Annotated in this window: 40 protein-coding genes (1 of these 40 only partly in view); 18 read left to right on the top strand and 22 right to left on the bottom strand. The window is 44.8% G+C overall.

Features of this window, described 5'->3' with window-relative positions:
- The 3 genes from NDI42_RS10025 to NDI42_RS10015 all read right to left on the bottom strand — a co-directional run.
- Positions 1 to 116, bottom strand: a 116-nt coding sequence (locus NDI42_RS10025; protein ID WP_190454980.1) for an IS1/IS1595 family N-terminal zinc-binding domain-containing protein, incomplete at its 3' end; no start/stop codon positions are given.
- Positions 117 to 425: 309 nt separating this feature from the next.
- Positions 426 to 1937 (bottom strand): SagB/ThcOx family dehydrogenase, encoded by a 1512-nt coding sequence (locus NDI42_RS10020; protein ID WP_190455012.1) that lies wholly within the window; start codon positions 1935 to 1937, stop codon positions 426 to 428.
- A gap of 664 nt (positions 1938 to 2601) precedes the next feature.
- Positions 2602 to 3534, bottom strand: coding sequence for a DUF4349 domain-containing protein (locus tag NDI42_RS10015; protein WP_190454977.1), 933 nt, complete (start codon positions 3532 to 3534; stop codon positions 2602 to 2604).
- A 68-nt stretch (positions 3535 to 3602) separates the two neighbouring features.
- On the opposite strand from NDI42_RS10015, the gene ilvC reads away from it, so the two are divergent.
- Positions 3603 to 4721: a ketol-acid reductoisomerase gene (gene ilvC, locus NDI42_RS10010; RefSeq protein ID WP_277876832.1), complete on the top strand. Its 1119-nt coding sequence runs from the start codon at positions 3603 to 3605 to the stop codon at positions 4719 to 4721.
- Between the two features lie 71 nt (positions 4722 to 4792).
- Here the strand turns inward: ilvC and NDI42_RS10005 are convergent, their stop codons facing one another.
- A complete protein-coding gene (locus NDI42_RS10005; protein WP_190454974.1) occupies positions 4793 to 5011 on the bottom strand; it encodes a hypothetical protein in 219 nt (72 codons plus the stop codon).
- 123 nt (positions 5012 to 5134) lie between these two features.
- On the opposite strand from NDI42_RS10005, the gene NDI42_RS10000 reads away from it, so the two are divergent.
- The gene (locus tag NDI42_RS10000; RefSeq protein WP_190454970.1) at positions 5135 to 7525 is read left to right on the top strand and encodes a CHAT domain-containing protein; all 2391 of its coding nucleotides are present in this window, start codon (positions 5135 to 5137) and stop codon (positions 7523 to 7525) included.
- Between the two features lie 151 nt (positions 7526 to 7676).
- Here the strand turns inward: NDI42_RS10000 and NDI42_RS09995 are convergent, their stop codons facing one another.
- Positions 7677 to 8498 carry an SDR family NAD(P)-dependent oxidoreductase gene (locus tag NDI42_RS09995; protein ID WP_190454968.1) on the bottom strand — a complete coding sequence of 274 codons (822 nt, stop codon included), beginning with the start codon at positions 8496 to 8498 and terminating at the stop codon, positions 7677 to 7679.
- A 266-nt stretch (positions 8499 to 8764) separates the two neighbouring features.
- Here NDI42_RS09995 and NDI42_RS09990 point away from each other — a divergent pair, with 266 nt between their 5' ends.
- On the top strand, positions 8765 to 8968 hold the full coding sequence (locus tag NDI42_RS09990) for a chlorophyll a/b-binding protein (RefSeq protein ID WP_190418093.1): 204 nt from the start codon (positions 8765 to 8767) through the stop codon (positions 8966 to 8968).
- Between the two features lie 369 nt (positions 8969 to 9337).
- Positions 9338 to 10111, top strand: a complete 774-nt coding sequence (gene crtW, locus NDI42_RS09985; RefSeq protein ID WP_190454966.1) for a beta-carotene ketolase CrtW — start codon at positions 9338 to 9340, stop codon at positions 10109 to 10111.
- Positions 10112 to 10141: 30 nt separating this feature from the next.
- Here crtW and NDI42_RS09980 read toward each other — a convergent pair whose 3' ends face one another.
- The gene (locus NDI42_RS09980) at positions 10142 to 11941 is read right to left on the bottom strand and encodes a tetratricopeptide repeat protein (RefSeq protein ID WP_190454963.1); all 1800 of its coding nucleotides are present in this window, start codon (positions 11939 to 11941) and stop codon (positions 10142 to 10144) included.
- Between the two features lie 197 nt (positions 11942 to 12138).
- Between NDI42_RS09980 and NDI42_RS09975 the strand changes: the two genes are divergently transcribed.
- Complete coding sequence (locus tag NDI42_RS09975) at positions 12139 to 13224, top strand: EndoU domain-containing protein (protein WP_199311142.1); 1086 nt, start codon at positions 12139 to 12141, stop codon at positions 13222 to 13224.
- A gap of 106 nt (positions 13225 to 13330) precedes the next feature.
- On the opposite strand, the gene NDI42_RS09970 is transcribed toward NDI42_RS09975, so the two are convergent.
- The 7 genes from NDI42_RS09970 to NDI42_RS09940 form a co-directional block, all read right to left on the bottom strand.
- Entirely contained in the window at positions 13331 to 14731 is a 1401-nt protein-coding gene (locus NDI42_RS09970) for an amidase (RefSeq protein WP_190454960.1), read from the bottom strand.
- 97 nt (positions 14732 to 14828) lie between these two features.
- Positions 14829 to 15473, bottom strand: coding sequence for a Uma2 family endonuclease (locus NDI42_RS09965; RefSeq protein WP_190454957.1), 645 nt, complete (start codon positions 15471 to 15473; stop codon positions 14829 to 14831).
- Positions 15474 to 15593: 120 nt separating this feature from the next.
- Complete coding sequence (gene map / locus NDI42_RS09960; RefSeq protein WP_190418099.1) at positions 15594 to 16421, bottom strand: type I methionyl aminopeptidase; 828 nt, start codon at positions 16419 to 16421, stop codon at positions 15594 to 15596.
- Positions 16422 to 16633: 212 nt separating this feature from the next.
- Complete coding sequence (locus NDI42_RS09955) at positions 16634 to 17443, bottom strand: energy-coupling factor ABC transporter ATP-binding protein (RefSeq protein WP_190454954.1); 810 nt, start codon at positions 17441 to 17443, stop codon at positions 16634 to 16636.
- A 25-nt stretch (positions 17444 to 17468) separates the two neighbouring features.
- Positions 17469 to 18239, bottom strand: a complete 771-nt coding sequence (cbiQ, locus tag NDI42_RS09950; protein ID WP_431191429.1) for a cobalt ECF transporter T component CbiQ — start codon at positions 18237 to 18239, stop codon at positions 17469 to 17471.
- A 19-nt stretch (positions 18240 to 18258) separates the two neighbouring features.
- The gene (locus NDI42_RS09945; RefSeq protein WP_190454948.1) at positions 18259 to 18651 is read right to left on the bottom strand and encodes a PDGLE domain-containing protein; all 393 of its coding nucleotides are present in this window, start codon (positions 18649 to 18651) and stop codon (positions 18259 to 18261) included.
- 3 nt (positions 18652 to 18654) lie between these two features.
- On the bottom strand, positions 18655 to 19356 hold the full coding sequence (locus tag NDI42_RS09940) for an energy-coupling factor ABC transporter permease (protein WP_199311141.1): 702 nt from the start codon (positions 19354 to 19356) through the stop codon (positions 18655 to 18657).
- Positions 19357 to 20082: 726 nt separating this feature from the next.
- Here NDI42_RS09940 and NDI42_RS09935 point away from each other — a divergent pair.
- On the top strand, positions 20083 to 25530 hold the full coding sequence (locus tag NDI42_RS09935) for a trifunctional serine/threonine-protein kinase/ATP-binding protein/sensor histidine kinase (protein ID WP_190454943.1): 5448 nt from the start codon (positions 20083 to 20085) through the stop codon (positions 25528 to 25530).
- Positions 25531 to 25623: 93 nt separating this feature from the next.
- On the opposite strand, the gene NDI42_RS09930 is transcribed toward NDI42_RS09935, so the two are convergent.
- Positions 25624 to 26064, bottom strand: a complete 441-nt coding sequence (locus NDI42_RS09930; RefSeq protein WP_190454940.1) for a VOC family protein — start codon at positions 26062 to 26064, stop codon at positions 25624 to 25626.
- Positions 26065 to 26096: 32 nt separating this feature from the next.
- On the bottom strand, positions 26097 to 26606 hold the full coding sequence (locus NDI42_RS09925; RefSeq protein ID WP_190418112.1) for a TIGR02652 family protein: 510 nt from the start codon (positions 26604 to 26606) through the stop codon (positions 26097 to 26099).
- Between the two features lie 115 nt (positions 26607 to 26721).
- On the opposite strand from NDI42_RS09925, the gene NDI42_RS09920 reads away from it, so the two are divergent.
- Positions 26722 to 27258, top strand: coding sequence for a gamma carbonic anhydrase family protein (locus NDI42_RS09920; protein ID WP_190418114.1), 537 nt, complete (start codon positions 26722 to 26724; stop codon positions 27256 to 27258).
- Positions 27259 to 27355: 97 nt separating this feature from the next.
- Entirely contained in the window at positions 27356 to 27475 is a 120-nt protein-coding gene (locus NDI42_RS09915) for a photosystem II protein Y (RefSeq protein WP_190418116.1), read from the top strand.
- A 139-nt stretch (positions 27476 to 27614) separates the two neighbouring features.
- Here the strand turns inward: NDI42_RS09915 and mdh are convergent, their stop codons facing one another.
- Positions 27615 to 28592 (bottom strand): malate dehydrogenase, encoded by a 978-nt coding sequence (mdh, locus tag NDI42_RS09910; RefSeq protein WP_190454937.1) that lies wholly within the window; start codon positions 28590 to 28592, stop codon positions 27615 to 27617.
- A gap of 286 nt (positions 28593 to 28878) precedes the next feature.
- Positions 28879 to 29094 (bottom strand): NAD(P)H-quinone oxidoreductase subunit O, encoded by a 216-nt coding sequence (gene ndhO, locus NDI42_RS09905; protein ID WP_190454934.1) that lies wholly within the window; start codon positions 29092 to 29094, stop codon positions 28879 to 28881.
- 499 nt (positions 29095 to 29593) lie between these two features.
- On the opposite strand from ndhO, the gene uraH reads away from it, so the two are divergent.
- From uraH to upp, 4 genes are all read left to right on the top strand, one after another.
- Entirely contained in the window at positions 29594 to 29956 is a 363-nt protein-coding gene (gene uraH, locus NDI42_RS09900; protein ID WP_190418123.1) for a hydroxyisourate hydrolase, read from the top strand.
- Positions 29957 to 30291: 335 nt separating this feature from the next.
- Positions 30292 to 31557 (top strand): GTP cyclohydrolase II, encoded by a 1266-nt coding sequence (locus NDI42_RS09895; protein WP_190454932.1) that lies wholly within the window; start codon positions 30292 to 30294, stop codon positions 31555 to 31557.
- Positions 31558 to 31646: 89 nt separating this feature from the next.
- The gene (locus tag NDI42_RS09890; RefSeq protein ID WP_190454929.1) at positions 31647 to 32855 is read left to right on the top strand and encodes a URC4/urg3 family protein; all 1209 of its coding nucleotides are present in this window, start codon (positions 31647 to 31649) and stop codon (positions 32853 to 32855) included.
- Positions 32856 to 33024: 169 nt separating this feature from the next.
- Positions 33025 to 33660 (top strand): uracil phosphoribosyltransferase, encoded by a 636-nt coding sequence (upp, locus tag NDI42_RS09885; protein ID WP_190454926.1) that lies wholly within the window; start codon positions 33025 to 33027, stop codon positions 33658 to 33660.
- On the opposite strand, the gene NDI42_RS09880 is transcribed toward upp, so the two are convergent.
- The 5 genes from NDI42_RS09880 to NDI42_RS09860 form a co-directional block, all read right to left on the bottom strand.
- Positions 33661 to 34323: an HAD family hydrolase gene (locus NDI42_RS09880; RefSeq protein WP_190454923.1), complete on the bottom strand. Its 663-nt coding sequence runs from the start codon at positions 34321 to 34323 to the stop codon at positions 33661 to 33663.
- On the bottom strand, positions 34320 to 35252 hold the full coding sequence (locus tag NDI42_RS09875) for an ABC transporter permease (RefSeq protein ID WP_190454920.1): 933 nt from the start codon (positions 35250 to 35252) through the stop codon (positions 34320 to 34322). Before NDI42_RS09875 ends, NDI42_RS09880 begins: the two co-directional genes overlap by 4 nt.
- Before the next feature lie 152 nt (positions 35253 to 35404).
- On the bottom strand, positions 35405 to 36448 hold the full coding sequence (locus tag NDI42_RS09870) for an ABC transporter permease (protein WP_190454917.1): 1044 nt from the start codon (positions 36446 to 36448) through the stop codon (positions 35405 to 35407).
- 215 nt (positions 36449 to 36663) lie between these two features.
- On the bottom strand, positions 36664 to 38175 hold the full coding sequence (locus tag NDI42_RS09865) for an ABC transporter ATP-binding protein (protein WP_190454913.1): 1512 nt from the start codon (positions 38173 to 38175) through the stop codon (positions 36664 to 36666).
- 160 nt (positions 38176 to 38335) lie between these two features.
- Complete coding sequence (locus NDI42_RS09860) at positions 38336 to 39403, bottom strand: BMP family protein (protein ID WP_190454910.1); 1068 nt, start codon at positions 39401 to 39403, stop codon at positions 38336 to 38338.
- A 267-nt stretch (positions 39404 to 39670) separates the two neighbouring features.
- On the opposite strand from NDI42_RS09860, the gene codB reads away from it, so the two are divergent.
- The 6 genes from codB to NDI42_RS09830 form a co-directional block, all read left to right on the top strand.
- Positions 39671 to 40960, top strand: coding sequence for a cytosine permease (gene codB / locus NDI42_RS09855; protein WP_190454907.1), 1290 nt, complete (start codon positions 39671 to 39673; stop codon positions 40958 to 40960).
- Positions 40961 to 41057: 97 nt separating this feature from the next.
- Positions 41058 to 42017, top strand: coding sequence for an isopenicillin N synthase family dioxygenase (locus tag NDI42_RS09850; RefSeq protein ID WP_199311140.1), 960 nt, complete (start codon positions 41058 to 41060; stop codon positions 42015 to 42017).
- Positions 42018 to 42216: 199 nt separating this feature from the next.
- Positions 42217 to 43329: a BMP family protein gene (locus NDI42_RS09845; protein WP_242017625.1), complete on the top strand. Its 1113-nt coding sequence runs from the start codon at positions 42217 to 42219 to the stop codon at positions 43327 to 43329.
- A 102-nt stretch (positions 43330 to 43431) separates the two neighbouring features.
- Positions 43432 to 44922 carry an ABC transporter ATP-binding protein gene (locus NDI42_RS09840; RefSeq protein ID WP_242017624.1) on the top strand — a complete coding sequence of 497 codons (1491 nt, stop codon included), beginning with the start codon at positions 43432 to 43434 and terminating at the stop codon, positions 44920 to 44922.
- Positions 44923 to 44941: 19 nt separating this feature from the next.
- On the top strand, positions 44942 to 46018 hold the full coding sequence (locus NDI42_RS09835) for an ABC transporter permease (RefSeq protein ID WP_313931034.1): 1077 nt from the start codon (positions 44942 to 44944) through the stop codon (positions 46016 to 46018).
- A 41-nt stretch (positions 46019 to 46059) separates the two neighbouring features.
- A protein-coding gene (locus NDI42_RS09830; protein WP_190423311.1) for an ABC transporter permease crosses the window boundary here: on the top strand, positions 46060 to 46970 show its 5' portion. Its footprint extends 58 nt past the window's final position; 911 of the gene's 969 nt are visible here — the first part of the coding sequence; it begins with the start codon at positions 46060 to 46062; its stop codon lies beyond the right edge, outside the window.

Raw genomic sequence — 46970 nt, 5'->3', positions numbered from 1 at the left:
TACAAGGTGTCAAAGCTGTCAGTAAAAGTTTGTCTACAAGCAGGACACAAGTATCGTTGACTACCTTTGCTGGTTTTTCCATGTTTGTGAGTTCTGGTGTGACCGCACAGAGGCATTGCATATGTGAAGAGGGAATTGTCTATCAATACCTAGCGATTATACCCACACTTCGTTGAGGCACGACCATGTCTGCCAATATCGCCACAGTCTGGGTAGAGACTATGATCCCGAAGCGCAAAGCTTAACTAGACGCTATATGTCGTTTATAACCAGTGTTTTTACAGGATAGAGATAAACTTTTATCGCAGCCCAAGGTCGCCCGTTCTCAATACGGTTGCTGTTAGCATTCAATAACGGTGCGTTAGACTTTTGCTAACGCACCGTTATAAATTTTTTTTTGTATGAGAGCCTTTTAGCTTTTATCTTTATCTTGGTTGCCCCAAGGTGGTAATGTAGAGAACCGCTTCATCAGCAGGGATGCCCAAGACTTCATTTACTTGGTTGTCAAAAAAGCCGCCGATACCGCTGACACCTAAACCGAGGTGAATGGCAGCTAAATTCAGCCTTTGTCCCAAATGACCAGCATCCATGTGTAAATAACGATAAACGCGATCGCCATATTGTCCCACAGCTGTTTTCAGATCCGCTGTGTGGAAAAGCACCGCCCCTGCATCTCTACCCAAATCTTGCCCCAGACACAAATAATGCAACTCGCGCCGGAAGTTTTTGAATCGAATTTGTCGCAGTTCTTGAGCTTTTGGCGCGTAATAGTAGCAACCTTCCTCCAAACCTGTCACCCCAGAGACAGCGATAAACGTCTCGATTAAATTCAAATCAAAGTAGTCTGGGGAACCATCCAAACCTTGCTCTATATAATGTTCTGGTTGGTAGGTGAAATCTAGTAAAGCTTTGAGTTCATCAAAAGTCAAATCTGCACCAGTGTAGGCACGAGTTGAACGCCGCTTGAGAATCGTGTTTTCTAAGTCTTGCAGGTTTTCTCCGCAATTAATCGGCGGTGTGACAGTAGAAACCTTGAGACAGAAAGGAAAGTTGTACTTGTCGTTTTTTGAATCTTGTAGTGGGGAAATATCTGGTTGTTGTTCCTCTATCTGCGTTGCTTTGTGGCAATAGTGCAGCAGTTCGCCATCGGGAATATTGGGATAGTTGGTTTGGGTAGCGGAGGGCAAAGCAGTTTGAGCCAGGGGCAAGTTTTGTTTCACATCCAGCAAGTCTGCCAGGGGAAGAATAGCGATCGCGCCTTCTTGCTCCGGATCGAGGTATAGTAACTCATTAATCTCCCGATCCACAAATCCCCCAATTACGTGAGGGCGGTAATCATTCATAGTGCTGGCTAACTCAATATTGCCCAGCAAATGCCCCGTATCCAGAAAAATCCGCCGATAGGCTCGAGCTTGATAGCGCCAAGCCGAGCGATAAAATATTGCTGTCGTCACCAAGCACAGTTGGGTACTTTCCAACACTGGGTGCCAGAAACAAGCTTTTTGCAAGCTTTGCCAAACATCACTGTCCCAGAAATGAATCAGAGAATGGCTTTGCGGCTGATAGTTATACAGTCCAGGGGCAAGGAAAGGAGTCCCGCGAGAAATTAAATAAACCTCCGCCGGATACAAACCACCAGCAGAAGGTGCAGCCCTCAGATACATCGGATTTCCCAACGTCGGCATCTTGGCAGTCAAACCATAGCTGCAAAACAGCAGCCGCGATATACGCCGCCACCAGGCATCATCATGGTTCAACCCCTCTGATTTGTCTGCCAAATACGGCTTGAGGTCGTGGGATACCCCAATTTTGTATTCTTTAAAAGGTATTGGCTGACGTTCCCAATCCAACCCCTGACTCTTGGATGCTATAGTCTGGGGGTCATATTTAGTCCGCTCATGGTAATGCTGAGCGATTGATACTTGCAGTTCTGGCATAGAATTTTCAGAACGCTTTGGCTTCGCCTTCCATCTTGCCATTCCCTGAGCCAAAAGTGTCATGCAGCTTAAATTTTGTAGGATGGGGTTCTTCCCACCCTACTGCGCTAGATTGTCGCCACTTATGCAAAAACAGGTTCCTTCCTTTTCTTTGTTCCCTTCGCCGTTTATGCGCTAACGCGCATCGCGAGAGTCTGGAGAAACCTCAGCTGAAGCACTATGGGAGCATCGCGGGTTAGTAAGTAGCGCGCAATTACAATAGACGATTATCATCTCTTGAATAAAACTTTTTTCTTTTTTCTCCTGGGCTTTAAACCCACGACTAAAACCCTTTTTATCTTCTGCACTCTGCATTTTTTGTAAATTATTTCAATTTGAAGAAGTTAAGTATTGTGCGGTTATTACTTAATGTTTATATATAGCGTTTATCAGTTGGGTGGAGTATATCGCAATTGAGACTTTCAGGCAACCAAGGTTAGGGACATGGCAATGCCATGTCCCTACAGATTTATCGCACCCAACCCTTGAATTGCTATAGCAGTCATAAATAATTCCTGAAGGTAATATACCCGACTTCTCAAAGAAGTCGGGTATCTGAAGGACTGGTATCTAATAACTCAAATAGGATTGCTATATACTATTCAAAAAAAATAGTTTAAGCAAGTTAACTGACTTTGGGTGGTTCAGACTGAGGAGGTGTGAGCGGAGTTTGCTGTTTTTTCAAGCGGTTATAACCAAGGCTAGCAGCAACTAAAATAAATACAAATGGACTGAAGACAGCTAACCAAATACTTAAACGAATTAAACCAACTGCGAGTTCGGCTAGCGAGTGAGTCGCCTGATTCCAAGTTTCTTTAACTTGGGAATTTAAAGGTATTTCTGGGGGAGTAGTAGCAATATTTTCCTCTAAAGTTAGGGTAATTGTAGAATAAGCAACACGACTGCGGAGATTTTTGAGCTGAGCATCAATTTGCTCAATGTTTTGCCGCACCTTGCTGAGTTGGTCGGCAACTTTCAGGACGTCCCCAACTGAGCCAGAACGCTCCATAATCTTGAGTAAAGTGCTTTCTTGTTTCCGCAAATTTCGCAATCTTGCTTCGTTATCCACAAGTTGATCGGTGACATCTTCAGCAGTTAGAGTGCGGCGCTGTACGGTTCCCAATTTTGCTACAGTGTCGAGAGTAGTTTCCAGTTGATTTTGAGGAATCCGAATTTGCATAGATGCTGTGTGGCGATTACTATCTTCCGGCTTTTGATCCTGAAAGCCTAATAAATCTCCCTGCTGTTGTTGAACAATTTTGGTAACTGCTTGAATAGTTTTTTCAATCGAATTTACACTAACTGCTATTTCAGCATTTTTAATCAATTGCGATCGCACTCTCGGCACCTGAGCCTTGGCTACAGATTGCGCTGTACTATTGTTGTTAGCTAGTGCTTCTGACGCGGGAGCAGGCATTGCCTGGGGACTTGGAACTGCGCCGCTAAGCATCATTGGAATTTGAACTTGAGCCGTTTTAATATCAGAAGCACAACTGGTTAAAACGATGCCTCCCAGAAATGCACTTAAAAGTAAAGAAGGTTGAAGCGTCGAACTCATAACATAACCAAAATTAATTAACGCCAGTATGCCTCACTCCAAACCGGGACGCTAAAACGTTGCAGTTTATGCAACAAACGCGATCGCTTATCTCTTCCCTATCTTGCCTTGAGTGGTTCATTCTCTCCACATCATCTGATAAAATCAAGAGTTTGCACTACTTGCGACGCATACGCTCAGGAGACACCCCTATGGCTCGGATGTATTACGACACCGACGCAAATTTAGACTTATTAAACGGAAAAACAGTTGCTATTATCGGCTACGGTTCCCAAGGACACGCCCACGCCCTCAATCTCAAAGATAGCGGTGTGAATGTCATTGTCGGACTGTATCCTGGTAGTAAATCTGCCGAAAAAGCCAAGGAAGCTGGTTTAGCTGTCCACAGTGTAGCTGATGCCGCCAAAGCAGCAGACTTTATTATGATTCTGCTGCCAGATGAAGTGCAAAAAACGGTTTACACCAACGAAATTCAGCCTAATTTGAGTGAAGGGAAAGTAATAGCTTTTGCCCACGGCTTCAATATTCATTTTGGTCAAGTTGTCCCTCCTGCTAATGTAGATGTGGTGATGGTGGCACCAAAAGGCCCTGGACATTTGGTGCGGCGGACTTACGAACAAGGGGAAGGCGTTCCCTGTTTGTTTGCGGTGTATCAGGATGCCTCTGGACAAGCACGCGATCGCGCAATGGCTTACGCTAAAGGTATCGGTGGCACTCGTGCTGGTGTCTTAGAGACAAGCTTCCGGGAAGAAACTGAAACTGATTTATTTGGCGAACAAGTCGTACTGTGCGGCGGTTTGAGTGCTTTGATTAAAGCAGGCTTTGAAACTCTCGTCAACGCTGGTTATCAGCCGGAATTAGCTTATTTTGAATGTCTGCATGAAGTCAAACTAATTGTTGACTTAGTTGTAGAAGGTGGTTTGGCAAAAATGCGCGATAGCATCTCCAATACTGCTGAGTATGGCGATTATACACGCGGCCCTCGGATTGTGAATGACGAAACTCGCGCTGAGATGCGGAAAATTCTTCAAGAAATCCAATCGGGGCAATTTGCACGGGAATTCGTGTTAGAAAATCAATCTGGAAAGCCTGGATTTACAGCGATGCGCCGTCAGGAATCCGAACATCCCATTGAGGAAGTTGGTAAGGATTTACGGGCGATGTTTAGCTGGTTAAAGAAGGTTTAAAGAAATAGGTAATTGCTCATTGCTAATTGCTAATGGCGATGAAAAATTAACCATTAGCAATTAGTCAATGATTACTTTCCTCCTTTTTCCTCTTGTTCAATGGCTTTTTCGGTGCGTTCATAAGGATTTCTGGGTTTCTTAGTGGGGAATATTCCCAGTAAAGAATTATTTAAGGTGGTGCGAGTGTTGTAACTGGCTGTGCTTAAGGGTTTGGGAAGAAATTTATCGCCAAAACCAACGAAGACCAAGGCTAAAATAATGACAAATATCCCTGTTGTTTTTTTATCCATTACCGTATGAAAATTTGGCTAAGGTTTCTTCTCTTATTGTTCCCTCAAACTACACAAAAGTTAAACGGTACAAAGGTTAAATTTTACTTTTTATTTCTAATTGGTTGCTTTTTACCAACTTTTGTGAATTTATGTCTGATAACGCCGCCAGTTTTGGCTCAAACCCAAGATAATATTGAATTCAATGCCGATAAACTGCTAGGGCTAGGAATTCGACAGCATCAGACTGGGCAATTTGAAGAGTCGTTAAAGTCTTTGCAGCAGGCGCTGAGACTGTATCAGGAGATTGGTTCGCGTACAGGAGAAACCAATACTCTGTTGAGTCTGGGAGAAACTTACTTTACTGTAGGGCAATATCTGCGAGCGATCGCATTCTATCAGCAGACGTTGGAAATTGTGCGGAGTATTGGCGATCAAGCAACTGAGGCTAAGACTTTAGATAATCTTGGTACTGCTTACTTTTATCTAGGAGATGAAAAGCAAGCTAAGGAATTTCGCACCGCCGCAGAAACTCTGAGAAAGGAAATTGGCAATCCCAAAAGAGAAGCAGCTTTCTTAGGCAATGTGGGGATAACTTCCGAGTCTGAGGGAGAATACCAAGATGCAATCGCATTGTATCAAGAACAGTTAGCAGCTGCGAGAGAAAGCGGCAATATAGAAGCCGTAGGTGATGCCTTAAACAACCTGGCAGCAGCTTACCGAACTTTGGGGCAATATCCGCAGGCTATAGAATTTTACCAGCAGCAGTTGGTAATTGCCAGGAAAGCTAAAGATGCGGTACAAGAAGCGTATTTTCTGAATAATATTGCCGAGTCTTACGAGTTGCTAGGACAATATCCGCAGGCGATAGAAGTGAGAAGAGAACAACTAGCGATCGCATCCAAAAGTGGCGACCCAGGAAAGGAACTTCTCGCCTTAAATAACTTAGCAAAATCTTATCAGAATGCGGGGCAATTTGAGAGCGCGATCGCACTATATCAGCAGCCCCTGGAAAAAGCAATAAAAGCAGGCGATCGCTTGGCAGAAGGGAAAGCGCTGAATAATCTGGGATTTGCTTTACTTAAATCCGGTAAACCAGAAGAAGCGAAAACAACTCTGGATAATGCTATTAAAGCATGGGAGGCAATTCGCGCCAAATTAGGCAGCGGCAATAATTATATAGACGCGCAAACTGCTACTTACCAGCGACTACAACAAGTTTTGATTGCTCAAAATCAACCTGTTGCGGCTTTGGAAATGGCAGAACAAGGACGCATCAGAACAATTGTAGATTTGCTACGATTGCGCTTAGATAGTGAACCAGTAGGGAATAATTTAAAACCAGCGCCCAAAAAGCTTATTTACCCAACAATTGCCGATATTCAGAAAATAGCTAAAGAAGAAAAAGCTACATTTGTTGAATATTCAATTGTTCCGGATGAAGGTGTGTATGCTTGGGTAATTCAGCCTACAGGAGAAGTGACATTTCGCCGGATTGAAATCAGCGCCAAAAATACAATTTATCCAATTACTTCTGTAGAGGATGTTATTTCTAGTATTCCGGAATCTCTAGGATTGAAAGGGAAAAAGGTAGAAAATTCGCCTAAACTACCTTCTTCACAGAAACCTAACTCAGAAGGGAAATCAGCACTTGAGCCAAAACCGTTATTGCAACTGCATCAGTTGTTAATTAAACCGATTGCTGACCTTTTACCAAAAGATCCCACCGCCCGCGTTATCTTTATTCCGCAAAAAGAAATGTTCCCGATTCCTTTTGCGGCTTTGGTGGATATCTATGGCAATTACTTAATCCAAAAACACACCATTCTAACTTCCCCATCAATTCAGTTATTAGCTTTAACTCGCCAACAACGCTCAAAAACTGCGGGAGGAAACCGCCTAGTAGTTGGCAATCCTGTAATGCCCCGAATTGCACCCGCACCCGGAGAGACTCCGAAAGCGTTACCGCCGCTTTTGAGTGCGGAACAGGAAGCCATAGAAATTGCTAAACAGTTCAATACTAAAGACCTGTTTATCGGCAATAAGGCAACCAAGGCAGCTGTGTTAGAAAAGATGCGGAAAGCCAAGAGTGTGCATTTGGCAACTTACGGGATACTAGATGATTTTAAACGACAGGGCATTCCCGGCGCGATCGCGCTTGCTCCCTTTGGTTCAGATAGTGGCTTACTCACCACTGCGGAAATTCTGGAATTGTACGCCCAACCAAAAGGGCAACGTCTGCGTCCGGAATTAGTCGTCCTCAGTGTAGCCGAAACTGGAAAAGGCAGAACTAACGGTGATGGGATTCTTGGTTTATCCGCTTCCTTGATGACAGTTGGCGTTCCCACTTTAATTATGCCTATGTGGTCAGCACCTGATGCTCCCACGAATGCTTTGATGAGTGAGTTTTACAAGCAGCTGAAGCAGAAAAACGATAAAGCCGAAGCCTTAAGAAATGCCATGCTGAAAATCAAGCAGCAAAATCCTAATCCTAAAGACTGGGCAGCATTTACCTTAATTGGCGAACCAAAATAACAACTCGTTCCCCGTCTCTGGGAACGAGTATAGCGTTTCTCACTTGGGTAAAATATATCGCGTTCCTGACGTTTGGGCCCCTTGGTAGGGACATGGCATTGCCATGTCCCTACAGATGTATCCCACCCAACCCTTGAATTGCTATATATCGCTATGCTTGCTTATCCTTCAGCTGAAAGGTTTTCCGGAACACCCACTGCATGAAGCCGGGAAACATATTATAAGAAGCCTTCGATAGGTTGGCTGAACCAACTAACACCTCAGAATGCTGATGCTTCACCGCATCCCAGATAGCATCTGCCACATCCTCCGGTTTCTCCACCACAGGAACCTTCAGCACCTGATCGACCTGATCCCGACGGGCTTGGAAATCGTCGGCATTCTTGCCTCGAAAGATTGCCCGTTCCATAAAATCACTCTTGATTATATTTGGATAAATTCCACCAACATGAATGCCTTTTGGTGCTAGTTCCCCGTGCAGCGATCGCGTTAAACCAGTGACGGCAAACTTGCTAGTAGAATAAGGCACTAAGTAAGCAATGGGTACTTGCCCCCCAATAGAACTCACATTAACTATCGTGCCTCTTTTCCGCTCCAGAAAATGGGGCAATAAGGCGTGAATTGTGTGAATATACCCCCACAGGTTGAGGTCTATCGCCTGATGCCAATCATCTAGGGAAAATTCTTCAACTGGCCCAGATATGTAAAGGCCTGCATTGTTAATCAATACGTCGATAGTGCCAAAATGCTCCAGCGCCTTCTGAACGAGGGTTTCTACCTGTTTGGGATCTCTGACATCGGTGGGAATAGTTAGCGCTTGATGACCATGCGATCGCACTTCTTTGGCTGCGGCTTCTAAGCGGTCTGGGGTACGCGCCGCCATTATAATGTCATACCCTTTACTAGCAAATAATAGAGATGTTGCTTTGCCGATGCCTTGAGAAGCACCTGTGATCAGTACCGTGGGAGCCATACGTTTGTTAAAAAATTGTTGCTCACTTAAGTTTGTGCAACTCAAGTCACGATACCCTCTAGCTTTCGTCAGAGTTTCTGATAGTTGTATTTGCGATCGCTATCTAGCTTCATAACCCTTTTGTACTTTTGTATTAGATTGCTCTGTTCCATCAACCCATTCATCATCCTTGAGAGTTAAGTGCAGTTTGGAACTACAGGCAGAGAGCAGTGACTGGGTAGATAGCTACTATGAAACCATAAGAAGTTTATTAAGGAATGTAAACGATGGAAACTCGCACTACTCCACCTGTTGCTCAAGCTTTCAATGGCAAAGACCGCAATGCGTTCCTATTTGGCTGGAACCCTCAAGCTGAACTGTGGAACGGTCGCTTAGCAATGATCGGTTTCTTGGCTTACCTACTTTGGGATTTGGCAGGCTATAGCGTGGTTCGTGACGTACTGCACCTGCTTCCTCATGTCGCCCGCTAACGATTAGACTAGCCTTACACTCAGCCTGGCGGTTGCACTTAAATATAGAAGCTGTCAGCCTGAGTGTAAGCTCCCACTCCTTACACCCTACTACCTAAGAGATACCGGGCTGATACCTATCTGCACCGTATCGCCCTGACCAAAATTGCTTTACAATAGTTAAGATAGCTTTACGGTACTTAATACCCGGCTAGTGGTGTCTAATAGAAGGCATTAAGTATTAATTAAGTTTTCTCATCGGAAAGATTAGTAAAGCAAAACATTTTTTTAAACGATTAGTAGTCTGCAAACCCTATTTATCGAGGGTGAACGGACATCGGTATAATCTTGTAAATCGCTCAACAAAAAAGCTCGAAAACTAACAAATGTATGCTCCAACTCGAACACCCACCACTGCAAGCAACGCAAATTAAGCGAATAGAGCGAAGTGAAGATACATATCTGGGGCTTGCAATTGCTTTTGCAATTATTGGAATCTGGGCAAGCAGCCTAATTTTCTTATTTTCCCTGGATCTTTCGCAAGTTCCTGTCTTATGGAAAATAGTAGCATTAGTTTGGCAGACATTTCTGTATACAGGATTGTTTATTACCGCTCATGATGCAATGCACGGTGTGGTAGTTCCTCCTCACCTTAAAATTAATAACTTTATAGGTTCCTTAGTTTTAACCCTTTATGGACTCTTTTCTTTTGATGAGTTAAGAAAAAAGCATTGGGAACACCACCACCATCCAGCGAGTGAACTAGATCCAGATTTTCACGACAGTAAGCACAAAAACTTTTTTGCCTGGTATCTTTATTTTATGATGGGCTACTGGAGCTGGAAACGGCTTATAGGGTTAATGGTGGTATTTAACCTGATTAGTTTCACGTTTCATATACCAGAAGCCAATTTAACTTTATTTTGGGTGATTCCTTCGATTTTGAGTTCGGTGCAGTTATTCTTTTTTGGCACCTATTTACCACACCAAGAGCCAGAAGGTGGTTATACGAATAACCATCGCGCCAAGACGAATGCACTCCCGATTTTCTGGTCTTTTATCACTTGCTATCACTTTGGCTACCACGAGGAACATCACGAAGCTCCTCATGTTCCTTGGTGGAAGTTGCCAGAGGTTTATAAGATGAATCGGAAGGTTGGTTGAGGAAGAATGAACCGCTAAGCGGTTCATTCCTCATTTTTGAAGTGGTGGTAATGGTGCAGTTAGTGGGGCGGTTTCTTTCATTTTTTCTTCTAACTTTTGCATCGCCAAAGTTTTGTTGTCCAAAGCTAGGGAGTTTTTGGGGTCAAGTTTCAAGGCTTCTTCAAAAGCAGCGATCGCTTCTTCTAGTCGATCCAAATTCAACAGGGCGACCCCTTGACCTGCCAAACTATTAGCATCGGTGGGAGTGATGCGGATAGCTTGGGCGTAAGCAGTAAGTGCCTCTTTATAACGTTTCAAGCCTACCAGCACTACACCACGGTTGTACCAAGCTTGAGATAATTCCGGATTGAGGTTAATGGCGCGATCGCTACTTGCAAGGGCTTCAGAATATCTTCCCAAAGTCCACAGCACTACAGTTCGGTTTGCCCAAATATCAGCCAGAAGCTTACTAGCAAAGTTAGGATCGGCACTCTTAACGGCTTTGTCGTAAGCGGCGAGTGCTTCGGGATACTTTTTCACCGTCCTTAGTATCCTGCCTTTGTTGAACCAAGCCTGAGCATAGTTAGGATTGATAGTAGTGGCGCGATCGCTAGAAACAATGGCTTCTGAGTATCTTCCCAAAAACCATAGCGTAACGCTGCGGTTGTTCCAAGCTTCCGCATAGTCAGGGTTAAGCCCAATCGCCCGATCGTGGGAGGCCAAAGCTTCTTCGTAGTTACCTTGTCCTGCTAAGGCGTTCCCCCGCTGATCCCAAGCAAATGCGGGACTCGTCTCACCCCATTTGCCATCACCTTGCAGGGCTTTCTCGCAGGGTTCCTGGGCTTCTTTAAATTGCCCTAATTTGTTGAAGGCCGCGCATTGGTTGGCTAAGGCTTGAGAATAATTCGGACTAATTTTAACTGCAAATTGCTGCGATGCTAGTGCGAGTGCTGGTTTACCTACTACAGACAGCAAAACTCCATGTTCAGTCCAAGCGGTTGCATCGGTAGGACTAATCGCCAGAGCTTGATCGTAAGAGGCGAGCGCTTCTTGGTACTGTCCCAACTTTTTGAGGGCTACACCTTTGTTGTACCATGCCAGCGCTGGTGTGGCAGTTCCCCAGTCGCCGTCACTTTTTAGCGCCAGATCGCAAGCTGCGATCGCTTCGGTGTATTTGCTGGCTTGCGCTAATGCAGCGCACCGATCGACCAAAGCTAGAGAATAATCTGGTTTAATTTCTAAGGCACTTTCATAAGAGGCGATCGCTTCTGCGTACTGTCCTAACTTTGTTTGCGCCAGCCCTTTATTATACCACGCTATTAGGGGTGTGCCGTTGTTTCCCCAATTTCCATCGGAGATCAGCGCCTTATCGCAACTCGCGATCGCATCCTCATACTTCCCTAAGTTGACTAAGGCAATACACCGATCCGCCAAAGCGAGAGAATAGTCAGGTTTGATACCCAGCGCCTTGTCAGCGGAAACCAGCGCTTCCGTGTACTTTGCCTGTCCTAGTAGTCCCTCAATCCGGTCAGTCCAGGTTTTCGCCTGGTTGGGGTTGAGTGCGATCGCCTGATCGCACGCCGCCACTGCTTCTGCATATTTTTTTTCGTCTGCTAATAAGTCGCACAGACTCCCCCAGTAATTAAAGTCCTTCAACTGTTCCTGAGCCAGCAGACTTTTGGGGTAATAAAAATTAACAATTAAATAAGAAAAAGTTAACAATAAACAGATGAAAGGAAGAACTTTTTGCTGGGAATTTTGCGTGTCTTGTCCCCATCTCAGAAACGAAGCTAAACCTAAATTTAGAGCGTTTTTACCTTTTGCCTTCTTCAACTTGCCGTCTTCTGCCATAACTATTGAAGGTAATTATAATAGCACAGATCCGGAGATTTATCTTATTGCCAAATGTTAGATTTGGCAGTTATGTAAAGGAAAATTAACTAACACGCCATTCAACATATTTACAAGAATATCTAATAAATTTCCGGAATAAGGCGTACACAATCTGAATTATCATCGTAATTGCCATCTTTTTATTTTCTTAAATTATGAAACTTAATTTTTGGTCCAGGCTGGGGGTATTAAAGCTTAAATTTCTCCTAGCCTTAATATTAATCACCCCGCTGCTATCAATATATGCTGCTTACGCGCAAGTTCCCGCCTCTGGAACCTTCCGGGCTACTCGCACTTGTGAAGCAACACGGGGAATTAACGGCACCAATCCGGGAAATATTCGAGTTACCAATGGTCAGAGTTACGAAGCGGTAGGCTTCAACTCTAGGCAACGAAAGTTTATATTTATTAAAGTACCTGGTGCAACCCCAGGACTTCGCTGGGTGAGTGTTGATTGTGGCACTTTTTCTGAAGGTGTAAGTGGGACTCCAATTAACTCTCCTACCGTAAAGCAGCCATCAACAGCTATACAACCGTTTTTTGATAATCTTAATAACCTAGAGACTCATCGCTTTCCGCGCAATCAAAAAGCAGACATTACACCACCAGCACCCAAACTGAGCAATTTCGATCAAGCTGTTTTGAAAACCTGCGGAACGATTGGCAGCAAGGTGACGGCAAGTGCTTTCAAAAAATTGATGTCCGATAATCGAAATGTACTGCGGGAAATTCAACAGTCAGTAGGTGGGCAATTGCGTCCAAGTAGAAGTACAGAAGCAGAATTCCTCGATGATTTAACGGCTGCTTGGAATGACAGAGGAGGGTTTGAACATATCTTTTGCGGGGAGTTAGAGGGACCTACTAAAATTGGCGGGCTGCATTTTTTTGGCAGATATTTGCAACTGCAAGAAGATAAAATAGGGGGAAGGTTATCTGAGAATTTGCAGAATGAAGAAGTAGTTCCTGGTGTAATTTATACAGTGGGTGTACTCATCAAAAAAGATGGGCAAATTTGGAAAGATAACATCAAAGGCTATTCTCTTGTGAGTGATGCTAAAGAAATGCTTTTGGATGCAACTAAAGCATTGAAGGTGCAGGGAAATGCTCAGGGGGCTTGCATTTTGACAGTGCAAGATGATGAGACGAAAAAATCTTATAAAGCTGTATTGGTCAAGAGCAGAGATGCAATTGTTACTCTATATCCTGATGCTACTCCTAGCGGGAAAGCTTGCAAGATTTAATTAAGAAAACCCCACCCCCAACCCCCTGCCCCGTTGACGGGGAGGGGACTAAGAGTTATAAATCTAAGTAAGGTTGTATTTTTGCCTTTTGTCTGACAACCCTTTTTTAAACTGCAAAATCAGGGCGGCGATCGCTCCAAAGTTTAGCGGCTTCTAACTGGGAGGCTAAAGAGATGAGAGTAGCTTCAGCAGCAGGTCGTCCGACCAATTGTACGCCTACAGGCAAGCCGATATCGTCAAAACCGGTAGGGAGTGCGATCGCGGGTTGTCCAGTAGCATTGAACGGCGGGCAGGGAGCCACCCACTGAATAATTCTTTGCAAAATCTCTTCTGGAGGCAAATTTGCCCACTCACCAATGCGGAGAGGTTGATGCAAATAAGTTGGCAACACTAAAACATCATAGTTTTCAAAAAAGGCCACAATTCGCCGCGCCGAAATTTGCATTTGGGCAACAGCTTGTAAATATTCACCCGCCGACCCAGATTGTTCTACCATCCAGCGATTCATGGGTTGGAGATACTCTTTGGGAATCCCCGCCGCCGCCACACCAGCTAGAAAAACTTTGGTAAAAGGTTCAATCAAATTACTGAAATCGGGGCATCCTGGTTCCACAATATGACCCATTTCTTCTAAATGGCGCACCGTTTTTAGCACCGATTCTTGACGCACCGCATCAGCTTCGCCCACTGGTGGAATTGTTGTGCTGAAAGCAATTCGCAAAGGATTTAACTTTTGTTCTGTCGCCGCCAAAAACGTCGTTTCTGGATCTGGCAACCAGTAGGGATCGCCAGTGATATAGCCAGACATCACATCGAGGAGAGCGGCGGCATCTGCTACAGTACGAGCCAAGGAACCATTAGTGGCAATGCCATTTTGATGATCGCCTACGGGTGCATAAGATATACGACCTCTTGAGGGTTTAAGTCCGACTAAACCACAACAGGCGGCAGGGCCGCGCACCGAACCGCCACCATCAGAACCTTGAGCTAAAGCGCACAACCCCGCCGCTGTCGCCGCCGATGCACCGCCACTCGATCCCCCTGGCGTATAATCCAGATTCCACGGATTTCGGGTTGGGGGAAAGCCTGGTGCTTCTGTAAAAGGCATAGAACCCAACTCAGAAGTGGCAGTCTTACCCAGAATAGTAAAGCCAGCCATCTTAATCCGCCCCGCCACGGCATCATCATAAGCAGCTATTTTGTCCCTCAGCGCTGGTGTTCCGTAGGTACAGCGAACCCCAGCAACTGGGTTGAGGTCTTTAATAGAAATCGGTACACCAAAAAAAGGTGGTAATTCTGAGGTGTCGCCAGCTAAAGCTTCCGTTTTTGCCTTGGCATCGGCAAGCGCCACATCTGTCATCACCGTAAAATAACTACCCAGGTTGCCATCTAGCCTGTGGATGCGTTCCAGGTAAAGTTCCGTCAACTCTAGCGGCGAGACTTGTTTGCTGCGGATGAGTTGCGCTTGTTCTACAGCTGGGGTAAAGGCTAAATCAATTTGATTCATCGTGATTTTGGGCGATCGCTATTTATTTTGAACGCTGCGGGGTGCATCTTGGCAATAAAATCTTAGCTTGCCATAGACATTGTTTCACGCGATCGCGCTAACCTAAAGTATCCGGCTCGACACCGAGAATTCGCAACTGTTCTGCTAGTCGTTCTGCTGTCTCTTCTGGCGTGGGAACCAAAACACCTTCTTGAGTAAAGTAGCGTAATTTGCCCCCAGCCACACCTAAATATAAATCCAGTACCTCACTCCACAGCCAGCCTTGTGCAGTTGGCACAATGGCTTGATACTGTTCTCCTACTAACCGGAACCCCGCAAATTCCAAATTCTCCGGATCGAACCAAAAGTATTCCGGCGTGCGAAATCGGTTTTGATATAGGTCTTTTTTTAAATTTCGGTCAATATTAGCTGTTGAAGTTGAAAGTAATTCGATAATTAGATCCGGATATTTGCCTTCTTCTTCCCATACCACCCAAGAAGGGCGATCTCTTTTTTCTGTGTTTTTCACCAGAAAAAAGTCAGGCCCCCGAAAGTCTCTATTTCGCAATTGCTGCCGACTAAAATAAACTGTCAGATTAGCGCCAATAAAAAAATCATTCCGATTGCGCCACAACCATTCTAAACAACTCACCAATAAAGCTAGTTGCTTGTAGTATACAGAACTTTCCATTTCTGGTTCATCGCTCAAAAGTTTTGTAGCATCGGGCATTCGTGCTTCCAACTCTTGCGCTGTTAGATACATATTGCACCTGCCTCACGTTACAAAATTATTTTAGATGGAAAAATAGAGAAGCCCGCCTGTGCGGGCTTTGTTTGTGGAGCATCGACCCTTGAGGATGTGGGTCAATTATGCAACGATGGATTAAACTTTGGAGCGATCGGTCAAAATTTCATATCCGTCTTCTGTCACCAACACAGTATGCTCAAACTGAGCTGACAGAGCGTTATCTACCGTTACCGCTGTCCACTTGTCGGATAAGATGCGGGTAAACTTGGAACCAGCATTTAAAATTGGCTCTATTGCCAAAGTCATTCCGGCGCGAAGCTTGACATTGGGCATCTCGCGGGTGCGGAAATTGAAGACTGACGGTTCTTCGTGTAGATTCCGCCCCACGCCGTGACCTGTGAAGTCCTCAACTATACTAAAACCATTGGCTACCACATGGTCTTGAATGGCACCAGCAAGGTCTAAAAGATAGTTTCCGGCTTTGACTTGTTCAATTCCTTTGTAGAGGGCTTCTTCGGCGACGCGAATTAATTTAGCGGCTTCCGGTGTCACTTCACCAACTGCGATAGTGATGCAGGAGTCGCCATGATAACCCTGGAAGTAGGCACCAGTATCCACTTTCAAGACATCGCCAGTCCGGATCACTTTTTTCGGGTTAGGGATGCCATGCACGACTTCGTTGTTGATGCTGGCGCAGATGGAGCCTGTGAATCCGTGGTAGCCTTTAAAGCTGGGTGTTGCCCCCATTTCGCGGATGCGCTTTTCGGCATAAGCGTCTAAATCGGCTGTTGTCATGCCAGGCTGCACCATCTCTTGAATTTCTTTGAGAACGGTTGCTACAATTTTCGCCGCCTGTCGCATGATTTCGATTTCACGCTGTGACTTGATTTCAATGCCACGGCGCTGTTTTTTCTCGCTTCGGGGTTGAGTGGGTTGGAAAAGCAGATTGTTCAGGATGTTCATTTGACAGATGGCGAGTGATGGTGTACTGACAGATAAAGCGATCGCATCCCCGACTGCATCCGGGGGTGATACTCAACTTACGCGAGCCAGCGTTGCTGGTATCCTATTTTTATTAATTTTTTAGGTATCTATATATCTTAAGTTAACTTAATTGATCCCCATCCGTGAGGCTGGTTATGGACATTGCTTTTGTCATTGGGCGCTTCTGGGTGTCAAGCTTCATGGGAACCATGAAATATAGGTTTTTTTATTTGCTTTAGCGGAGCATCTTCCAGCTGACAGTAAGGGCGACTGTAGCATAGTGGAGACTCTAGCGCGTGTTTAACCAAAAAATCTGAATCGTTCATCACTCGCTCCGTTTCGCCATCGTACACGATTTGTCCTTGACTCAGGACAATGGTGCGATCGCATATTTCCAAAGCCATGTCTAAATCGTGGGTTGCAATTAGTTGCGTCAGCGGTAAGCTTAACAGCAACTGAATTAATTGACGGCGAGAACGGGGATCTAACTGGGCTGAGGGTTCATCAAATACTAAGACTTGCGGGTTCATTGCTAACACGCCTGCGATCGCAATCCGTTTTTTTTCCCCTCCCGACAAATTTTCCGTGTTGCGATTTCCGTAGTGTTCCGGATCGATGTCAACTGCTGCCATTGCCTGAAGCACTCGATTTTGCAGTTCTTTGTCTCGCAAACCCTGATTCATCGGGCCAAAAGCAACATCCTCCCAAACTGTGGGCATAAACAGTTGATTATCTGGATTTTGAAATACCAGCCCGACAAAATTCCGAATTTGTCGCATATTTTCCGAATTTATAGACCACTCCCCTATTTTTATCTCTCCTTCTTGGGGCAAAATAATCCCGTTCAGATGTAACTGCAACGTAGACTTTCCGGAACCATTAGCACCAATTAATGCTACTCGTTCATTTGCTCTGATAGACAGATTTATTCCTTTTAAAGCTTGAGTTCCGTCTGGGTAAGTATAAGTAAGATTTTCAATTGATATAGGATTATGGTGCATGGCAACAATTTAAAATAAAACTTATTTATAAAAGGTATATCGCTTGTCCAATTAGCGCCAAAATTATTGTCAAACTCAGGGCTATCATGTCATTTCGTCCTCCAGGCGGCATCTTTTCAACAGGTGGTAGCCCCTGATAACCCCGCGCTAACATAGCTTGATAAACCCGATCTCCGCGTTCATAAGTGCGGATAAACAGCGATCCCATCATGTTGCCAATTACCAAACGTTGCCAACGGTTGCTACCCATTAAGTTCCGCGATGCTGCTGCCCGACGCATGGCGTTAAACTCACCGATTAAAACACCAATGTAGCGATACATTGAGGCAAGAATTGCCACCAACAGTGGTGGAACTCGCAACGCTACTAAGGCATTTAAAAGTGCGGGAATAGAAGTAGTTAAAGTTAGCACGTTCAGTATTATTAGGGATAGCAACGCTTTCAGTGTCACGCTACCCAAAACCATCAAACCAACTGTGGTAATTCTTAGCGGCCCCCAAGACCAAATTACCTCGCCACCCTCCCGGAACAAAGTGCCTAGAAGCACAGCGCCGATGAAAGCAAATTCAACTGCTATTCGCTTCAGCAGCACTGTCCCAGTTACGCGACTAAGCCGAATAATAGTTAGAACGCCTAATCCATAGATTGCCCAAGTCCACCAGCGTCCGTTTGGCGTTAGCGCGATCGCAAACACAAGCAGCAGCGTACACAGGACGCGAGTCCTGGGAGCTAACGAGTGCCAGGGTGTATTCTTCTTGCTATCAACATCAAACTGAACTGCACCAAGGTGTAGCAGCATTCACCTAATTTCCTATTTATTCCCTTGGTGGATTGGGATAATCTGAATCATCGGTTGGTGAACCAGAGTTGCGAACAACTAATTTACCAATTCCCCAAGCCAAGCCAAACGTTGCTAAAGTTCCGATTAAACCTGCAATCGGGGTGGCAATTTGTTCCGGTACACCTCTGACGGCATACTCTTCAAAAACGCTGTAAAAGGGCAGTTTTCGGGCTGGTGCGTCTTCTGCTGCTTTATTGTCAAACTTATGATCTTGAGCTACCCTATCTAGTCCGTCTGGATCTGAACTAGCGAAGGGGGACAAGAAAATTGCAATTAGCAGGGCAGTTCCTAAGCCAGCGATGACAAAAGCACGGTTGCGTTGGCGGAGCCTGTGCGAAGCGCTTTCGGGAGACATATTGCTACTCATAATTTAGCGCGTTGTATACGAACGAGATGCGGACGAATAAGCTCTGCGGGGTGGGTCGAAGAAAAGATCGGGACGCGATCGCCAAACAAAACTCACTGCTATGACTGTGATTATTGCTTCTCCAATGCCGATTAGTACGTGCCAAAATGCCAATGCCGATATCGCTACTCCTAATGGCGCTGTCTCTGACAAAGCCAGTTGGACTGCGGTCAACATTGCCGCAATAAATACGCTTGTCCAAGCTGCAACTGCTGTGCCAGCTAACATTCCTCGCCAATTATCCCGACCAAGAGCAAACCGAATTGCTTTGTATAAATAGTAACCACAAAACGTACCAACCAATCCCATGTTGGTGATGTTGGCTCCCAGCGCTGACAGGCCGCCATCCTGAAACAAGACAGACTGAACGATGAAGACTGCTGCCATTACAAGAGATCCAGCCCACGGCCCCAGCAAAACTCCGGCTAGTGTACCTCCTAGCAGGTGTCCAGATGTACCGCCGGGAATTGGGAAATTAATCATTTGGGCAGCGAATATAAAAGCGCCACAAACTCCCATTAAAGGTACTGCCCGTTCCTTGTAGTCAGCTTGGACTCGATTTAGGGCGATCGCAATCAATCCGATGGCAAGTAGCCATGTCACTAAGATCACAGGTGGGGTCAAGAACCCATCCGGGATGTGCAAGGCTAAGTGGGGCTGTATCATCGAATGCAACAGACTTAAGGAGGAAATACTAAGTAGCTCTACTGAAAATATCATCAATAAATGTTCTCTAGAGGACAATCTTAATAGTGACAACCCTCTAATAAAACCTTTGTTTGGGTAAAAATTCAATCCTATAGGGGGGCATATTCACTTAAGAATTTAAAATTTAGAATTTAAGATAATTTTAACTTTTTCACTTTGATTTCTAATTTATTTCAAAAGGTAGATGGCTTGAGGAGCAAACCGTAGATTTTCATAAATAAATGTAATTTATTATACGGACTCACAGATGGGTTGACAGTTCAAGGGGAAATGAACCGCCCAATGACGCGATCGCATTCCTACATTGCTAGATATAGCAATCCTAAATGATTCGTAAACCCCTGTAGGGACACGGCAGTGCCGTGTCCCTACAGGGTGAAGACTCGTTCACAACTTAAATAGGATTGCTATAGAGCATATACACATCGAGCAGGTTAACTCAAGTTTCAGCGATGGATCAACTATTGAGCGAGCGCTAACTTGGAACTCAAAGATAAAGAAATTTAATTTTTCCGAAATATCCGGCTTAAAAATAGCTGCTTTTTTTTACACGTAAAGCACAATAATTTTATCAGGAAATTAGTAAAGTTATATTAAGAAAAAATAAGTTGATAAATAACAGCCTCTCTAGTGGGAATAGTAAGTTAAAGAAGTTTAAAAATCCCTACAAGCATAACAGTAGCTATGGCTAACACGACAATCGGCCTTTTGGGCTACAGTATTGAAGAACAAATTTATGCGGGAAGCCGCACTGTGGTTTATCGGGGTACCCGGAAATCAGACAGGCAACCAGTTGTTATAAAACTACTGCGAAATGAGTTTCCTCGCTTCAACGAACTCATTCACTTCCGCAACCAATACATCATTGGTAAAAACCTAGATTTTTCTGGCATCATCAAGACCTATAACCTGGAGAGCTACTATAACAGCTACGCTTTGATTCTGGAAGATTTTGGCGGCATTTCCTTGTGTAGCTACCTCACTTCTGTAGCAGAAGCAAGCAAGCAAAACGGCGAAACTTCTAGCTTGCCGATACCCTTGTTTCTCTCCATTGCGGTTCAAGTTGCCCATACCCTTGAGGGACTGTGCCAGCACCGCGTTATCCACAAAGACCTCAAACCCGCCAATATAGTAATCAACCCGACCAGCAAAGAGGTAAAACTGATTGACTTCAGCATCGCCTCCTTGCTGCCACGCGAAACCCAAGAAATTCAAAATCCAAATGTCCTCGAAGGCACTTTACCCTATATCTCTCCCGAACAAACAGGGCGGATGAATAGGGGGATTGATTACCGCACGGATTTCTACTCTTTGGGAGTCACTTTCTACGAAATGCTAACGGGACAGTTGCCCTTCCAAACGGATGATCCGATGGACTTAGTACACTGTCACCTTGCCCAGCAGCCTATCCCAGTCCATCACCTTAACAAGAGCGTTCCGTCAGTGTTGTCGTTCATAGTTAGCAAACTGATGGCGAAGAATGCGGAAGACCGCTATCAAAGTGCGCTGGGACTCAAGTACGACTTGGAAAATTGTTTGCACCAGTGGAAAGAGACAGGTGAAATTGCAGACTTTGAGTTAGGATCGCGAGATTTGTGCGATCGCTTCATTATCCCTGAAAAGTTGTACGGACGCGAAGTTGAAGTGCAAGCCTTGCTAGCGGCATTTGAGCGCGTTAGTACAGGAAGCGCTGAGATGATGCTCGTTACTGGCTTCTCCGGCATTGGCAAAACTGCTGTCGTCAACGAAGTTCACAAACCTATCGTGAGACAGCGAGGCTACTTCATTAAAGGCAAGTTCGACCAATTCCAGCGCAACCTTCCCTTCAGTGCTTTTGTACAGGCTTTTCGAGATTTGATGGGGCAATTGCTCAGCGAAACTGACGCTAAAGTTGAGCAGTGGAAGACTCAAATCCTGGCAGCATTGGGGGAGAATGCTCAGGTAGTTGTTGATGTGATTCCCGAACTAGAGCGGATTATTGGAGAGCAACCCCCCGCATCAGAACTGACTGGTAATGCTGCTCAAAATCGATTCAATCGGTTATTCGAGAACTTCATCTCTGTCTTCACCACCCAAGAACATCCGCTCGTCATTTTCTTAGATGATTTGCAATGGGCTGATTCAGCCTCGTTGAACTTGATTCAACTCCTGACAAGCGATCGCGAACGGCGTTATCTCTTCTTAATGGGAGCTTATCGAGATAACGAAGTCAGTCCGGTACACCCTTTAATACTGGCATTATCCGACATTCAAAAAACTGGAGCAACGGTAAACACCATTACTCTAGAGCCGCTCGAACTCTCGGATTTGAATTGTTTAATTGCCGATACTCTAGCTTGTTCTACAGCGTTGGCTCTACCTTTAACTGAACTGGTTTATCAGAAACCTAAAGGTAATCCATTCTTCAGCACACAATTTCTAAAATCTTTGTATAAAGATGGGCTAATAACATTCAATTACAACGCGCAGTATTGGCAGTGTGATATTGCCACAGTGCGGATATTAGCCCTGACAGATGATGTTGTAGAGTTTATGGCACTTCAATTGCGAAAGTTGCCAGCTCCAACGCAAGAACTTTTAAAATTAGCTGCCTGCATTGGGAATCAATTCGATTTGGCAACATTAGGAATTGTTAATGGAAAAACGCCTATAGAAACAGCTAATATCTTATGGAAAACGCTACAAGAAGGGCTGATTTTGCCCGTTAGCGAGGTTTATAAATTTTACCAGGGAGAAGGGAATGGCGCATTAACAATCGGGCAGAAAAACTCTGACCCATTACCAACATACAAATTTTTACACGATCGCGTCCAACAAGCCGCTTATTCTCTGATTCCAGACGATCGCAAACAAGCAACCCATCTCAAAATCGGACAATTGCTTCAGCACAATTCCTCAGAAATAGAAAAAGAGGAAAAACTGTTTGATATTGTCGGGCATTTGAATCTAGGGATTGAATTAATCACCCAACCGAGCGAACGGGAAGCATTAGCTCAACTTAACTTGGCAGCCGGACGTAAGGCAAGAAGTTCTACCGCATACGCTGCGGCAAGGGTTTATGTACAAGCGGGGATTGAATTATTGACAGCCAACTGCTGGCAAAGTCAGTATGAATTGACACTGAATCTATATGTTGGAGGTGCCGAAGCCGCCTATTTGAATGGTGACTTTGACGGTATGGAACAGATCGCAGCACTGGTGTTGCAAAATGCCCAGACAATTTTAGACAAAATTAAAATTTACGAAATTTCAATCGTCGCACAGACAGCCCAAGGCAAGATATTAGAAGCGATCGCAGTGGGTAGAAACGCGCTAGGGCAATTAGGGGTTGAACTCCCCACTGCACCTGACGAAGCCTTGATTGGCAAAGCACTACAAGCCCTGGCTACCCAACTCCAAGGCAGACGGATTGAACAACTAGCTAATTTGCCGGTAATGACCGATGCCGAGGCTAAGGCAGCAATGCAAGTGATGGCAATGTTGTTTTCAGCCATTTTTATTGGAATGCCTGGTTTGCTGCCCCTACTTAGCTCCGCGATGGTGAGTTTATCGCTTCAGTGTGGGAATACATCTGCATCGACGGTAGGGTATGTAATTCATGGCATGGTGCTGTGTGCCTTTTTTGGAGATGCAGAAACGGGCTATGGCTTTGGCAAATTGGCGATTTCATTGCTCGATCGCTTCAATGTACGGGAATTCAAATCCGTAATTGCAAATCTATTTGGGAGCTTTATTCAGCATCACCAGGAACCAGTGAGGGCAACCATACCGATACTGAAAGCTGGATATACATCTGGCATGGAAACTGGTGATTTTCTCAGCGCTGGCTTCAGTATATTGGATTATTTCTATGCCAACTTTTTCAGTGGAATAGAACTCAAGACTTGGGAACCCGAAATAGCAGGTTATAGCGCTGCCTTGGCTCAAGCAAAACAATATACTGCTCTGGCTTATTTGGATATGAAGCAGCAGACGGTACGGAACTTGACAGAAGCTGTTAGTCAACCGGATTGCTTAATCGGCGATGCCTACGATGAAACGGTGATGATTCCTAAGCACCATCAGGACAATGAACTCAGTGCGATCGCTCTTGTCTACATTTACAAACTGCTGCTTGCCTACTCATGGGGCAATTATCCGGCTGCCTTAAACCACATTTCCCAAGCCAAGCCGTATTTGATGGCATTATCGGGATTGATTCATATTCCCATTTTCCATTTCTATGCAGCTCTGACGCACCTGGCACTGTTCCCCACACAGCCAGAAATTGAGCAAGCTGATATTCTTACTCAGGTGGAAATCCATCAAAGCACTCTGCAACAGTGGGCGCAAAATGCTCCCATGAATCATTTGCATAAGTGGTATTTAGTTGAAGCAGAAAAGCATCGGGTTTTGGGAAATAAAGCCGATGCAATTGAACACTACGACTGTGCCATTTCTGGAGCGAAAGAAAATCAATTCCTTAACGAAGAAGCACTAGCTAATGAACTGGCAGCAAAATTTTATTTAGAATGGGGTAAAGAAAAATTTGCAAAAATTTATGCAATCGAGGCTTATTATGCCTACAGTCGTTGGGGAGCCAAAGCTAAAGTTATTGATTTAGAAGAACGCTACCCTCAACTGCTTGCTCCGATTCTGCAACAGAATAAAACTCGTTCGTTCGAGGCAATGACCACCTCCAATGGCACCTCATCTTCTACCAAAAACCAAACAATTGCTGGGAGTACGAGTAGCACAGTAATAGATTTACCAGCAGTTATCAAAGCTTCTCAAGCTCTCTCTAGCGAAATTCAGCTGGATCAGTTGCTCTCTACGCTGATGCAAGTGGTGGTAAAAAATGCCGGAGCGCAAACAGGAGTATTGATTTTAAATGAAGAGGGAAATTGGAAAATTGCTGTTCACTGTAGCGCTCGCCAAGACTGCATTTTGCAAAATGTTTTGATTGGGCAGAGCCAAGAAATTCCCCCAACTATCATTAACTACGTCAAACGGACTAAAGAAACCCTAGTTTTCGATGATGCGACAACTCAATTAACATTTGCTTCTGACCCTTATATGAAGCAGCAGCAACCTAAGAGCATTCTGTGTACTCCGATTCTCCATCAAGGCAAAATGATGGCAATTCTGTACTTGGAAAATAATTTGACAACTGGGGCATTCACGGGCTATCAGGTCGGCATTCTCAACATCCTCTGCTCCCAAGCGGCAATTTCCTTACAGAACGCTCGTCTGTATCAGCAATCTCAGGAGTATGCTCAAAAACTAGAGCTTTATCTTAACGATCTCAAACAGATGCAACTGCAACTGGTACAGAATGAGAAGATGTCTGCTCTCGGAAATTTAGTCGCAGGGGTAGCCCACGAAATCAACAATCCTGTAGGCTTTATTGCAGGAAACCTGCAACCTGCTCAGTATTATGTACAGGATTTATTTAACTTAATCGACCTTTATCAAGAAAAGTTTCCCGTTCCCGGAGTGGAAATTGAAGCAGAAATTGAGGATATAGACTTGGAGTATTTGCGAGAAGATTTGCCTAAATTGATTGGCTCGATGAAGGAGGGAGTCGATCGCATCCGCAGTATCAGTACAAGTTTGAGAACGTTTTCGAGGGCAGATAGCGATCGCCCAGTTCCTTTCAATATTCACGATGGACTCGACAGCACTATCCTGATTCTCAAGCATCGTCTAAAAGCAAATGAAACCCGCCCTGCAATTGAAATTGTCAAAGAGTATGGAAATTTGCCTCCAGTCGAATGCTTCCCCGGACAGCTAAATCAGGTATTTATGAATATCTTGGCAAATGCCATTGATGTTCTGGAAGAACAGAGTAAGGGACGTAGCTTTAGTGAGATTCAATCCCTACCCAACCAAATTGCTATTCAAACTGCTGTGAGCGAAAAGGGGGAACGAGCTTTGATTAAAATTAAGGACAATGGAGGTGGTATCTCTGATGAAGTGAAACAAAAAATCTTCGATCACCTCTTCACAACCAAGCCTGTTGGTCAAGGAACGGGTTTAGGATTGTCTATTGCCCGCAAAATTGTTGAAGAAAAGCACCAGGGGACGTTGGAGGTGAATTCTTCTTTAGGGTATGGCTCGGAGTTTGTTATTTCTATCCCGATAAATGGGTAGAAATGGGCTATCTATCTAAAATCAGCAACGCCGAATTTCCTTTGTGTTCCTGTGCGCGAATATGGCGCGTACCTCGGCGTTGAAAATTTTCCTCTAAGCGTTACTCAAAACTCGGATAAATTCGAGGGGGAGTCCATCGGTATCGGCAATAAAGGCGACTTCGTAGACGCGATCGCTGATCATTTGCTGTGTCGGCTCTAAAAGCACCTTCAGTGGTTCAAATTGTTCTGGATTATTTTTTGCCGCCTCGTCAAAGCGTTCTTTAAGCGAGATTAACCAGCCCGGAAGGTCAGATGCGGCGTTGGTAATATCAAAGGATAAGTGGTAGTAACCGACGTAATGCTCATCTCCAAAAGCGTCGGGGGCTGGTTTCGGTTCAGGAATTTGGATTAGTTCGATGCGTCCAAGACTACTCTCCATCCAGCAGGCGAGGGTGTAGCCAGTAGTGAAGCGATCGCATACTGTAAAGCCTAATTGCTCGTAGAATGCGATCGCGCGATGAATATTCGCTGTCCTGATCGAAGCGTGGTGCATCTTTCAATTTTGGCTCTAAAATCGCTTGATCATCACTCAAACAACCGAAAATAAGGATATCGCACGGGGATACCCGGTTCTTTTTCCAAATCGAAATTAATCACTTCCCAGCAAGGTTCCTCTTCTGGTTCCGGACTAAACTCAACTGGCAAGCCATAAAGCCTCGGTCGTGGCGGGTCTGACTGACCCCGCCAAGGCGTACTGCGCTCAAGGTAAGCGCTAATCAACTCCCGATAGCGACTGGCAATAATAACCCGCGTCGCCCGGTAGCCTTGGGTATAGAGTCGGTCTAGCGCTTCGTGGATTTCAAACCGAATTCCGTCTGGATGCGTATGCTGCCTGTACCATTCATCATTCCACCTGCGCCAGTGACGCCCGGACTGTAGATGAACCAGTTCACCAGTTTTCGGGTCTGCCTCAAAGGCTCCATGACGCGGACACAGATAGGTATCAGTTAGCGTCAAGGCTGGAATTGTCTGGCGGCAGTGAGGGCAGTGAATCTCCGCGCCGAAGATAGGATACTGTAAACCTGGATTCATCATGTAATGCGTATCGGCATATATTCTCTATGCAACAGTCGCAGTGGCTTTATTATATCTGTTGGAGTGCTTGTGGGCATTCTGTCCATTGATTGAGCCTGTGAACAACGAACGCCAAATGTTTCCAACCTCTTCCTCTTATTGGTCTAGTCCGGATCTCTCTTTAGCTGCCTTTGTCGCGCCGAATGCTGTTGTTATGGGTTGGGTAAAGATTGCCTCTGGGGTCAGCATTTGGTACGGGGCAGTTGTGCGGGCGGATATTGAGCGCATTGAAATTGGAGAAGGAACGAATATCCAAGATGGTGCTATTTTACATGGCGATCCGGGCAAACCAACCATTTTGGAAGATTGGGTTACTGTCGGGCATGGCGCTGTGATTCATTCGGCTTATATTGAACGAGGATGTCTGATTGGGATTGGTGCTGTGGTGCTGGATGGTGTGCGGGTGGGTGCTGGTAGTATTATCGGTGCTGGCTGCGTGGTGACTAAAGATGTGCCGCCTTTGTCGCTGATGGTGGGTGTCCCAGCGAAGCGATCGCGCGATGTCTCTCCAGAGGAGGCGGCAGAACTTATCGAACACGCGAGGAGCTATCAGAAGTTAGCCTTAGTTCACGCAGGTAAGGGTACGGATCTGGGATTTGCAACGGTTTACTAATTGTTTGGCGTTGGTGTGTAAAACTGACCCGGTTCGGATAACAATTAAAAATGAGAATTTTTTAAAAATCTTCAAGCATCAAGCGAGGGAACTGAAAATGGATATCGATTTGCGTATAGCAGTGGTTCTACTGCCTGTCATCCTGGCTGCTAGTTGGGCTGCGTTTAACATTCTTCCGTATGCCTTGAAACAAATCCAAGGTTTTCTTAACAGATAGTAAACAAAACTCATCTGCGTAGGGTGGGCAATGCCCACCCTACAGGTGTGGTCACTTAAGAGTCAACTTGAAACGTTGTCAGGTGCTTACAAGGCAACCTAACCTTGGGGGTACAATCGTTTAAACGCCAAAGGACACCCTACCGTTTAAGCATAGCGATCGCTTGCTCAATACTCTCGCGCACAGATTTCGCGGAAGTATGGAGGGCATGACGTTCAGCTTCAGACAGACGGAGTTCCAAAATGCTTTCGATACCGCCACGTCCGAGGCGACAGGGAACTCCGATAAAAACATCTTGCAATCCATATTCGCCCTGAAGATAGGCTGCCGCCGGAATCAGGCGCGACTGGTTTTGTAAAATCGCTTCTACCATTAAGCAGGTTGAGGAAGCGGGGGTAAAGTATGCGCCGCCAGTCTGCATCAATTCCACAATCTCCGCCCCACCCTGGCGGGTTCTGTGTATCAATCGCTCAATCGTGGTGCTATCCATCAGTTCTGTAATTGGAATGCCTCTGACGGTGGAGTAAGCAGGCAATGGTACCATCAAATCTCCGTGACCGCCGAGTACCATTGCCTGGATATCGACACTGCAAATTCCTAATTCCATTGCGATAAAGGTTTGAAATCTGGCGGAATCGAGAACGCCTGCCATACCCATAACGCGATCGCGCGGTAAATCTGTAGCTTGCTTCGCTAGATAGGTCATCACGTCAAGGGGATTGGTGACGACGATTAAGATAGCGTCTGGGGAGTAAGCGATCGCATTTTTCGCCGCTTCCACTACAATTTGAGCATTAGTTTTAATTAAGTCATCCCGACTCATTCCCGGTTTGCGCGCTAAACCTGCGGTAATTACCACCACATCAGATCCTGCTGTATCCGCATAGTCACTCGTACCCGAAATCTGGCAATTGTGAGCTTCTATCCCCCGCGCTTCCATCAAATCCAGGGCAATTCCTTTGGGCAAACCATCAACCACATCTAGCAATACCACGTCTGCGAGATTTTTTTCGGCAATCCGTTGAGCTAGGGTACTCCCAACTTTGCCAGCACCGCCGACGATAGAGACGCGGTGCAAATGGCTCGCAGGAGTTGGGGAGAAAGGATAAAAGGGCATATAATTACACGCGATCGCTACGGGTTTAGTTTGTAATATTTTGACCCGTTTCGACAGCCTGACGGTCGCGGATTTAACCGTAGATGCGATCGCTTTGGAGAAATTTCTTATCAGCCCTGTTTCATCGCTACTACACCAGTCATCTATCCACAGGGATATTTTTCAGCTACACCTTCTCCCGTTTTTCCCGCTACAGTAATCGCTTTTCTTAGCCCCCCTTTTTAAGGGGGGTTGGGGGGATCAAACGTGTAGCCTCACAAAAGTAAAATGGTATTAGGATTTAAGTTTACTTGAACGGTTCGAGCTGATCCATACGCAACCAGACGTTAGGTGCTGGCATCTGACCAAACTTTATCAGTGCGTAGTCACCCCGCACTTGTACAACTTCACCCTTGGTTTCAAATATATAGGGTGGAAAGCGGGAGTCACTAGCTTGAGATTCCAGACTGTTTTCCAACTTCTCGCGAACTGCGCGGACTAAATCGCCACTCTTTATTGCCATGCTCTTTTCTCTATGTTTTTCACTATTTTAAGGTCTGTGAGGACGCGAGAATCATCCGGACAAGGGAATTAAAAGTTTAAAATGGAATTTATGGAGTTTTCAAGTCACATTTTTTTCCTATAATCCGCAGGTTGCCAGAAAACAGTAAAGTATTATAGTCACTGGGCTAGGCTTAAGCTTACCCGCAGCTATAGCAGTTCTAAATGATTCGTGAATGCGAGATACCCAACTTCTTTAAGAAGTTGGGTATCTGAAATGCTGGCTCACAACTCAAATATCATTGTTATAGTCCCTAAAATAGATTACGCGGTTAGTAGCTAAAGTTGATTTCAAAACAGTTTCAACGGGTTTAAGCTTCTTAAAATGAAATAAATTTCACGGATATTAAGTTAGTGCCAGAAAACGGTAACGTATTATACAGGCTGGGCTAGGGTTAACAAGCGTGTATTTTATTTTTAATTGATAAAATATCTCTAACTCTTAACTTTTTGGTAAAGCTATGGCAGCTAGTCTCACGACTCATGTACTCGATACCACTCAGGGCTGTGCAGCTAGTAATATGGCAATAGAATTATGGTTGCTGGAACCGGAAAGTGGAAATAAAAAATTACTAAAAAAAGTATGTACTAATGCTAATGGACGCACCGATCGACCGCTGCTATCTGAAGGTGAATTAGCAATAGGTGTTTACGAGTTGGTGTTTGCAGTCGGAGACTACTTTGCTCAAAAGTCAGATGCGATCGCTACGCCACCTTTTTTGGATCGCGTCCCGGTACAGTTTGGTATCGCCGATCCAACCGCCCATTACCATGTTCCACTACTCGCGTCGCCTTGGGCTTATAGTACCTATCGTGGCAGCTAACTGCCGCCAAATTTACCGTTTGTTTTACATATTTTAGTTTTAAATAGTAGATTATAGACGCATACCCGTGGGTTAAGCGCAAGCCTTAAGCAACAAATGTAAAAAAGAGCGTTGGGTTTCCTGATCTCAACTCAAACCACGCAACTTTATAAAAATCAACTATTAGTTACATTTCGTAGCTAATCATACTGAATTAATGTGCAGCAACCCAAAAAGGGATTTTACTGGAAAAAATATTTTTTGAGCCAAAATATAATTGGTATGATCGAAGTTTATTTGCGATCGCAGTTAAATATCACTTCTAGGGCTGCATCTTTAGCCAGTTTGAGAACCTTATGGAAACGCCGAAAGCAGTATCTAAGCACAAGCATATTGTTTTGACATCTCATCCGGGTAAATCTGGTCAAAAACCTATTCCCATTAACTGGGGAGAAAGCGATCCAATTAAACGGGGGCCAATAATTGGGACAGTAAGAAACGCAAATCACCGGAATGTAATTGGTACGCATTCTGGATCTTATGCTGTGTATCGGGCCTTAGCGATCGCATCTGGCGCACTCCAGGCAAATCACCGGGCTGATTTGACAAATACCTCGCCAGTTGTCCACATCGGGCCGCATCCCAGTTGGTCGGATGCTAACAAAATTGTTTGTCTCGATCCATTTGGTGCCTTGGTGGGAGGAGGTTACACCACACTTTACGAACAAGGACACGATATTTTACCTACCATTGCCATTACCAAAGCGCATATTAATATGCCAGAATTGCAAGACTCAATAATTAAAGGGCGCTTGCAAGTTGACGGGAAAATCCTGAAAAATAATGGCAGTTTAGTAGTAACTAAAGTAGCAATAGATCCAGTTTGGTATCTGCCAGGAATTGCCCAGCGACTCAAGATTAATGAAAGCGATTTACGGCGGATTCTTTTCCAACAAACGGGTGGAATGTTTCCCGAACTGGTGACGCGCCCAGATTTACACGTCTTCCTACCACCAATTGGCGGAACAACAGTTTATTTAATTGGAGAAGTAGAAGCAATTACCAATCCAAGCAAACTTCTCGCCGTGCGCGTACACGATGAATGCAATGGTTCCGATGTATTTGGTTCCGATATTTGCACCTGTCGCCCTTACCTAGTACACGGCATAGAAGTTTGTATTCAAACAGCACAAGAAGGCGGTGCGGGTGTAATTGTCTACTTCCGAAAAGAAGGACGCGCTTTGGGAGAAGTGACTAAGTTTTTAGTTTATAATGCCCGCAAACGTCAGGAAGGAGGCGATAGCGCCGAGGCATATTTTGCGCGCACAGAATGCGTAGCAGGGTTGCAAGATATGCGCTTTCAAGAATTAATGCCAGATGTCTTGCATTGGTTAGGAATTACTCGAATTAACCGTTTGGTTTCGATGAGTGATCTGAAGTATAACGCCATTATTTCTTCAGGAATTGAGGTAATTGAACGCATCGCCATTCCTGATGATTGGATTCCGGAAGATGCACGAGTGGAAATTGCGGCGAAGCAAGCAGCAGGTTACTATACGCCAGGAGAAGTGCCAGATGCGGTAACTCTTGCGGAAATTAAAGGAAGGGGTTTAGGAGATTAAACGCAAAGGTAGGCCCCAAGGAAAGCGCAAAGGTTAACTACCCGTTCATCTGCGCTTTCCTGGGGGTTACGGGAGCGTTTAAAATTATTATGAGCGAACTGATTGCGTATTTGAAAAGTCCGGCGGCGATTCGAGAAAGATGCGATCGCATTTTTCAATTATGCTGTGAAGGTAAATGTCACTTTCGAGTAGATTTAACTCAACTCGATAAAGTTGCTGATTATGTGATTGAGGTGATGCGCGATGAGTATCCGGATTTCAATATCCCTTTTCATAGTCGCTGGCGACATTTCGAGGTAGGGAATGTATCGCGCATCGCTGAACTAGATGATGCTTTGGCGGAACTAAACCCAGTTGAAAAAGCCCAAGTTAAGTTTGATTTGGCAATTACCAGCGTGTTGCTGGATGCGGGCGCGGGTGCAGATTGGCAATACCGCGAACGGGAAACGGGGCGAGTGTTTCGGCGTTCGGAAGGGTTAGCTGTTGCCAGTTTTCGGATGTTTTGCCAAGGCGCTTTTTCTAGTAATTTAAAATTGCCATTACAAGCTGATGCTGATGGATTGCAAAAGTTAACAAAACAAACATTAGCAGAGGGGTTTCAGGTGAGTCTTGAAAATCCGCTGGTAGGTGTGGAAGGACGGGTTAATCTGCTACAAAAGTTGGGACAGGTACTGTCCCAACATCCTCAGTTTTTTGGCAACAATAACCCGCGCCCCGGCAATTTAGTGACTTATCTTTTTAGTCAATCGTTTGATGGTAAACTGAAAGCCAGCACTGTTTTAAAAACTATTTTGACGGGACTAGGTAGTATCTGGCCGGGACGAATAGTGTTAGCAGGAGAAAACTTAGGCGATGTTTGGGTTCATCCTGCTTTGCCAAAAGATGATCAATACATTCCGTTTCATAAACTTTCCCAGTGGTTAACGTATTCACTTTTAGAACCACTTCAGGAACTCGGTTTAGAAATTATTGGGTTAGAAGAACTTACGGGACTGCCAGAATATCGCAATGGTGGTTTATGTTTAGACCTGGGTTTATTACAAGCGCCTTCAGATGTTTTGCAGAAATGTCATGCGGTTGATTCTGAGGCGATTGTAGAATGGCGGGCGTTAACTGTTTGTTTGTTAGATAAAATAGCGGAGATTATCAGACAAAAATTGAATTTGAGTGCTGCGGAATTACCACTGGTGAAAGTTTTACAAGGAGGAACCTGGAGTGCGGGGCGCAAAATTGCCGCAGAATTGCGAGAAGGCGGCGTTCCTCCAATTCAGATAGAAAGCGATGGAACGGTGTTTTAATTTAAGTATTCATGTTAAAACAGGTTGTAGCTTTGAAAAGTGAATTTTAATTCAAGGCTCTTAAATAAGTGCTATTTCACTTTTTGTTTGTTCTTTCCTGCGTAAGCACACTTTGTTTGTATAGCCCCATAATGAGAGTCTGTGGGCATATTTGGAGATGAATTTATTAATGAATGCTAAAGTTACTGTAATCGACCATCCCTTGATACAGCATAAGCTGACGCTGATGCGCCAAACAGAAACCAGTACAGCAAAATTTCGTAACCTACTCAAAGAAATTGGGATGTTATTAGCCTACGAGGTGACGCGAGATTTGCCACTGAAATATGAAGAAATTAAAACCCCAGTTGCGCCAATGTTGGCACCGATGCTGGCTGCTGATAAAAAGATGGTAATTGTCTCAATTATGCGGGCAGGACAGGGAATTTTGGATGGTATTTTAGAACTAATTCCTTCCGCTAGAGTGGGACATATTGGTTTATACCGCGATCCACTTACTCATGTTGCTGTTGAATATTATTTCAAGGTTCCTAGTGATATTGAACAGCGGGATGTTTTGGTTGTTGATCCGATGTTGGCAACGGGAAACTCAGCCGTCGCCGCTATTGATCGAATTAAGGAAGTAAGCCCGATGTCAATCAAGTTTTTGTGTTTATTAGCAGCACCAGAAGGAATTTCACACTTCCAACTTGAACATCCAGATGTTCCCATTTACACGGCTGCTATTGACGAAAAGTTAGACGAACACGGCTATATTATACCGGGTCTGGGGGATGCAGGCGATCGCTTATACGGGACACAGTAGTTATTCTTTCTGGATAATTGAAATCAGTTCAGAAATATCGTTAACTACAAAAGTTGGATTGAGTGCCAAACATTTTGCGCGATCGCCATAGCCATAAGCAGCCCAACAAACATCTAATCCAGCGTTTTTAGCAAACAGCAAGTCTACGTGACTATCGCCAACAACTAGAACTTCATTACTTTGAATGTCTGGATAAATCGGCTGTATAGCTGAATAAAATACGCTGGCATCGGGTTTTATTGCCGTTTGTCCGTCATCTCCAATAACCAGATCGAAGTAACTATTAATTTTTAGTTCTTTTAAGGCTAAATTAAGAAATTTAGTATGTTTGACGCTAACAATTACTAAGTTTAAACCCTCAGAAGATGCCTCTTTGATGACTTGCTTCACCCCAGAAAATAGGCTTATTTTTAATAAGCCTTCTGTCCGATAAAATAATCTGTAAGTTTCAATCCATTGAGGAATTTCTTCGGTAGCGATCGCTGGATGAAAAATAGTGAAAGCTTCGGCAAGCGGGACACCTATTACTGACTGAATCTGTTCTTCAGTTGGTGGCTTGATATTAAATGTCTGGAAGGTTTTTATAGCGCACGATATAATCGCTGGATGCGTAATTGCTAAAGTGCCATCAAAGTCAAAAATAATTAATTGATATCGACTCATTGTTCGCGACTTTCAGGAATATAAGGAATACCAAGGGCGGCGGGAGGTGTGGACTTGCCAGCTAATCCTACTAAAGCTAATAAAGCAATAATATAAGGCAACATCACTAAAAATTGATAGGGAATATTCAGATTAAAAGCTTGAATTCTTAGTTGCAAAGCTTCGGTTGCACCGAATAATAAACAAGCCAAAACTGTGCTGACGGGATGCCATCTGCCAAAAATCAAAGCTGCAAGGGCGATAAATCCTTTGCCAGCACTCATATCTTCTACAAAGAATTTTACGTGAACTAAGGCAAGATAAGCTCCTCCTAAACTCGCCAGACAACCGCTGAGGGCGACTGCAATATAACGTACTAAGGTGACAGAAACTCCGGCTGTATCAGCAGCGCGGGGATATTCTCCAACAGCGCGTAGAGATAAGCCTAAACTTGTGCGGAATAGGATATAACTTATGAGTGGAACTAACAGAAATAATAAGTAGATTAGCGGGTCTTGATTAAAGAATAAAGTACCAAAAATGGGGATATTGTGTAGTCCCGGAATGGCAATTGTTTGAATACCTGGTAGTTGTTGCGTCTGCCCACTATTAAATAAAACCCGCGCCCAAAATGAAGTCAATCCAGCGGCGGTTAGATTGATGGCGAGTCCAGATACTAACTGATCTACTCGGAGGGTAACGCACAGATAAGCATGGAGCAATCCAACAATTCCTCCGATTATTATTGCTAACAGTATGCCTAACCAAACATTACCTGTAAAAAAGGCTCCGGCTGCGCCAGAAAATGCTCCTGTTAGTAACATTCCTTCTAAAGCAATATTTAGCACTCCCGATCGTTCTGAGAAAAGTCCACCAAGGGCGGCAAATGCTAAGGGTGTTGAGAGGCGTAGGCTGGCAACTAGGTAGTCGGTGAAAAAGTTGATGTCCATTAGTGGATTAAAGATTTGGGCAACCTGGCGAATAGAATTCGCGGCTATACAAACGAAGTCCGGATGGTGCGCGGACTGAAGAAATTAAAACCTGCGTAGGCAGATTAAGTCTCGTGTAGCCGCGATTTCTAATCGCCCGGAAAAGGTAAGTTTTAATTTTTAATTTTAATTTGACGTTCAATTGCAAAACTGATGGCAATGAACAAAACAGTTAAACCTTGAATGGCGTAAACTACGGTCACGGGAACGTTGGCGCTGCGCTGCATGACATTTGCGCCGCTGCGGAGGATTCCGAAAAATAGGGAGGTGAGGACGATACCAACTAAGTTACCACGACACAGGAGAGCGATCGCGATCGCATCAAATCCATAGCCGGGTGAAAATCTGTCAAATAGTCGATATTTCAGCCCCATAACTTCACCAGCACCCGCTAATCCTGCTAATCCTCCGGCTAACGCCATCACGAGCATAATGGTGCGTTTTACCGACATTCCCGCGTAACGCGCGGCGGTCGGATTTTGTCCTACCGCTTCGATTTCGTATCCTAGAGGCGATCGCGCAAACAATACCCACAACAATCCGGTAGCGAATAACCCGATAAAAATCCCGGCGTGTGCCTGTGTTTGCGGCAAAATCAGGGGTAATCGGGCGGATTCCGCAATTAGCGCAGAATAGGCACTCGGCGCACCCGGCTGCTTCAGGGGATTGTTCACCAGGTATCCCACAAAGTTCAGCGCTACATAATTGAGTAGCAGGGTGGTAATCACCTCATTCACACCTCGCACCGCTTTAAGATATCCGGGAATCCATCCCCAAACGGCACCTAAGAGGAATCCTCCCAACAGTGCTAGAGGTACGTGAATCAAGGCGGGTAATCCTTGCAGATATAACCCCACCAAGACGCTACCGAGTCCCCCCATATAAATTTGCCCTTCAGCACCAATGTTGAACAAACCCGCTTTCAACGCCACCAGCACTCCCAGACTGGCTAATAGCAAGGGTGCGGTTTTGGTGATGGTATTGCCAAAGCCATAGTAGTTGGCTAAAGATTCTTGAAACAGAATACCGTAGGCGGTGATCGGGTTGGCGTTGGAGAGAGAGATGAGGATAGCGCCGACAATCAGGGCGGATGCGATCGCAATGATGGGTGATAGAATTGGTAGCAAAACGGGTTGAATGCGATTAGTTTTCGTCATGCTACAATCTGCCAGATGTAACTGCTTTCACTGTATATTCGTCTAGCATAAATCTTGATATTGCGTCTTAATTTATTTGAAAGTTACATATAATTATTTCTCATATATCCAACCGAGAAAACCCGCCTAAAAATATTCGTTAGCTCGGCAAATGCAGATTAGAATCCTAGGATAGAAAGCTCATAATTTACATATCCAGTAATCTATTGAAAATTCTACCTGGAGATACCTTTGAAATTACCACCAGTCATTAAGTAACCAACTTGTTCAATCGTGGCAGTAGCAGCATCTAAGATATCAACAAATTGACCTTCATACATAATAGCAATGCGATCGCTCATCGCCATAATTTCTTCTAACTCTGTTGAAATATAGAGAATTGCCGCACCTCGTTCTCTTTCAGCTAACAAGCGTTGCTGCACATATTCAGTCGCACCCACATCCAATCCGCGTGTAGGTTGCATCGCCACAATTAAACTTGGTTTACCAGAAAGTTCTCGTGCCAAAACTACTTTTTGTTGATTTCCTCCTGACAATTGACTAACTTTAATAGAGTAATTTTCGCACCGGATATCAAAATTTTGCATCGCCTCCATAGCATGATGATTAATCGCTTCATACTGGAGAAACCAGCGACGACAAAAAGGCAGAAATTTAAAAGTCTTAAGAATGAGATTTTTGGCAATACTAAATCCCATCACCAAGCCCATTTTCTGCCTATCCTCTGGAATATAAGCCGTAATTCTTTCTTTCCGTCTGTCCTTTGCGTTCTTTGCCTCTAAAGAGTGGTTTGTTATTGTACCCGAAGTAATAGCACGTAACCCTGAAATCGCATCCGCCAACTCCCTCTGTCCATTCCCATCAACGCCAGCAAATCCAAGAATTTCGCCCGCACGAAGTTGAAAAGATACATCTTTCACAACCGGAAAATTCCGCTCATCCTGCACCTGTAAATTTTCAACTTCTAACACCACTTCGCCAGAATAACACGCGGATTTATCAACTTTAAATAAGACCTCTCTACCTACCATCAATCGGGCTAATTCCTGACTGTTGGTATCTGAGGTTGTTGTTGTCGCCACTACCGCACCCCGCCGCAATACGGTGACAGTATCGCAAAGATTAATCACCTCTTCTAATTTGTGACTTATAAAAATAATCGTGCGTCCATCAGTTGCCAACTGACGCAAAATAGCAGCTAAAACTTTCACCTCTGGCGGCGTTAGTACGGCTGTTGGTTCATCTAAAATCAGCAGTTTTGCTTGGCGGTAAAGTGCTTTAAGAATTTCAACTCGTTGCTGAACTCCTACAGGTAAATCTCCGACTTTGGCTGAGGGATTTACATCAAGATTGTAAAAGCGAGACATTTGCGCGATCGCTTGACTTTTCTCCTTTAAATCCAGCCGCCAATCAAACTTTGTTCCCAGTATAATATTTTCTGTTACTGTCAACTGTGGCACCAACATAAAATGCTGGTGAATCATGCCAATACCGTGCGCGATCGCAGCGCTTGCAGAGTCAATTTTTACTAACTTATCTTGCAGGTAGATATCCCCAGAATCAGGCTGATAAAGCCCACAAAGGATATTCATCAAAGTAGTTTTACCTGCGCCGTTTTCACCCAGTAACGCATGAATAGAACCGCGATTAACACCCACGCTAATGTTATCATTAGCAATAAAATTGCCAAAACGTTTTGTAATGCCATCAAGACGTAAATAAGTCATTTTTCCCTCGTTACTGGGCTGCCGTCTAGTAATGCTTTCAGCATCCAGCCTTCAGTATAGAACGAAAGGCAGAGCCTCTTATATATGCGTTCCCAGACCCCAGCCTGGGAACGAGAATAATGTTTAGCCGCGAATTATAATATTCGCCCTGACATCTATATTACGCTTGCTTCAGGCAGCGAGTATCTTTTCCACCATCTTTGCAAGCTTCAAACGTGACTTTTTTAGTTAGAATTGCATCTTTTGTTTGGGCTACTTTCTGCTGCAAATCTGTTGATACTGCCTCATTGTATTTCCCAATATAAAGAATATCCGGTTTTTCCAAACCAAGAGTGTAAATTTCCCCTTTGAGATTACCTTTTACAGCAAGATCGGCTAAGTCTGCGATCGCTAAATCAATTCGCTTCACCGCACTGGTTAACACCGACTTCGGCGCAACTTCCAACTGATCCGCTGTATTGCCAAAGGTGTAAACTCCCTTCTCAGCAGCAGTTTGCAACACCGCTGGCGAAGCATTATCCAACCACTGATAAATTACATCCACCCCAGAAGAAATTAACGCCAACGTTGCTTCCTTCGCCTTAGCAGCATCGTTCCAGTCACCCGTATAACTTGGAGCTACTTTAATATCCGGCTTAACCGACTTTGCACCCAACTCAAATCCCCGCAATTCTTCATCAGTTGCTTGAAAAGATTGGGCAGCAAGATAAGCCATCTTATTTGATTTTGACATTGAAGCTCCCAGGATGCCGCACAGATAACTTGCTTGCAGGTGATCTATCCGCAAAGATGCCATATTTGCCCCAGTCACCGCACCATTGACACCCACAAAAAACGTCTTGGGAAATTGTGGTGCTACCTGTTGAATTGCTGCATCAAATTGTCCGCCATGAGCATATACTAAGTTGTAGCCGCGTCGCGCAAAATCTGACAAAGCTTCTGCCTGATCTGCTTGTTCTACTTTCTCAACATAAGCGGTTTCAACTCCTAGTTTCTCCTTAGCAGTTGTCACACCTTGATAACCTGTTTGGTTCCAAGCTTTATCCGTGATAATTCCTGGTAGTACAATAGCTGTCTTGAAATTTTTAACATCATCCACAACGGCAGAATTTTCTGCTGTCGGTGTTGTGGAATTTTGATTACCGCTACAAGCTTTCAGCAGTAAGCTGGTGCCAAAAGCAGCTGAACCATAAATGAGAAAGTCACGCCGATTATACCTGAAAGCCATGTTTTTTCCTCCTACTGAGCTGGTAGCGATTGCGTCTAAGATTTAGCAACTTGAGTATTGCACTAAAACAAAATCGTGTATGTCACCATTATTTAACTGAGTTAAGACAAAATAAGCATTGATGTAGTTAAATTAATACTTCTGTAGTTACAGATGGTATTCTGATATACATTTAACAGTGTAAGAGACTGCTGAAGTTAACTAGGATACGGATCGGCTGCGCGATCACCTTCAAAATAACTTAATTAAGCATTACCTATTAGTTGTATGAGTACCACCTCAGAACCAGAGTTAGTACAATCGCAAGCCAATGAAGATTATCCCCTAAGCGCCGTTCCCCTGGAGGCGCGTAAATCTTTTTGGTCGTTGGCTCCCCTGCTGATGGGTTTTACACTATATTCGGGGACATTATTCGCTGGGGGTTTAGTTGGCCCCGCCTACCGCTTTTTTCCCGATTTGGTAGGCTTGATTATCATAGGTAACTTAATTCTTGGTGTCTACGCCGCCGCACTCAGTTACATCGCTGCTAATACAGGACTTTCTACAGTTCTGATGGCACGTTTTAGTTTTGGTAGCATTGGTTCTCGCTGGGTAGATTTTATCCTAGGATTTACGCAAATTGGCTGGTATGCGTGGGGGTCGGCATTGATGGCGGAGTTAGCAAATAAGCTGTTAGGAATTCCGACAGGATGGAACTGGTTAATTATCCTATTTTTTACCTATTTTTTCTGTTCCACCGCTTATATTGGTTATCGGGCGATGGATTGGCTTTCGCGCATAGCCGTTCCCGCGATGCTGATTTTGATGTTTTGGAGTTTAGCGATCGCACTCGGTAAAGCCGGCGGTTATGATGGTTTGCAAGCTATTGTGCCATCAAAACAGCTAGGAATTGGCGAAGCTTTGACAATTATTGTCGGCACCTTTGTCTCAGGCGGAACTCAAGCAACTAACTGGAGTCGCTTCGCTAAAAATGGTAAAACAGCCGCGATTAGCACTCTAGCAGCTTTCTTCTTTGCTAATGGCTTTTTAATCTTTTGTGGTGCCTTCGGCGCATTGGTTTATGGCAACGAAGATATTGTACAAGTAATGGCACTGCAAGGATTATTATTTTGGGGTTTGGTGCTGTTGTTTTTGAATATGTGGACAACGCAAGATAATACTATTTATGCTTTTTCAGTAGCAGGCGCTCATATGTTTCGCACCAACAAGCGGACTGCTTTCGTGTTGGGTGGGGCGACGGTGGCTCTAGTTTTGGCTTGGGGTGGTATTTATAATATGCTAATTCCTTACCTAATCCTACTCGGAACCTTCATTCCTCCCATTGGCGGTGTGGTGATGGCAGATTATTGGTTGCGTCATCGGGGTGAGTTTCCATCTTTAGAAGAACGGCAACCCGCGTTTAATTGGGCTGGGATTATTGCTTATGTGTTAGCGAGTGCGATCGCATACATTGCGCCGGGAGTTAAGCCTGTTAACGGCATTGTTACAGCGGTAATTCTCTACTTTGTTCTGAGCAAGGTTATTCCGCAATCTTCGTCAAAAAAGGCAATTTATTGATTCTTGAAGTTAGAGTTTTTGCAACAATTATTGAGATTGGACGCGGCTGTATAATTTATCATTCGCCTGCGATACACGGATATCAGAAAAAAAAACGATGACTAAAACATTGGTTAATATTCCTATCATTGATTTTGAACCTTTTCTCAGCGGTGATGCCGAAGCTCGGCAAGCTGTTGCTAGACAAATTTATCATGCTTGCCATGAAATCGGATTTATGTACCTAAATCCGGGAATACCAGCAACGTTAATAAACAATTTGTTTGCTCAAACTAAATTGTTTTTTGAGCTACCATTTGACGTAAAAAATAAACTGGCGTGGGTTGATAAATTCAGCAACCGCGGTTATGTTGGTGTAGAGCGAGAACGTCTCAATCCGGATAAGCCAGGAGATTTGAAAGAAGCATTTAATGTAGGGAAAGAAGTTAATCCTGAAGAAATCTCAACGCAGGATAAGTCTTCTTTAATTATGAATCAGTGGCCTGTTGGAGAAGACAAGTTTCGCCAGACGGTTTTGGAATTTTATCAAGCTTGTGCTGAAGCTGCTGATAAAATATGCCAAGCATTTGCGATCGCTCTCGATTTACCAGAGTCCTTCTTCGCTGACAAGCACGATCAGCAAAATTATACTCTACGGCTACTTCATTATCCCCCACTGGAGCAACTAGCTAAACCCGGACAAGTGCGTGCTGGGGAACATTCCGACTATGGCAGTTTCACCTTACTATTTCAAGATGAAGTTGGCGGTTTAGAAGTTCGCACTGCTGATGGCGAGTGGATCGCTGCACCCTACATTCCGGGTACTGTTGTCGTGAATACAGGAGATTTGATGCAACAGTGGACGAATCACGAATTTTGCTCCACCAAGCATCGGGTAATGGTTCCCAGCGATGATAGAGTCAAGCGATCGCGTTATTCCGTTGCTTTTTTCTGCCATCCCAACAACGACGCGGAAATTGCCTGTATTGAGAGTTGTCAAGGAGAAAATCGTCCCCCACTTTATCCGCCCATTTCAGCGGGAGACTATCTCCTGAGTAGATTACAAGCAACCTACTAAAGAAAGTGAATTGTAAAGACGCGATATTTAGTAGTTTTAAATGATTCGTGAAGGCTAGATCCCCGACTTCTTTAAGAAGTCGGGGATCTGAAAGTTTGGCACCTGCATTGTCATTTCCCTACAGATGTATTGCACCCAAGCCTTGAATTGCTATAGATGCTGGCAATCGCAATTTTTGTAACTTGGCATACAATTATAAATGCTGCACTTTGTCAAGCTAACACCAGTGGATTTGGGCAGTACAATCGGGCAATCAATGATACCTTTAATGCAACTAAAACAAATTAGACAAATTCTTGGCTGTTTATCTTTAATAATTCCCCTGACTCTGATAGCTAGTTGTACTCAACAGCAAACCTCTCAATCCCCAGCACCCACAACAGAAACACAGGCGAGTCCTACCGCTGACAGCACAAAGCCTCGGTTAGCAATTGTTTTGGGTGGCCCCGCTAACGATGATTCTTGGAATGAAGCAGCCGACAATGCTGCTAAAAAACTCAAAGCTCAAGGCTATGATGTCGCTATCTCTGAGTCTGTTGCTGATGCTGATATAGCGCGAGTTTTGCGCCAGTACGCTGAAAAAGGTTACAACGTGATTATCGGGCATTCCTATAATCACGGAGATGCAGTATTTCAAGTAGCGAAAGAATTTCCTAAAACTAATTTCGCATGGGCAGGCGCTGTAGGCAAAACATCGGAAAATGTCGCCGACTACGACCAACCTTTTTATCAAGGTGCTTATATGGTTGGTTTAGTAGCAGGAAAACTCAGTAAAAGCGGTAAATTAGGGGCGCTTTACGGCTTTGATATTCCCGCTTGTCACGCAATGGGACAAGCGATGTTAGCAGGTGCCAAAACAGTCCGTCCCGATGCTACGCTGACAGCTACGGCGGTGGGAGACTGGTACGATATTGCTAAGGCGAAAGAGGCAGGAACCGCACAGGCAGAAACGGGAGTAGATTACTGGATTGGTTGCGGTCAAGCGCCAACTTTGGGAACAATTGAAGCAGCCAAAGCAAAGGGAGGCTATGCTACAGGTTATGTGGGAGATATGACTGCCTTGGGTCAAAATGTGGTGGCGGCTAACGTGCTGTGGAATATGGAACCTATCTTTAAGCAGATGTTAAATGACACAACATCTGGGCAATTTGCTAACAAGTATTATCGGCTTTCCGTTGCAGAAGATGTGGTTCAGGTGAATACTAATTCCACAGTTAAGGATAAGTTGGGAGACGAAACTTTGAAAAAAATAGAAGAGACGCGCCAGGAAATTTCTTCAGGTAAACTCAAAGTTCCGTTTGTGCCGAAATAGCGATATGCACCCGCTTTCCTCTGCGCCCGGTCGCGCCTAGAGTAGTTAATTGCCTTAACAACATTCACGGAGCAAATAGGACTGCTATAACCATTAGCAATTATGCAAACTCCTGTAGTAGAAATGCGGGGCATTACTAAAAAATTTCCTGGTATTGTTGCCAACGATAGCGTAAATTTTGAGTTGCAATCAGGGGAAATTCATGCTCTTTTAGGAGAGAATGGAGCGGGGAAAACCACGCTGATGAATATTCTCTGCGGCTTGTATGAACCAGATGAAGGGGAGATTTTGCTGGAGGGGAAATCGGTGCAATTTCGCTTTCCAGGGGAAGCGATCGCATCCGGTATCGGCATGGTACATCAACACTTTATGCTGGTAGAAAGTCTCACGGTTGCAGACAATTTAGTTTTGGGACAAGCTAGACAACCGCTAATCCGAGAAAACCCGAAAAAACTCCATCAGCGTCTGCGAAACTTAGCAGAACAGTATGGATTACAAATCGACCCAGCAGCAGAAGTTTGGCAACTATCGCTGGGAGAACAGCAACGGGTAGAAATTCTCAAAGCCATCTATCGAGGCGCGAAAGTATTAATATTAGATGAACCTACAGCAGTTTTGGCTCCCCAGGAAGTAGAAGGATTTTTGCAGACATTAAGAAATTTGGCTGCTGGGGGTACATCAATCATTTTCATTAGTCATAAATTAAATGAAGTCTTGGCAATATGCGATCGCGTAACTGTACTGCGAGATGGACGCACAATTACCACAGTGTTAACATCTGCATCAAATGAGCGGGAATTAGCTCATTTGATGGTAGGACGAGAAGTTAATAAAGTTATCAGAATTGAGAGACAGGCCCAATCCCCAATCCCCAATCCCCAATCCCCAATCCCCAATCCCCCGTTAATTATTCGTGATTTGTGGGTAGAAAATGACCGAGGATTGCCAGCATTAAAGGGAATAAATCTCGCAGTTAATGCCGGAGAAATTGTGGGAATTGCTGGAGTCGATGGTAACGGACAGCGAGAATTAGAGGAAGCGATCGCATCTTTACGCCCAATACGCGGCGAAATAAATCTAAATGGCACCCTCGCCCACATTCCCTCAGACCGTTACACAATGGGGTTAATCCCAGATTTTAGCGTTGCTGATAACTTAGTTTTACGGGATATTCAAAAGCCACCATTCAACAAAAAAGGCTTACTGCGTCCAGCTGCAATTGTCCGCCACTGCACCCAGCTAGTAGAACGCTACCTGATTCGCACCCCCAGCCCCCACACCCACGTCGGGAAACTCTCCGGTGGAAACGCGCAGAAAGTAGCGATCGCTAGAGAACTTTCGCGCAGTCCTCAAATTGTCTTAGCCGCCCAACCAACACGGGGATTAGACATTAGCGCCATTGAGTACGTACATCAACAACTAATTGCCCAAAGAGATGCAGGTGCAGCAGTGTTACTGATTTCCACAGAACTCGAAGAGATATTAAATTTAAGCGATCGCATTGCGGTACTTTACGAAGGCGCGATCGCGGGTATCGTTGATGCTAATGCTGATGTGCGCCACTTAGGATTAATGATGGCAGGAAAACATTAAAAACTTAACAGGAGGGAGAGTGGTAATTGAAAAATTAAAAGAAAACACTAAAAAGAACCACAAACAAAAACCATCTTCTTTTTTGCCTCTTGCTGGTTGGGGAAATCGCTTGAAGCCTTTCTTCGGTGCAATCCTCGCCCTCGCCTTGGGAGGAATATTAATTGCCCTAGCTGGAGTTAATCCCTTAAAAGCCTATCAGGTGATGGTGTTTGAGGCCTTTGGGGGAACTCGGCAACTTACAGAAACAATTCTTAAAGCCACACCCTTATTAATTATTGGCTTAGGGCTAACAGTTGCCTTTCGCAGCAAAGTTTGGAATATCGGCGCAGAAGGACAATATTATATCGGCGCATTATGTGGCAGCATTGTCGCCCTGACACTGCCCAACTTATCTCCTTGGTTACTAATTCCCCTAATGCTAATTGCAGGCGGAATTGGCGGAATGCTGTGGAGTGGAATCGCCGGATTGCTGCACATCAAGCGGGGCATGAATGTGATCATCTGCACCCTGATGTTGAATTATATTGCCATCTTGCTAGTTCAGTACGTCGCCCGCAGTCCCTTAAGAGATCCGAATGGTTTTTTGCCAGAGTCAACGCAATTTAGTGCAGCAGCACAAATTCCAACTTTGTTTGGCGGACGGCTGCATCTGGGCGTAGTGCTGGCGCTGGTACTGGTACTCGTAATATATATTTTGCTTTGGCGCACACCTCTGGGATTTAAGTTGCGGGCAGTTGGTTCTCGCGCCAGCGTCGCGCGCACAGCTGGAATGAACGTCACGGGTAGCATTCTCACCGCCTTGATGCTGAGTGGCGCACTGGCTGGCGTTGCTGGGATTATCGAGGTAAGTTACACCTACACGCGCCTGAAGGGGAACATTTCTGGCGGTTATGGATTTAGTGGGATTCTGGTAGCCTTACTGGGACAGTTGCATCCAGTGGGCGTATTAATTGCAGCTGTGTTGTTTTCTGCCTTGACAATTGGGGCAGAAGGTTTGCAAGTTTCTTTGCAAGTACCAGCTGCCGTTTCCCAAGTTATACAAGCGCTAGTGGTGCTATTTGTAATTGTCGGGGATGCGATCGCTCGCAACAAGTAAAAAAGCCCAAGAAACAGAGAATTCTTTTATTTTTTACCTTTATGCCTTGGGAACAAATTCTCACCTGGAGTTTCCTAATTGCCTTAATAGCAGCAGGTATTCGCCTCGCTGTCCCCATATTACTCGCCGTATTGGGAGAAATAATTACCGAACGTGCGGGAGTGTTAAACCTGGGATTGGAAGGCGTGATGCTAGTCGGAGGACTGGCAGGCTTTACAGTTGCCTACGGACTGGAGAACACTGCAAAACTACCGCTTATCGGCGCTTGGGCGGGTTTGGGTGCAGGACTGCTAGCAGGAATGTTGATGGGGTTGTTAATGGCAGTAATGACGGTGACATTCAAAGCCGACCAAGTAGTAGCAGGAGTCACAATGGTACTGTTTGGTCAGGGATTAACAACCTATCTCTACCGACAGCAGTTTGGTTCCCTGACGGCGCGAGTTACAGGTTTAGTAGATTTACCGTTGCCAGTTTTATCGCAGATTCCCATCATCGGTGAGTTACTGTTTACCCACAATGTCATGGTTTACATCAGCGTGGCATTGGTTTTCTGTTGCTGGTTTCTCCTATTTCGGACTCGTTGGGGCTTACAAATTCGCGCCGTCGGGGAAAATCCCGCCGCCGCCGACACTTCCGGAATTAATGTGGAACGCACCCGCTATGCAAGCTTATTGCTGGGTTCAGCGCTAACAGGTTTGGGTGGCGCAGTCCTGACAGTTGCCCAGCTGCACATATTCCGGGAGGGAATTACCGCCGGACGCGGTTGGATAGCTGTTGCTTTAGTATTCTTTGCCCGTTGGCGACCTGCGCGGGCGCTTTGGGGGGCGTTGCTGTTTGGCATTGCCGATGCCTTACAGTTTCGCATACAAGCATTAGGTTCAAAGGAGTTGCCTTATGAGTTTTTGCTGATGCTGCCTTATGTTCTTACATTAGTGGTGTTGTTGCAACGTAC

It is taken from the genome of Funiculus sociatus GB2-C1, assembly GCF_039962115.1.
GTDB lineage: Bacteria > Cyanobacteriota > Cyanobacteriia > Cyanobacteriales > FACHB-T130 > Funiculus > Funiculus sociatus.
Note: the sequence above shows the minus strand (reverse complement) of the source record. Positions and strands in the feature narration are given on the sequence as shown.

Coding starts and splice junctions, on each gene's coding strand:
- NDI42_RS10020 (WP_190455012.1), bottom strand. CDS start 1,937: ATGCCAGAACTGCAAGTATCAATCGCTCAGCATTACCATGAGCGGACT.
- NDI42_RS10015 (WP_190454977.1), bottom strand. CDS start 3,534: ATGAGTTCGACGCTTCAACCTTCTTTACTTTTAAGTGCATTTCTGGGA.
- ilvC (WP_277876832.1), top strand. CDS start 3,603: ATGCAACAAACGCGATCGCTTATCTCTTCCCTATCTTGCCTTGAGTGG.
- NDI42_RS10005 (WP_190454974.1), bottom strand. CDS start 5,011: ATGGATAAAAAAACAACAGGGATATTTGTCATTATTTTAGCCTTGGTC.
- NDI42_RS09995 (WP_190454968.1), bottom strand. CDS start 8,498: ATGGCTCCCACGGTACTGATCACAGGTGCTTCTCAAGGCATCGGCAAA.
- NDI42_RS09990 (WP_190418093.1), top strand. CDS start 8,765: ATGGAAACTCGCACTACTCCACCTGTTGCTCAAGCTTTCAATGGCAAA.
- crtW (WP_190454966.1), top strand. CDS start 9,338: ATGCTCCAACTCGAACACCCACCACTGCAAGCAACGCAAATTAAGCGA.
- NDI42_RS09980 (WP_190454963.1), bottom strand. CDS start 11,941: ATGGCAGAAGACGGCAAGTTGAAGAAGGCAAAAGGTAAAAACGCTCTA.
- NDI42_RS09975 (WP_199311142.1), top strand. CDS start 12,139: ATGAAACTTAATTTTTGGTCCAGGCTGGGGGTATTAAAGCTTAAATTT.
- NDI42_RS09970 (WP_190454960.1), bottom strand. CDS start 14,731: ATGAATCAAATTGATTTAGCCTTTACCCCAGCTGTAGAACAAGCGCAA.
- NDI42_RS09965 (WP_190454957.1), bottom strand. CDS start 15,473: ATGTATCTAACAGCGCAAGAGTTGGAAGCACGAATGCCCGATGCTACA.
- map (WP_190418099.1), bottom strand. CDS start 16,421: ATGAACATCCTGAACAATCTGCTTTTCCAACCCACTCAACCCCGAAGC.
- NDI42_RS09955 (WP_190454954.1), bottom strand. CDS start 17,443: ATGCACCATAATCCTATATCAATTGAAAATCTTACTTATACTTACCCA.
- NDI42_RS09945 (WP_190454948.1), bottom strand. CDS start 18,651: ATGAGTAGCAATATGTCTCCCGAAAGCGCTTCGCACAGGCTCCGCCAA.
- NDI42_RS09940 (WP_199311141.1), bottom strand. CDS start 19,356: ATGATACAGCCCCACTTAGCCTTGCACATCCCGGATGGGTTCTTGACC.
- NDI42_RS09935 (WP_190454943.1), top strand. CDS start 20,083: ATGGCTAACACGACAATCGGCCTTTTGGGCTACAGTATTGAAGAACAA.
- NDI42_RS09930 (WP_190454940.1), bottom strand. CDS start 26,064: ATGCACCACGCTTCGATCAGGACAGCGAATATTCATCGCGCGATCGCA.
- NDI42_RS09925 (WP_190418112.1), bottom strand. CDS start 26,606: ATGATGAATCCAGGTTTACAGTATCCTATCTTCGGCGCGGAGATTCAC.
- NDI42_RS09920 (WP_190418114.1), top strand. CDS start 26,722: ATGTTTCCAACCTCTTCCTCTTATTGGTCTAGTCCGGATCTCTCTTTA.
- NDI42_RS09915 (WP_190418116.1), top strand. CDS start 27,356: ATGGATATCGATTTGCGTATAGCAGTGGTTCTACTGCCTGTCATCCTG.
- mdh (WP_190454937.1), bottom strand. CDS start 28,592: ATGCCCTTTTATCCTTTCTCCCCAACTCCTGCGAGCCATTTGCACCGC.
- ndhO (WP_190454934.1), bottom strand. CDS start 29,094: ATGGCAATAAAGAGTGGCGATTTAGTCCGCGCAGTTCGCGAGAAGTTG.
- uraH (WP_190418123.1), top strand. CDS start 29,594: ATGGCAGCTAGTCTCACGACTCATGTACTCGATACCACTCAGGGCTGT.
- NDI42_RS09895 (WP_190454932.1), top strand. CDS start 30,292: ATGGAAACGCCGAAAGCAGTATCTAAGCACAAGCATATTGTTTTGACA.
- NDI42_RS09890 (WP_190454929.1), top strand. CDS start 31,647: ATGAGCGAACTGATTGCGTATTTGAAAAGTCCGGCGGCGATTCGAGAA.
- upp (WP_190454926.1), top strand. CDS start 33,025: ATGAATGCTAAAGTTACTGTAATCGACCATCCCTTGATACAGCATAAG.
- NDI42_RS09880 (WP_190454923.1), bottom strand. CDS start 34,323: ATGAGTCGATATCAATTAATTATTTTTGACTTTGATGGCACTTTAGCA.
- NDI42_RS09875 (WP_190454920.1), bottom strand. CDS start 35,252: ATGGACATCAACTTTTTCACCGACTACCTAGTTGCCAGCCTACGCCTC.
- NDI42_RS09870 (WP_190454917.1), bottom strand. CDS start 36,448: ATGACGAAAACTAATCGCATTCAACCCGTTTTGCTACCAATTCTATCA.
- NDI42_RS09865 (WP_190454913.1), bottom strand. CDS start 38,175: ATGACTTATTTACGTCTTGATGGCATTACAAAACGTTTTGGCAATTTT.
- NDI42_RS09860 (WP_190454910.1), bottom strand. CDS start 39,403: ATGGCTTTCAGGTATAATCGGCGTGACTTTCTCATTTATGGTTCAGCT.
- codB (WP_190454907.1), top strand. CDS start 39,671: ATGAGTACCACCTCAGAACCAGAGTTAGTACAATCGCAAGCCAATGAA.
- NDI42_RS09850 (WP_199311140.1), top strand. CDS start 41,058: ATGACTAAAACATTGGTTAATATTCCTATCATTGATTTTGAACCTTTT.
- NDI42_RS09845 (WP_242017625.1), top strand. CDS start 42,217: ATGCTGCACTTTGTCAAGCTAACACCAGTGGATTTGGGCAGTACAATC.
- NDI42_RS09840 (WP_242017624.1), top strand. CDS start 43,432: ATGCAAACTCCTGTAGTAGAAATGCGGGGCATTACTAAAAAATTTCCT.